Below are 57,671 nucleotides of genomic sequence, written 5' to 3' on the forward strand. Positions count from 1 at the left end.
ATACCCTCGTCTAAGCTTTTTAGTACTTGTTTGCGAAAATCTAGCGAGTAAGTCATGGTCTTTATAATAACAATTGAATTTGATAGTTAGTTTATAACACTTTTAGGTGGGATTGACTATAGTTGACCCACTTTAAAAACGATACAGTACGGTTGGGATGAATTTTGTGCAGCATCGAAAGATAACAGCACGCAAGGAAAATTTATCCCAACTGCACGATAACATCAGCGTATCGATTTTATTTCGAACTGATTATAGATTCAATCGGCTAAACCAGATAGCTCAACAAAATCGGTTAAACCAATACGGTTAAAAAAGCCAGCTCAAATAAGGTTGCTCCATGCTCGCATTAATTATCTTTATCGTGACTTTGGTTTTGGTGATATGGCAGCCTAAAGGATTGGGCATCGGTTGGAGCGCGATGGGCGGAGCATTGGTCGCCTTAGCTTTTGGCGTGGTGCAATTATCCGATGTCGGTATTGTATGGGACATCGTTTGGGATGCGACCTTCACCTTTGTGGCGCTAATCATCATCTCGCTTATCTTAGATAGAGCGGGATTTTTTGGTTGGGCAGCTTTGCATGTGGCTAGACTGGGCAATGGGCAAGGTCGTCTGTTATTTCCCATGATTGTGATACTTGGTGCGTTTATCTCCGCATTTTTTGCTAATGATGGTGCCGCGTTACTACTAACACCGATTGTCATCGCTATATTGCTACGTCTTAATTTTTCACCGCCATCTGCGTTGGCTTTTATCATAGCCACTGGCTTTATCGCTGATACCGCCAGCCTGCCGTTAGTGACTTCTAATCTGGTTAATATTGTTAGCGCCAATTATTTTGATATTGGCTTTGGGCGTTATGCAGCAGTCATGGTGCCGGTAAATATTGTCTCTGTCATCGCGACATTAGCAGTGCTATGGGTGGTATATGCCCGCCAAATTCCAACACACTATTCTATTGCCAGTCTTAGTGCACCTGCATCCGCTATTGAAGATCCGATGGTGTTTAGGGCAGCTTTTCCGCTATTAGCATTATTAATGGTTACTTATTTCGCGACTGAATCACTAGGTATTCCTATTTCCCTCGTCACTGGCGCTGCTGCACTGCTGCTAATAGCTATTGCAGGGCGCTGTTGGCAAGGTGGTCGGGGTGCTATTGTTTCTGTATCTGATGTCGTACGTAAAGCGCCTTGGCAAATCGTGTTGTTTTCAATCGGTATGTACTTAGTCGTTTATGGCTTGGGTAACGCAGGATTAACGGCTTATGGTGCTCAAATACTTAACTGGTTAGGGCAGCAGGGCAATGTTATCGCTACAGTAGGGACTGGATTCCTTTCGGCTATCGTGGCTTCTATCATGAATAATATGCCATCGACCTTAGTGGGCGCACTGGCTATTGATAGTGCGCAAGTACCCGCAGCCACTCGTGAGCTGATGATTTATGCTAATGTGATTGGTAATGATTTGGGACCGAAATTTACGCCTATCGGTAGTCTGGCGACTTTATTGTGGCTCCATGTATTGGCAGAAAAAGACTATAAAATAAGCTGGGGGCAGTATATGAAAATCGGTCTGCTCATTACGCCGCCAGTATTACTAGTCACGCTGTTGGCCTTGGTGTTTTGGTTGCCTTATCTGTCTTCATTTTAAAAGTTGAGTAAATGACTTGCGATTAGTGTGGCTATTACGCTGACATCCATTAAAGCCATCAGCTATAATAGCGGCGCACTTTACCTCTTTTATCATTTTAGCTCTTTTAGAGTGAGACGTTTATTTTTCCAAGGATTTATGATGAGTGATCAGCAAGCACAAAAGCAAGCCGCAGCCAAAGCTGCCCTCCGCTATATCGAAGATGACATGATACTTGGCGTTGGGACAGGCAGTACGGTAAATTGTTTGATTGAGTTATTGCCGACGTTAAGGCTTGCTGGGGCGGTCGCAAGCTCACAGGTCACCGAAGATAAACTACGCGCCTTGGGTATCGACATCGTCGATTTAAACTTTGCCGGTCAGCTTGATGTCTATATCGATGGCGCTGACGAGGTAAATGAACATTTGCAATTGATTAAAGGGGGTGGCGGTGCGCTCACACGTGAAAAAATCGTCGCTGCGGCTTCCAACAAGTTTGTCTGTATGGTTGATGAAAGCAAAAGTGTGCAATGCTTGGGGCGCGAATTTCCCGTACCGATAGAAGTACTGCCACAAGCGCGCTCGTATGTAGCAAGGCAATTAGCCCGTTTGGGCGGTGAGCCGGTTTATCGTGAAGATTTTGTCACCGATTATGGTAATGTGATTTTAGACACCTATGATTTGGATGTCAGTAATCCATTGGCGTTCGAACAAGAGTTAAATAATATCGTTGGCGTGGTCTGTAATGGTATTTTTGCTGCCAATCAAGCCGATGTGTTGCTTAGAGCGGGCAGTGATGGGGTGACAACTTTGACGCGTTAATGCATTATTGATAGAATTTAATGCTATAACTTATCGCTAAATAAAGTCATAAACAATAAAAAGGCAGCGCATTAAAATATGCGCTGCCTTTTTCGTATCTGTTCATCTGCTGCTTGCTGGTTTAGCAAAATATCACGATATGTTTTTAACAACCTATTTTTAGGCAGGTAGCTTAATTTTGTCTTTTAATAAAAACTCCATCAAGGCTTTTTGCGCATGCAAGCGGTTTTCCGCTTCGTCCCAAACCACTGAGCGTGGATCATCGAGCATATCGTGAGAGATTTCTTCGCCGCGATGCGCAGGTAAGCAATGCATAAATACCACTTCGGGGTCAGCTTTATCAAGCAGTGATGGCGTGACTTGATAGGGCGCAAAACGGCGTGCGCGAGTGTTTTGTTCAGACTCTTGCCCCATACTTGCCCAAACATCGGTGACGATTAAGTTTGAATCTTTTGCTGCATCTTGCACATCTTCGACCAAGCTCACGCAATGTGAGAAGCGCTCCATCAGCTCAGGATCAGGCTCGAAGCCATAAGGGGCAGCAACACGCAGCTCAAAGCCAAACTGATTGGCCGCTTGCATGTAGGAGGCGCACATATTGTTGCCATCGCCAACCCAAGTGACGATTTTGTTTTCGATACTGCCGCGATGCTCATAATACGTTTGCATATCAGCAAGCAGCTGGCAGGGATGAAATTCGTCAGTCAGCGCGTTAATGATAGGCACACTAGAGTATTCGGCAAAGGTTTCAACTTTTTCGTGGCCAAAGGTACGAATCATAATGATATCGACCATGCTTGAGATAACACGCGCCGAATCTTCTAGCGGCTCACCGCGCCCAAGCTGCGTGTCATTTGGCGACAAAAAGATAGCGCTGCCGCCAAACTGTCCCATGCCCGTCTCAAATGAGATACGCGTACGGGTGGATGATTTCTCAAATATCATGCCAAGCGTGCGCCCAACGAAGGGCTGATATATCTCGCCGGCATGTTGCATTTTGCGTAATTCACAAGCGCGTTTGATGAGGTTTTCTAGTTCTTGTTTGGTTAAATCAGATAGGGTCAAAAAATGGCGCAAACTCATAGTAATCCTAGCAGTCGATCACAATCGATGAAAAATCGATAAAAATGTTACGTTGTCAGTCAGTAATTATATCGCGTCAGTGCGTATACTGTGGTGACAACAAACTTTTAGTATAGCGCAATTGGGCTTAATGTAAATGTTCAATTTGCCATGATTTGGCGCTGTCTCTTTTATCTGGCAAACTGTCATGATGTTCATATCTAACGATTAGGATTCTGTTATGTTTCGAGTTGGGCGCGCGCTTAGGCGGCATAGCAGCTCATAGCTAATGGTTTCAGCATGGGCGGCGACTTCATCGACGTGCGGCGCGTCACCCCACAGTAATACTTTACTATTTAACGCCACGCTGTTTGGCACAGCGCTGACGTCAATGACAATCATATCCATGGCTACGCGTCCGATGACCGCACATGGGTAGCTTTGGTTGTTGGTCTCATCAATGACGCAAACATAGGCATCAGCACTCACCACGCGTGGATAGCCGTCACCATAACCGATGCTGACTAACGCTGTTTTGGTATCTTGCATCGCAGTCCAGCGGCTGCCATAACCAATGCCGTCACCTGCGTTGACTGGTTGTAGCGCGATGATTTGGGCGCTAAATTCCATTGCTGGCTGTAAGTCCAAATCACGCGCACTTTTATCAGTGACAGGCGTACTACCGTAAAGCATGATGCCCGGACGTACCCAATCGTGATGATGCTCGGGAAAATTGACGATACCTGCTGAGTTGCACAATGAGCCTTCTACATCGCTGTTCACCGTTTCTCGTAACGTCTGTAGCATGTCGTTAAAGCGCTGAATTTGAATGGCATTTAGAGGATGAGCGCAGTCGTCGGCATTGGCAAAGTGAGTGGTTAAAATCAGCTGATAACCGGCTTTATGCAAACGTTTGGCTGCTGGAATCAGCGTTTGGTCATTAAAGCCTAAGCGGTTCATGCCAGTATTATATTTTAGCCAAACCACTCGAGTGGCGCTGCTAATAGGCGGCGTATTTTCTAATGCCCAGTTTAGTTGTGGCTCATGATGAATCACGCAGCTGATATCATGCTCTATCGCTAGCTGCCATTCATCGGCGGTAAATGCGCCTTCAATCAGACCAATGGTTTTATTCCAACCTAATTGACGGGCTTCTAAAGCTTCCATAAAAGTTGCAACGCCGATACCATCAGCCTGTTGCTCACCTTGTTGCAATGCTGGTAAGACAGCAGCGACGCCATGACCATAAGCATTGGCCTTGACCATAGCAAGAACTTTAGCCGTCGGTGCCAGTTTTTTAACTTGCGCCACATTATGAGTAATGGCGGCTGGATTAATTGTGATAGTGCGCATAATTGCCTTCTTTATTGACAAAGTTATTTTTATTAGTAAAACGATTTCATTAAACAAATGGTGTTATTAGTAATGGGGTAAAGCAATAAAGCCAGTGCGTCATCAATTTGGCTGATGACGCACTGGCTAGTTTTATTCATAGTCGTTTTAAAGTTAAAGCTTATTATATGTATTGTTTAGTCAGCCGATTATTCATCATTCTCAAAGCTGACGTTTTGATAGTATTCTGGTGTCAGGTTAATAAAGCGGGTAAATTGCCCTTCAAAGCCTAAGCGGACGGTGCCGATAGGGCCGTTACGCTGTTTACCGATGATGATTTCAGCCACACCTTTGTGGTCTGAGTTTTCATTATAAACCTCATCGCGATAAATAAACATAATCAAATCGGCATCCTGCTCAATCGCCCCCGATTCACGCAAATCCGACATGATAGGGCGCTTATTTGGACGGTTTTCTAGACTGCGGTTAAGCTGCGACAGCGCAATAACCGGACATTCAAGCTCACGAGCCAAGGCTTTTAAACTACGAGAAATTTCCGAGATTTCGCCCACACGGTTGCCGTCAAGACTAGGTACTTTCATTAGCTGTAGGTAATCGACGACGATAGCGCCAAGTTTACCATCATGATTTTTGGCAATACGGCGACAGCGCGAACGCAGCTCAGAGGGCGGCAGGGCGGTACTGTCATCGATATATAAATGCTTAGATTGCAAATGCTGAATGGCATTCATCATTTTTGCCCATTCATCTTCATTCATTTGCCCAGAGCGCAAGTGCGTCTGATTAATCGCACCCCAAGACGACAGCAAACGCATGACGATAGACTCTGCGGGCATTTCCATCGAAAATACCACCACGGGCAAATCTTCATTAAACAAAACGCCTTCTGCTAAGTTCATAGCAAAGGTGGTTTTACCCATAGACGGACGCGCCGCTACAATGATTAAATCGCCGGCTTGTAAGCCTTGGGTTTTGTTATTTAGCTCGACGAATGGCGTTTGTAAACCTATCATGCCGTCAGGATTAGACTTTAACTCTTGAATCTTATCAATGACATTGGTCAATACTGAGGTAATACCAACGGGGCCGCGTTGCTCTGCGCGTTTATTATGCTGCTCATTGATACTAAATATTTTTGCCTCAACATTGTCCAAGATATCGCTTACCGTTTGGTCTTTGGGATTATAGGCAAGGGTCAGCATGTCATTGCCCGTGGTAATGAGCTGACGTAAGGTCGACAGCTCACGCACGCGCTGTGCATAAGCAGTGAGGTTAAACAAAGTGGCAGGACTTTGGCTCAAAATATCGGCCAAATAGCTGTCACCGCCGGCACCTTTAAGCAGTTTCTGTGCTTCCAACCAATCATGCACCATGACCGTATCGTAAGGCTCGTTGACCGCTGCCAAATGCGCAATTGCATCAAAAATATACTGGTGACGCCCCGCATAAAAATCGTCTTTGGTGACGATATCTGCAATCTTATCGTATGCCTCTTCGATGCTCATCAAAGACGCCAGCAAGGCCTTTTCAATATCGATATTGTGCGGCGGTGTCTGATTGAGTAAGTCGTCGGTTTTTTCGTTGTCTGCCATGGGTGCCCAGTGTCTTAAAAGTCAGTTTCAAAAGTCGGTATAAAATTAATTATATAAGAGTATAAATAGCTATTTGCTATCAGTATTTATTTTAGGAGTGATACGGTCAAGCAAGCGCGACATAGCTCTACGAGAGAAGTACCAAAAGGTGGTCTCAGCGCTTGCTGGTAAATGCTACAATGAAAGGCGAAAGTTTAACACATTCTAGCGTTTTTTCGGCTGCTATCAGTAACTATCTATAAAAATGCTATCTGCTATGATATAAAATTTGCGTCCCCTTAAAACCTCTTGAACGCTCGTTTTCATAATAATAAATACAATAAAATCACATTCTTAATGTCAAAATAGGATATTTTACTATGCAAAAAAGACGACCATTATTAATCACAACCGGTGAGCCTGCTGGTATTGGTATGGATATCGTGCTGCTATTAGCAGCTGAGGGTAAATTGCAGGATTTTAAGCGTCCAATCTGGGTCACTGCTGATAGCGCCGCAATGCAAAAGCGCGCTGATATACTGGTAACAGCAGGCGTGCTCCAAAACTGTCCGCTTTGGCAAACTGTCGATTTAGACATCGCAGCCGATGACTTTTTAGAACAGATGTCACAGCAAATTATGGATGACAATGATGATAATGCGTTTATTTTGTTAAATACGCCTTGTGCTGAAGCCGTTGTCTGCGGAAAAATTAATACTCGCAATTCGGCCATGGTTGCCAAACAATTGGACATCGCCCATCAGTTAGCGACTAATAAAACAGTCGCTGCCATCGTCACAGGGCCATTGCAAAAATCTGCCTTAATAGATGCTGATATTAAACTGCTCGATGGCACCATGTTTAGCGGTCATACCGAGTTTTTTATGCAGCAAAGTGGCTGTGAGAAAGTCGTGATGATGCTCGCCAATCAAGCCATGAAAGTGGCGCTTGTTACCACGCATTTAGCATTAAAAGACATACCTGCGGCTATCACTGCTGATAATGTACGCCAAACGGTACAAATTGTCATTGACGATATGCGCGAGAAGTTCGGCTTAACGCAGCCACGTATTTTGGTTTGCGGTCTTAATCCGCATGCAGGTGAGGGCGGTCATTTGGGCGTTGAAGAGATTGAGATTATCAATCCCGTATTGCGTGAGTTTATCGACGTAGGCGTTGATATATCAGAAGCAATGCCAGCGGATACCTTATTTACCCCAAGACATTTAGCCAACTGTGACGCTGTGATTGCGATGTATCATGACCAAGGTTTGCCGGTGCTCAAATCGCACGGCTTTGGCGATACAGTCAATCTTACCTTGGGGCTGCCCTATATTCGTACCTCAGTTGATCATGGTACGGCGCTTGATTTAGCAGGGCGCGGCGGCGCAAGTGCAACCAGCTTATACCAAGCACTCCTGATGGCTAATGAGATGGCAGATGAATCGCTTATTGATAGATCTCTTGCATAAGTCGGTACCTTAGCGGCATTTGTCACGCAGTACTGGGTAACTTTGTTGTGAATAACGGCTATTTATGAATCATCAAACACGGTCTAATATAAGTGGTTCTATTATACCAGTCTGTTATAAGTGGTCTGTTAATAGGTTTGAAGGGTGAAATAGCTAGTTCCCTTGGGGTATACTCTATTCACAGACCTGATATCAATTTAGCTGAAGGTACACCGTATATAGCTTATAGTAGCTGTAAAAATTCTTAACCTTTTGCCACTAGCCAAGTTCCTGCAAGTCCCATAAACGATGCACCAGCTCGGTTGAAATTCTAACGAGATTTTGGGCTTTTTAATCGTTGTCGAGCATAGCCTGCCACAATGGCATATATCATTATACCAATACAGTTAGTGTCACTACGTCAGGTTCTGTACAGGGAAAAAACTAGTAATATACTTAAAGAAAACAAGATGGCTTGAGAGCTTTGCTTTTGGCTCATCAACTCAAAGAAATTACTTAGCGGGCTAATCTTTCCAGATTCTATGCTGACCCCATTAAAGAAATTTAACATAAAAAAGTTACAAATTTTATTATGTATACCAACTAGTTGGTATGTATAATAGGATTTTTTCCTACTGGTTAATTTTATGAACTCGCTTTTATCCTATGCTGCTCTGTTTTTTGCCATCGTACTTGAAGTCATCGCTACCACGTTTTTAGGCAAATCTGAGCATTTCACTCGCCTTGTGCCGACTCTTATCTGTGGGGTATTTTATGCAGGATCATTTTTTATGCTGGCACAGGCATTACGCACCTTACCCATTGGCATTGCTTATGCAACTTGGGGTGGTCTCGGGATTATCTTAACAGTGGTTATTGGCGTCTTGGTCTTTAAGCAAAAACCAGATATGGCAGCTATTGTAGGTATTGCACTGATTGTGATTGGGGTAGTAGTGATTAATGGCTTTTCTAAAATGAGTGGGCATAGCTAATGACTAATCTGAATAGACCAAAAAAAAATCCTGAGATGGTGCGGCATCGCTTATTACAAAGTACCGCAAGTTTAATGACCACGTGCGGCTTTGCAGGGGTAAGCATTGATAAGGTGGCAACTGAAGCAGGGGTCACTAAAGGAGCTTTATTTCATCATTTTCCCAATAAAAAGGCTCTAATTGAAGCTGTATTTGACCGTGAATTAGCGATGCTTGACAAGTTGCTTGACGATTTATTAGCTAAAGATACAGTCGATTATGGTCGTTTTACTAGAGCCTATATCCATGCCACTTTTTTTGCCTGTATTGATGATAGATTGTCTTCAGCTTTGACATTTTCGCTGTGTGCCAGACCTGAGCTAGTTGAGCGTTGGGATGTGTGGATGGCAGGGCGTATGGTGAAGCATCAAAAGACCGATAACAGCCTACAGCTTGAAGTAGTCAGAATGGCAGCCGATGGCATTTGGTTCACCCATTTATTACACGGCGGCAAGCTCACTGCCAAAAAAGATTTACATGCCCTTAAACAGCAATTACTTGAGATGACGCATGCTACTTAATGACGGGAGTCACTCATGAAGCAAGAGAATACTATTCCCTATAGCCCTTATATTCCTTTTTTTAAAGACGTTGCCGATTACAATGTGGCGTTTGGGCATCTTTATCCCTATCAATTTATGGACTGGAAAACAGAAGTCCTTTCATGGAAAGAGAGCTGTTACTTGCACGCTGGGCTAAACCCACCAATGCCTGCACGCATCACAGGACCCGATGCATTAACATTGTTTCGCGATCATTGTATCAACGATTTTAGCCGATTTAGCGTTGGTGCATCAAAGCATGCCGTGATGTGTAACTATAAGGGTAATGTGATGGCGGATGGTATGCTGCTTCGCACAGAGGATAATGCGTTCGTATCATATTTTTTATCACCTTACCTAGAATACATTGCCAGTCGTGGCAACTATGATGTCAATATTGAAGATTTGACAGGCAAAACCTTTCTGTTCCAACTGGGTGGTTCCTTATCTTTGAAAATTCTCGAGGCAGCCACCCAAGAATCCCTCAGCGATATTAAATTTATTTGGCATCGCACAGTGCATATCTACGGGGATGAACTACCACCAACAGGTATTGCTGTGCGGATTTTTCGGTTGGGCGTAGCAGGCACACTGGCATATGAGGTGCATGGGGATATCAAAGATGCTCCGTTGGTTTACCAAGCCTTAATGGCAGCAGGACAACCGTTTAACTTAGTTCGTCTAGGGATGCGTGCTTATGGTATGAATCATACGGAAAATGGTTTTGCCCAAGCCTTTATCCACTTTTTACCTGCTTGGACCCAAGATGAAGACTTTATGGACTATCTAAATGGCAAATACGATGCTTTGCTTGCCAAACTGCCAGGCAGTGCAGGTGTCGATATCACCCGTCGTTATTTTAACCCTATCGATTTAGGTTGGGGGCATATGATCACCTTTGATCATGACTTCGTTGGCAGAGCCGCCCTTGAAGTTGCCATGCAGCAGCAAGCAAAAAAAATTGTAACGCTTGAATGGTATGCGGACGATATTAAGGATATCTATGCCTCTTATTTTGAGTCTGGTGAGCCTTTTGAGTTTATGGAATTCCCAGCCAATCCTATTTGGACAACGCAGAGTTCTATTGTTGTGGCAGATGAGGTGCAGATAGATAGTCGCAGTATAGGTATTTCAAGCGGACGTATTTATTCGTTTTATTACCGTCGTATGATTTCTTTGGCGGTTATTGAAACCGAGTATGCCATCGAAGGTACCACCTTAGAAGTTATCTGGGGTAATCCAAGCAAACGACAAAAAAAGATACGGGCCAAGGTGAGCCGTTTCCCTTATCTTACCCTACCTCGTAACCGTGATATTGATACTAAGGCGTTGCCTTGAAAGGCGGTTTTGTGTCAGCACAGAAAACAAAAAAATATGAAATATTGCTATCCATTCGCATTAGTCGCTGATAGTTAATTTGGGCTTCAATGGAATAGCCCTCAACATCTCCAATAGTTTCATTAGGCAAATCACCAATCGCCTGTTCACAGGTAATGAAGCTTTGTGTGGTAGGCTCTGGAAAACTAAAGGTTTTACTATTTTTTAGACCAACAGAACAAGCCCTACGTCTGTTTTGGGGTACACCATATTCAGAAGCCAATAGTATTTTATAGGTTGCGGTATAGTTATTTAAAACTAGATAAAAATTATATTTTTAAGGTTATAGTATGGAATCTGATACATCATTCTTATTAATAGGAGCTTTAGCAACACAAGCTAACACAACCAAAGATACTATTCGTCATTACGATGAGATGGGGCTACTGAAATCTCGAAAACGCCAAGCAGGATCACGCCTATACACCGAATTTCATCCTGAATGTATTGAGCGTATTAAAATGATTAAAGACGCACAAGCCATCGGTTTTACTCTTAATGAATTTAAAAGATACCTTAATGATCATTTCAATGGCACTCTCAATATTGATAAAGATTTAATTACTATTTCCGAAAAACTTACTGAAGCGAAACGTCAAAAAACTGAGATCATTAATACTATTAACCAGCTTAGTGCTTGTTATACTATTTTAGAAGAAATAAAGTCAGAAAATATTGGCTTCATTTCTAACTCTGAATGGGGAAAACGAATAGCGGCGCATCTCTCCTTAACCTGAATCGCACCAATCACTAATAGAATATGTGTGGTAAGTACACCATGAAGTACACTGTGCTTATCTCAGCAAGTTAAAACGTTAATACCATTAACCCACAGTTTAGCGTTCAAGTCCTCACTAGGGTACCATGCTTATTCTCATGATCGTCGTTATAATAAAGGATTTTAGAACAAAAATAAGGCACTGTGTCGGTTGTGATAAGGTATGGGTAGTTTATTAATAATAATGTCTCAAAAATACAGTGTAATTATGAGCTGTGCTATAATTTCGTATCACAAAGCCAGCAAATAAAAGCGCATATAAATCTAGCACATTGCTGCCATAGCGCTATAGTCCATTTATCTTTTATCGATTAAGACCTTTTTATGTCCAAAACTACGTTTGATGCTCAATCTATTTCTAACAGCCTACGCGCTGCCAAACACCAACCGCGTAAACGCTTTGGTCAAAACTTCTTACATGACCGTAGTGTTATACGTGAGATTGTTGAGAGCATTCGTTTAGAGCGTGACGATAATTTGGTCGAGATTGGACCCGGTATGGGCGCGCTAACAGAGCCGCTATTAGCAGAAGTCGATGCGATGACCGTGGTCGAGCTGGATCGTGATTTGGCAGATAGTTTGCGCATTCGTATTGGGGCTAATAGCCATCCAAACTTTACGATTATCAAAGACAATGCCATGCATGTTGATTATCGTGAACTGTATAGTCCTGAGCGCGGTAAGCTGCGCGTGGTGGGCAATCTACCGTATAACATTTCTACGCCGATACTGTTTCATTTGCTCAGTTATGCCGATGTCATTCAAGACATGCATTTTATGCTGCAAAAAGAAGTGGTTGAGCGTATCACCGCCGAAGTTGGCAGCAAAACCTATGGTCGTCTATCAGTCATTATGCAATACCATTGCGATACCGATTATTTATTGACCGTACCGCGCGGCGCCTTTAATCCACCGCCAAAAGTCACCAGTGCGGTTTTTCGCTTGACGCCGCATATCAATAAACCAATCGTGGCTGAAGATGAAGAGTATTTTGCACTTGTGGTACGCGAAACCTTTAATCATCGCCGTAAGACACTACGCGCTATTTTTAAAAATTCTACGTTATTGCCGACGCTGAGCGAAGCCGATTTCGCCGCTTGCGACATCGATCCACAAGCGCGTCCGGAAGTGTTAAGTGTGAAAGATTTTGTCAATTTAAGCAATCAAGCGCGTCACTTAGCCTCTTAATTTATTAGACGCTTAATTTATCAAGCAAAAATGATAGAGGGTTTATGAGTTTTCGCCATCAATATGTCATCGGTGATTTGCAAGGTTGCTACGCGGCCTATCTGCAATTACTTGAAACTTTAGATTTTGATCCAGCGCAAGATAAATTATGGTTTGCCGGCGACTTGGTGGCACGCGGTGAAGATTCGTTAAGTACCCTACGTCATGTCAAAGCGCTATGTGAACAAGGGGCTGCGGCAACGGTATTGGGTAATCACGATATCAATTTAATTGCGGTTTGGCGCGGGGCAACAGCGCTCAAGAAAAAAGATAAGACCGCACCTATCTTTGCTGCCGATGATTGCGATGAATTGTTAGAATGGCTACGCCATCAGCCACTACTGGCTTATCCTGATGAGCAGACGGTATTGGTACATGCGGGTATCCCACCGCATTGGACGATTAAGGCGGCGGCGAAATATGCACAGCAGTTAGAGGTCCAACTAAAAGGCAGCTTAGAACAGCTTGATCGCTTATTGCCGAATCTATATAGCAAAACTGCCGATGAGTGGCATGCAGACATTCATGGCTATACCAAAATGCGAGCAATTGCCAATTATTTCACCCGTATGCGCTTATGCAAACAAGATGGCACGCTCGAATTTAATTTTTCAGCAGGATTAGATGAGCCCATGCCAAAGGATTTTTTGCCTTGGTTTGAATGGCAAGTACCACGTGCACGCAAGATTTTATTTGGTCATTGGGCGGCGCTTAACGCTGAGGTTGATTTACCGCATGCGCGTGCGCTTGATGGTGGCTGTGTTTGGGGTAATTATTTATTTGCTTATCGCTTGGGCGACGGCAAAGCCATCACCTCAAACACTCACTGTATAGCACCAACAGAAGAGCCAACAGAACAATAGTCATACCACATTATATGCTATAATGAGTGAAAAGTAATATCGATACATCACGCACTGCTGATATCAACTTTTCTTGCTTGCTGTGCCTGCTCAGACAGAGGGTACAAAAAATTGATATCAGCAATACCGTAGCGTTTTTTAGGTTATTTTGACTATATTTTCTGAGATAAAATCTGTAAAAAAATAATTTATCATCTAATTCGTAAGTTAAAAAAACCGTTAGTCAAGCTGCTATTTAAGCCACCAACACCGTCCCCTTAACTGGGTAGGTTTGGTGGTTTTTTTGGTTTAGGCAAGGGCGTTTTGGCATCGCCAGCAGCTTTACTATCAGGATTGCTGTCGTCGTCTTTATACGACTTATCGTATTGAATGTCATTACTATAAGGGACGCTATTTAGCTCCTCATCTATTAGCCCATCATCGAGGTCGATCGTTTTTTTGGCGCTTACTGGCTTAATAGTACTGTGCGTTTCTCGACTTTTCAGCGCCGCGTCGGCATAGCTATCCGATATATTATTATTATAATCTATATCGGTAATAGCTTGCTCATTTTGCATGCTTTTTTGCTTAGATTTGGGCAGGATTTTGACGTCAGATAAACGGCGTACCACGTAATTATGCGGTATGGTCTGTCCGCCTTTATGAGCATTGGTATCATCAAAAATCATATGACCTTGGCTGTCGATACGTGCGTACTTCATAGGTTTGTCACGTGGCCAAAAAAAGTCGGACGGGTGGGTCAGCATATGACTAAAAAGCTGCTTGGTTAAAAGGCTCCATTCCATAAACTTGACTTCTTTAGAGCGCAGGGCGACAAACAATGCCAGCGAGAAGCTGACTACAAGGTTCGTCATACCGATGAGCGCAACCCCTAAAATAGAGGTAAGTACAATGGTCCAATCTAGTTGGCTCGACGATAGATTAAATAAGCCATGAGCTAAATCCGCAGATGCAAAAGCAATGTGACGGATATCGATAGGTAGGCCAAATATAAAACCTATGGTAGCGGTACTGCCTAAGAACACCCCGAATAAAAAGTTGCCCATAATGGCGCCGAGATTGGCTTCTATAAAGCCGCCCAAACGCTGAAGCCAAGCTTTGGGTAATAAGTATTGCAAAAGCTTATGACGCTGAATACGGGCGCCGATTTGGTTATAAACCGCCAAATTATCATAGTAACCCGCGATAAGACCGGCTAAAAATAAATACACGCCAGCGATAGCCGCATGAGGAAGCGCTAAGGAGTGAAAGGGGTCAAGATTATGCAGCAAATGTGCGGCTTTATCAGTGTTCACCATTGCTTCGCCCGTATTATGCAGCCAAACGAAAGAGATAGTTAGGGCAACGGGTATGGCCACCATAACATTACCCATGATGGCAACGAACTGTGTTCGTAAGATATCGACTACCAATTCTGATAACTTATTTAACTGATGCGATTTCTTACCAGAACCATCAGATATGGTAGAGGCGATTGCCGCTGCCGTCATAGCGGGCTGCTTGGTGGCGACCGTACCATGGACGATATGAATAAAAACAAAGCCCAAACCATAAATCATGCTATTGATAAAGGCGCGTCCCATCGGTGCAAGCGCCAGATGGTACGCCAATATCTTAGTAGTTGCCATAAAAGCAATGATAAAGCCACCGATGGAAGCTTTTTTAAACATTTTCTGGTAGCCAGCTTTATCGGTACTAATATAATGCTCACCGACGCGGCTGGCGTTTTCGGTGACTTTGCGCGATAGCAGCTTGGTATTATTATCAATCAAATAACCAATACTATAGCGGCGACTGGCACTCGTAATCAGCGCTTGAATGAGCTCAATAATAGCCTGATCACGCTTATCGTAGTTGTCTGCTACCAGCTCAGTTAAAATACGCATCCGTTGTAAGCTTTGATCCAAACGCAGCATCATGTTGGTTAGGCGGATAGAGATACCGGTTTTATAAATGCGCTTACGTATGGTGGCAACGATATCTTCGCATTGCTCAATCATCACTAGTAATGGCGCAGGATCGACCGCTTTGTCAGGGATAATATCGGTTAGAGTGTCAAGCTCATGCGCTTCTCGGTATTGATTGACGTACAGCACAGCTTCTTGATTTTGTGCCACAAATGACGCCGAGTAATTGAGCATTTGCGGATAAAATTCCATCAAATCTGGATGCAAGCCGATGCCGCTAATCCGATACGATAAAATGATAATCGCGTTCAAGATACTGTTTTTTGCCGTTGCGACCAAGTTTAAATGCTGCTCATTGACCTTGAGTAGGCCGACCATCTCATCCCATTTGTCTTTGTCAATATTGGCAAGCCAGCGCTCATCAGAGCGTCTGTCAAACAAATAACCGACCAATTCTATGACAGAATCTTCTTGTGGCAGCAGGGGTAAAAAACGATGACCGATAAGGCGGCGCAGACTATTAAAAAAGCCTTGATCCGACATGATGCCCGTATCGGTATATAACGCAATTTGGCGATATTCAATGATGAGTTTTAAAACGAAGCTTGACAGTCCATCGGCATATTCTGGATGCTGACGTAAAATATCAATCAAATCTTGCATCTTTTGATTGGCTAACGCTGGCTCTTTGTCGCTGACACGTAGCTCATCGATTAAGCGCTTGAGTACCGCAGGATCTGGCACATCACTTAAGGCAGTTATCTGTTGTAAAATGTGTTTTATTTCTGACACATTGCATCCCTTATGGTGGTTATTTCAATCATTGTTATTATTGAGTATGGGCAAGGAGATATTTTTTTTAGCAAATGCTGTGTTTATCAATGTTGTAATAAGTGAGGGGAGTTTTTGAGTGTTAATTTTTAGCGTGCCAATGCATCACTTTACTGTTTAAAACTAAAAAACCCTTATTAAAGTTAATACGCTTAGCTCTGCGTTATTTTAATCGTAACCATCTCTCGGCGCTTAATTATTTTGTTAGCAGTTATTCTGACCTTTACTATGCTGATTTCTCTTCTTTCTTTGATTCGTCTAATTTCTTTAATGGCTGCCACAATATTTTGGCAAAAAAAGGGACAGTAGCGTGTCTGTCCCTTTTATCGTTGTACGGTATGGCTTACTTTATTATAAAAGTAAACAATTAGCTAGCAGGTACATCAAAGTAACTAAGATCAAAGTTCATCATTGGATCACTGCCAGCTTTTACCATCTGCGCGTGAGCGTCGATGCGTGGCAAGATACGACCGACGAAATAATCGGCAAGCTTGGCTTTATTGGTGTAGAACTCACCTTCTTTACCATTCGCAGCTTCGACCATGAGTGCAAACATATACGAGTAGGCAAGGTAGCCAAACGCATGCATGTAATCAACGGCACAGCCATTAATTTCACTCTTACGTGCGCCAATATTGCTAAGTACCGTGGTGGTTAACTCTTCAATCGTATCAGCAGCGTTTAGCGTTGCTTGCTTGATGCCATGATCTGCTTGCATATTATTGACAAAGTCACGAATCTCACCTAAGAAATGAGTGACGTATTTGCCGTTATTTTTTGCCACTTTACGACCTAGTAGGTCAAGCGCTTGGATACCATTGGTGCCTTCATAAATCTGCGCAATACGGGTATCACGGACGATTTGCTCCATGCCCCATTCGCGGATATAGCCGTGACCACCAAATACTTGCTGACAATCAATGGTTGCTTCTAACGCTTTATCGGTCAAGAAAGCTTTAGCAACTGGCGTCAGTAAGGCAACGCGTGCAGCGGCTGCTTGAGCGGCCTCAGGATCGGTACTAAATTTTTCTTCATCAAGGTTTTTGGCGACATACATCGCAAAACAGCGTGATGCTTCAGTATTGGTCTTAGCATTTAACAGCATGCGGCGGACATCGGCGTGATGAATAATCGCGTCAGCTGGTTTTTCTGGGCTTTGTAGTTGGGTGTCGCTACGGCCTTGACCACGGTCATTGGCATACAGTGCCGCGTTTTGGTAAGCAAGCTCAGAACCACCAAGTCCTTGCAGACCCATGGTGACACGCTCATAGTTCATCATGATGAACATAGAAGACAGACCCGTGTTTTCAGCACCAACCATCCAGCCTTTTGCATTGTCAAAGTTCATGACGCAAGTGGCCGACGCTTTGATACCCATCTTATGTTCGATAGAACCAACAGCCAAGGTATTACGCTCGCCCAAGCTGCCATCTTCTTTGACCAAGAATTTTGGTACGACGAATAAAGAAATGCCTTTTGAGCCTTCTGGGGCGTTAGGCGTTTTTGCCAATACTAAGTGAATAATATTATCAGTTAGGTCGTGTTCACCACCTGTGATGAAAATCTTAGTACCAGAAATCTGATAGCTACCATCATCATTTGGCACCGCTTTGGTCTTGATAATACCTAAGTCAGTACCGGCATGTGGCTCTGTTAGGCACATGGTACCAGCCCATTCGCCGTTATACATTTTTTCTAGATAGGTTTGTTTCTGTTCTTCTGAACCGGCAGCATTAAGACACAATGTGGCGCCAACAGTCAAGTTAGGGTAGAGGGCAAACGATTGGTTGGCAGTGAAAACCATCTCTTCGGTCAGCATAGTGACCATTTTTGGGAAGCCTTGACCACCGTATTCAGCGTTACCGCTTAAACCAACCCAGCCAGATTCGGCATATTGTTTATAAGCGTCTTTGAAACCTGTTGGCGTAGTGACAACGCCATCACCCTGAAAAGTAGCACCTTCTTCATCGCCACTACGGTTAATAGGTAGCAGAACGTTTTTGGTCAGTTTTGCCATTTCTTCTAAAATCATATCGACAGTGTCCATGTCAACATGAGCCAGATTGTCGTTGTTTTGCCAAAATTCATTCGCTTTAAAAACATCATTTAAGATGAAGCGCATGTCATTAAGAGGGGCATTATAAACAGCCATAAACATTCCTTTGGTTCAATTGAATAAAAATTAAATACGTTAAGGTTATCGGTTGTTCTTTTTGAGTTAACCTTAATGATCAATAGCTAAAGTTTAGCAAATTAGAGGCTTAGCTTGTGTATTTCTTCGTGAATTGCGCGTACACCAAAAATGTTTTTTTGGCAAATAATCGTTTTTATAAGCGCAACTGTATCGCAATAAGCAAATCGGCAACACACCTTGGTATGTTGCCGATTTTAATTACAATAGTGATGTTCATTAAGCAAATATTGGATCTACTTAGGGCTTATTAAAAAGCAAATTGATCAACATCCATCGTCATGTACGGTTCAACGCCAGTAGCGATACGCTGTACGTGAGTAGTGGTACGTGGTAATAGTTTTGCAAAGTAGAATTGTGCGGTTTTAATCTTGGCATCATAGAATGCTTGCTCGCTGCTACCGTTAGCGATTTCAGTTTGCGCGACCAATGCCATACGAGCCCATAAGTAGGCTAGAGTGACGTAACCACTGAAGTATAAGTAATCAACTGCCGCGCCGCCGACTGCATCTGCGTTTTCAGTCGCTTGCATACCGATACGTGACGTCAAATCGCCCCATTCTTTTAGATGCTTGGCAAGTGGACGGATAAACTGACCCATCTCGTCATTGTCACTGTTTTCTTCACAGAACGTTTGGATGATTTGTACGAAGTTGGCAAGCAATTTACCTTGTGAACCCAACACTTTACGACCTAAGAGGTCGAGCGCTTGTATTTCAGTAGTACCTTCATAAAGACAAGCAATACGTGTATCACGGACGTTTTGTTCCATGCCCCATTCGCTGATAAAACCATGACCGCCATAGACTTGTACGCCATGGTTAGCCGCTTCTAGACCAGTCTCAGTCAAGAATGCTTTAGCAATTGGTGTCAATAATGACAGCATTTGGTCAGCAAATTTCAGGTTGTCGCCTTCGCCTTTGGCAACGGTATCCGCAAAATGCGAGAGGTAATAAACTAGGGCACGACCGCCTTCTGCAAAGGCTTTTTCGGTCAACAACATGTTACGAACCGCTGGATGGACGATGATAGGATCGGCCACTTTTTCTGGCGCTTTAGCACCTGATAGTGAACGCATCGCTAAGCGGTCTTTGGCATAAGTCAGTGAGCCTTGGAACGCATACTCTGCTGCCGTTAAACCTTGAACTGCCGTACCGATACGAGCGACGTTCATAAAGGTAAACATGCACTGTAAACCACGGTTCTCAGGGCCAATCAAGTAACCAGTTGCGCCATCAAAGTTCATGACACAAGTCGCTGAGGCTTTGATACCCATTTTGTGCTCGATAGAACCACAAACGACTTTATTATTTTCACCCAAGCTGCTGTCTTCGTTGACCATGACTTTAGGAACGATAAACAACGAGATGCCTTTGGTGCCAGCAGGAGCGCCTGGTAGACGAGCCAAAACGATGTGAATAATGTTATCGGTTAAGTCATGCTCACCAGCTGAGATAAAGATTTTTTGACCAGTGATGCTATAGCTACCATCTTCTTTTGGCTCAGCTTTGGTACGAATGATACCCAAGTCAGAACCTGCATGCGCTTCAGTCAAGCACATAGTACCTGACCATTCGCCAGTGACCATTTTTTCTAAGTAAGTTTGTTTTTGTGCATCAGTACCATGATGTTCAATGGTCTGGATGGCACCGTGTGATAGGCCAGGGTACATAGAGAATGACCAGTTAGCTGTACCAACCATCTCATTAATGACCGTCGATAATGAAAACGGCATGTTTTGACCACCGAATGCTTCTTCAGCAGACAACGCTGGGAAGCCAAGCTCACAATACGCTTTGTATGCTTCTTTAAAACCTTTTGGCGTGGTAACAGCGCCATTGTTAAACTGACAACCTTCAGCATCACCGCTTTGATTCAGTGGTGATAGCTCATTTTCAGCAAAGCTCGCTGCCATCTCAAACAGGCTGTCCATCAACTCGCGATCTGCTTCTTGGAACGCAGGCAAAGTTTTGTAGTGACTTTCGCTGTCGAGTAACTCATGCATCACGAATTGAATGTCACGTAAGGGCGCTTTGTATTGCATAACTTCCTGTCCTTTTTGGAATGCAATCGAGACCAATAGCTGGTTATCCTGTCTCATGCGCTAAAGTTTCGCGCATGAGACAGAACTGACTGTATCCGAAGTGTCTACTGGAATGGTAGAGACGGATACGGCTCATCTAAGGTGTCGATTGTATAAAATAGTATTGAAACGAATGGTGATTGTTAAAGTCAGTTTAATGTTCAATTGGCTCTAACAAATGCACCATAAAAGATAGGCTTTCATAGGCGATTATACAAGTTTAGTGACAGCACTGATAAGTCATGAACCTACCTTGCATCCGTTATGCAATCAACGTTAGGCGAAAAAAATGAATGATAATAATCGACTAAAAAACTAGCGAGTCATTTTTACAAAAAGATTTGAATTTGTCTTCAATCTGGACAAAAAAGGGATTAATAAGCTAGAAAGGGCAAAATCGACGAAAAATGGTATTAAATAAGTTGTTAATATCATTATGTTAACTGCCTTACTGACTTTAGTTTGCTGATATTTCTCTTGCCCTTTACTATCATTACCAAAGTCAATATATATCTTAAGATGTCTTATTTGGATGAGTACTGCTGCCTTAGCAGTTCGGTTGCGATATCAGCAGTCACTGGTTTGCCGAACCAATAGCCTTGCCCGTACTGGCAACCCATGTCTAATAGTAAATCACGCTGCTGCTCGGTTTCGATACCTTCAGCGATAACTTGCATGTCAAGTGCCACTGCCAAATCTAAAATTGCCTTGACGATGGCGTATTGAGTACGGTTGGTTTCAATCTTTGATATAAAACTTTTATCGATTTTGATAAAGTCAAAAGGGTATTCTTGTAAATAGCTTAAAGATGCATAACCTGTGCCGAAGTCATCTAGCGCCAAACAAATCCCCAACTCTTTTAGTAAATCGAGCTGTTTCTTGACATTGGCATGGCGTTGTATCAATGAGGATTCTGTTACTTCAATATGCAATTGTTGAGCGCTGATGTCGTACTGTAAAAACAAGTTGCTGACCATTTCATAAAAATCAGGATGGCTAAATTCAGCAGCATCCGCATTGATACAGATATGCTGATCGAAGCCAAGTTTTTGCCAAATTGATAGCTGTTGTGCAATTTGGACTGCCATTTGTGAGAATAGCTCAAACGACAGTTTGTGAGTAATGATGGCGTTCATAAAGTGGACAGGTTTTAGCAGTCCGCGAGTGGGGTGCTGCCAACGTACCAGCGCCTCAAAGCCAGTGATGGCTCCGGTATCTAAGGCAAACTTGGGTTGATAGTAGGGTATAAACTGAACTTCATTGCTGGCTGCTCTAAGCTCGGCCTCTAGCTGTAAACTATTGGCAGTCGCTTCGCTGATTGCTTTATTGTACCAACAGATGTCGTCGCCACCTTGTTGCTTCACATAATGTAAGGCCTTCTCGGCTTTGGTCAATAGCCCCGCCATTTCGTGATCATTTTCAGGGAAGTAACTGACGCCAACGGAGATATGACAATAAATGTCCGCATCTTCGGCTGGCTCATCATTGATAGAGAACGGATGCTCACACATTTGCATCAAGCTATCTAGCTGATTACGTACGGTATTGGCGTCATTACATTCGAACAATAAAGCAAAATCATCACCACCAAAATGAGAAAAACAGCGTAAGTTGTCAAGCTTTAAGGTTTTGACCCGCAGTACAAAGTTCTCTATGAGTGTATTGATACCGTCAGGGCCGAGTAGGCTGGCAAGATTGCGATAACGATCAATATTAAGACGTACAATCACCACCTCTTGATAACTCTCTAACAACAGCTCACTGGTCTGACTCAAAAACACCTTGCGATTGGGCAAGCCGGTCAGTTGATCGTAATTAAGCAGATGAGCCACTTGTTTTCTGTCCTCGACAACAGACGACATATCACGAACCACACCGACATAATAAGCCGTTTGCCCCACATAGATTCTGCGATAAGTAATGTGACAGTTTAGGACTTGTCCATAGCGATTCGCCATCGAAAAATCGATTTCATGAAATCCTTCGCTGTCTAAGGCTTTGGTGAGATCATGTAAAATTGCTTGCTCTTCTTTTGATAAGAATTCAGCCGCATATATACCAAGCGGTCGGCCCAGCAAAAAAGATTCGCTGTAACCAATCATAATCTCATAAATGGCATTGACTGATAGATAACGAAAGTCTGCATCTAGGATAAAGATAGCGTCTTCAGATTGCTCGCATAACTGGGTCAACAGTTGCTGCTTGTCCGAGAGTGGAAGCGTGGTAAAAGTAGTCATAGTTGGACTCATTAAATCAACATCAAGTCAAAAAAGTTGGTCAGTCTTTGCTAGATATAACCTTGGTAAATCATATCGTAAGCTTAGCGGTACAAGTTATACCCCCAGCGTGCAAGGCAATGAAAAGGGTCGTATCAGCACGCTTCGTTTACCCTAGCTATCAGCATGATATTGGCAATAACATTTTGTCGTTAATAACGAAGCGCGTGCAATGTCGCCAAGGCAACGACCGGCGCAGTCTCAGTGCGCAATACGCGATGTCCAATTTGCCAAGGCGCAAAGCCCATTGCTTGTGCTTGTGCGCGCTCATCATTACTCAGACCACCCTCGGGGCCGATGAGCAACTCTACGTAGGGTTTATCTCTTTTTAGTGCAATTGATAGCGTCTCTGGCCGCAAAGGTTGTCCTGCTGCTGGCACGCTCAGTTGCAAACGTAAATCTGCCGGTTGCTGTAATACTTGATAATAAGAATCTTGGCTCAGCTCAGCTACTATAGGGCTGACCACCATTTCTTTTTCGTTTAATTTTTCGCTAGCGGCTATATTTAATAGCCAGTCATCAATCGATAATGGCGCAAGAATAAGTGGTGGGCGATTAAGGCCGCATTGCTCACAGGCGGCGATAGCGACTTGTTGCCAATGCGCCAACTTTTTTTCAACTTGTGCGGGTTTGAGGTTGACCTCGCCATGATGACTGCTGAGGAGTTGGATCGCAGTAACGCCAAGCTCGGTAGATTTTTGAATCGCATAGTCCATGCGTTCGCCACGACTCATCACCAGCCCGATTTTAGTTAATATAGAAGCGCTGCGGTCATTCTCGATCTGGGTCAGTAAAGTCGCTGTGGCATTTTTTTTACTGATCGCTTGTAGCTGTACCTGATATTCGCCGCCAAAGCCATCGAACAAAATGCCTTGGTCACCGATATTTGCGCGTAGTACCCGGCACCAATGATGGACAATACTGTCTGTTAATTCGACACTAGCACCCATAGGCAAGGTGCTAAGTTTGGGAAAGGGGGTGTTCGTATCGTTACTGGAGGCATAAAAAAAACGTCGCACAGTCGCTTAATCCTTTAATTGAACAATAATCCATCCCAATATATTAGCAGAATATGAGCTGAGAAGAGAGGGGTATTGTTACAGGTGTTTGGGGAATAAAAACAGCTCAAATAAGGCTGTTCTTAGCATAAGATGAGTCATCAGCAAAACAAAAAAACTGGCGCTCCTAAGAACGCCAGTCATTAAGCAATACATTCGGTCAATATTTAAGCAATCAAACCTAACGCTTCAACCAAACGCTTGTTTGGCTCAACCTTATTCATGCTATAAAAATGCATGGCAGGTACGCCCTCGGCAATCAAGCGCTCACATAAACGATAGACCACATCAAAGCCGAACTCGCGAATAGCGGTGCGGTCATCGCCAAAATCTGCCAAGCGCTTACGCACATAGCGAGGAATATCAGCACCACAGCTATCGGCAAAGCGTACGAGATTGCTAGAGTTGGTAATCGGCATAATGCCTGCGACTAACGGCTGCGCTACTGTATCGATACCGCGCTTCTCTAACGTATCACGCAGATATAAATAACTATCCGTGTTATAGAAAAACTGGGTAATTGATGCATCGGCACCAGCCTGATATTTATTGACTAAGTTGTCAACATCAAACTCAAAGCTACGCGCTTGTGGATGCATCTCAGGATAGGCTGCGACCTCGATACGGAAGTGATCACCTGAATATTCACGGATAAACTTCACCAAGTCTAACGCAAACGGTAGCTCGCCCATACCTACTTGACCTGATGGTAAGTCACCACGCAGAGCGACCAAACGCTGGATGCCTAAGCCTTTATAAAGATCGAGCAATTCAGCGATTTCCGCTTTGTCATCACCGATACAAGACATATGCGGCGCAATATCCGTCTCACCGCGCGCGCACAAAGCTTGGACGATATCCAAAGTGCGGCTACGGGTTGAACCGCCCGCACCGTAGGTCACTGAAAAGTAAGCAGGTGATAGCTTATTTAACTCATCATAAGTGCTGAGGAGCTTTTCATGTCCTTGCTCGGTTTTGGCCGGAAAAAACTCGAAGGAGAAAGCAGGCTTACTCACAGGCTAGCTCCTTTTAGTATTTATAAGCGTCAGGCTTGAACGGACCTTCGACAGGCACACCCAAATACTCTGCTTGTTTTTCCGTCAGCTTAGTTAATGTACCGTTAAAACCAGCAACCATGGCAGCAGCGACTTCTTCGTCTAGCTTTTTAGGCAATACTCTGACGTATAAGTTGTCAGTGCGCTCATCAACTGGCAAGTCAGCAAACTTTTCTTCAAACAAATACATTTGTGCTAATACTTGGTTGGCAAATGAGCCGTCCATCACGCGTGATGGGTGACCAGTGGCATTACCTAGGTTTACTAAACGACCTTCAGCAAGCAAAATCAAATAATCGTTTTCATCGTCTGAGCGGAAGATTTGATGCACTTGTGGCTTAATCTCAACCCAGCGCCAGTTGTCACGCATAAATTGGGTATCGATTTCAGTGTCAAAATGACCGATGTTACAAACGACCGCACCAGGCTTAAGTGCCGCAAGCATGTGTCTATCACAAACATGATAGTTGCCAGTAGTAGTGACAATCATGTCAGTGTCTTCAAGCAAGCGCTTGTTGATATTCTCTGCGCCGCCGGTGTTATCGCCGTTGATATAAGGTGACAATACTTCAAAGCCATCCATACATGCCTGCATGGCACAGATAGGATCGACTTCTGAGACACGTACGATCATGCCTTCTTGACGTAAGCTTTGCGTAGAGCCTTTACCGACATCGCCATAACCGATCACTAAGGCACGGCGACCAGCAAGGAACATGTCAGTGGCACGCTTGATGGCGTCATTTAAGCTATGACGGCAACCGTATTTGTTATCGTTTTTAGACTTGGTAACCGCATCGTTGACGTTGATCGCTGGTACTTTTAGCGTGCCTTTATTAAGCATTTCAACCAAGCGATGGACACCTGTAGTAGTTTCTTCAGAGATACCATGGATATTATCAAGTAGCTCAGCATAATCATTGTGAATCAATGCGGTTAAATCGCCGCCATCATCCAAGATTAAGTTTGCATCCCAAAGTTGACCTGAGGCTTCGCCGCCAACGTGGATTTGTTGACGCAAGCACCACTCGTACTCTTCTTCGGTTTCGCCTTTCCAAGCATAAACAGAGATACCCGCAGCAGCAATAGCCGCAGCAGCATGGTCTTGGGTTGAGAAGATATTACATGAAGTCCAGCGTACTTCAGCACCTAGCGCGACGAGTGTCTCGATAAGGACCGCAGTCTGAATTGTCATGTGGATACAGCCAGCGATTTTCGCGCCTTTAAGCGGTTGGTCGGCTTCGTAGCGACGACGCAAACCCATTAGGGCAGGCATTTCGGCTTCGGCTAAAGTGATTTCACGGCGACCGTAATCAGCAAGGCTGATGTCGGCGACTTTATAGTCGGTGAAAGAGGGGTCGATCGTATGGGCAGATGGGGTGTTAGACACTGCGTCCATAATATGCTCCTATCAGTTAATAGATAAAAAGAATAAAAACGCAGGTGCCGTTATTTGCGCTGTTCATAACCATAAATGGCAATGAACAGTTAACCGAGCCTAACATAACAAATGATTTGCAAAGCGATAAAGCTTATATGCAATAAAATTTATTATGGCGCAACACCTCTCGGAGGTCGTTATTGTAATAGATGAATCAGTGATTGTCACCTATTGGATAACATAAATATTAGGCAGTAAAGGTATGAGTGATTTTGCCTTTTTGGTGGGCACAAAAAAAGGCCATCGTTGGATGACCTTGATTGTTGATATACATTTTGTGCAATTTGATTGGGTTTAGAACCAGTTATAAGTTAATGAGGTAAAGAAGTTAGTGCCGTCAGTGTTATAGCCAAGCGCTGTCACATAGTCTTTATTAGTAATATTATTTAAGCGAGCACTCATTGTTAAATTATCCGTCAACTGATAATTGCCACTAATATTAAATAGACCAAAGCTGTCTATGATCTGTGAATCAGCATTGTTTACACTGTAATAATAATGACCTATATATTCATATTCAGCACGGATATCTAAACTCGGTAAACGATAGCCTAAGTAGATAAGGCCTTTGTTCTCAGGGCGAATAGGGAGGTAGTTACCATTGTAATCAATAGGATTACCAAGATAGTCGACTTTACCCGTGTAATCACTATCATCTTTAGCTTTTTGGTAGTCGTAACTGGCTCCAAATAGGTAATTATCAATTACCCAATCTGAAGTCAATGTCACCCCTTTGATTTTGGCTTTGTCAGTATTTATTCTTTGTCCATAAATGTATTCAGGGGTGCTTTTACCATCACTGGCAATAAGGTCGTCGACCTTATTATGGTAACCTGTGATGCGTGTCGATTGCAGTGAAGTATTATATTCAATGAAAGCTTCGTAGTTATCACTAGTTTCTGGTTTTAGATTTGGATTACTGCCCCAACTTTTAGGTCCGTATAAGTCATTAAAGGTCGGTATGCGATAGCCTTTAGCGTAACTTGCGCCAATACGAAAATCAGGGCTAATATTATAAGCACCGCCTAAGTTATAAGTAGTTTCGCTGTCGAAGTCTGAATAGTCGTCATATCGTATATTGGCTTGCGCGTCGAAGCCATTATATGACAGCAAATAACCCAAAAAACCACTGGTAGTTTTACGATCATCGGCATCATATACATTTGACTCAAGTTTTTGCTTCAAATGCTCAGCGCCCAGAGTTAATTTGCCGACTGGCAAGTCTTGAACGCTTATTAAGCTTATTTGCTGCTGCTTAGTATCATATTGGCTGCCATTATTTGCGTCAGTCTCATAAGTCGTTGATTCGTCGATACTATAACCATATTGAAGTTTGGTGTTGCTGCTATCAGTAAAATGTTCAAGATAGGCACTAGCAGCCCCACTTTCTTGATCTGAAAAGGCATGCTTTAGAGCAGGAGCGCCCGTCATGTAATCATCATAAGCGTCAATATCTGTTGTTGATTTTGAATAAAGACCGCTAATTCCAAATCTTAAACTATCGTTAATTTTTTGATTAAGAAGTAAGCTGTAGTTATCACTCTCAAAGCCATCATCATCAGTCTGACTTGGTAGGTCACCAGGTAAAGTAGCGTTAAATCCGTCTGTTTCGTTATGACTGGCTGCTAGGCTCAGCGTAGTACCCTTGTCATTAGTAAATTGAGCGCTCGCTCCATATAAATATTGATTATGAGAGCCAATACCTGCGGTCACAGCAACATTACTTTGTTCGATATTATTGCCTTTAGTGAATACTTGGATAACGCCGCCCATCGCGTCTGCACCATAAATACTAGAGCCTGAAGCACCGTATAAAATTTCAATACGGTCAATCTGATCTACAGGTAACAAACTGAGAGTAGCGCCGCCTGCACTCATTGAGCTATAACGTACACCATCGATAAGAACTAATATTTGGTTGTTATTATAGCCACGCATATAAAAGTTTGATGTGGTGCCAGAACCACCGTTAGTGTAATGACTAATTCCTGGCTGGCGCTTAATTACATCAAGCGCACTTTGACCTTGAGAGCGTTGTAATTCTTCGCTATCGATCACCCGAGTTTGAGCGATGACATTACTGGTCTTAGTCGGCGTACGTGTCGCCGTTACAACAATTTTATCAAGCTCAACTTGAGGTAATTCACTATCATTGACTGTTTCTAAGTCAGTGTCAGCTGGTGTGACAGCCATGGCTGTATTTACGGCAAATACACCAAGCGCACTTAAAATACAGCAGCGTAAATAAGTAGACGAAGAAGAACGTGTTAACAACATAATGATTTCCAAGGTTACATGAGCAAAGGTTAAGAAGGTAAAGTTTACAAAAAAAAGTAGACAAGTTAAACAGCGCCTATTATCTATAAATACTTTTGTTTTATAAACCACTTTTAGCCAATATTTATTCACGGTAAGCTGAGCTGTTTTCATGATGATTGATTATTGAACCATTTTTATGCGTTAATTAGCATAATTGTGCTGTATAGGCTGTGTTTATAGACAATGATGACTTATCATCAGAAACATTGTCGGTTATAAAAATATGTAATCAAAAACACGACCGTTAGTTATAATTGCTATCATGGCAGCAGGTCATATTCATTATTGGCTGTTTCAGCTATTTTTTATGTATCACTGTTGATATTTATAAATATTTTATCTATAAATTAAGAGGTTTGTTTTGTCTACTAAGCGTCGTATGAGTCCTGCTAGCTTACCTTTGTCTTTAACGGCATCATTATCAAGAACACTGATTGTGCTGAGCTTATTGCTGACTTTATTATTTAGCCTGATACTGCCAAATGCTGCCCTTGCTGCTGAGGCCAGTGTATTGGGAATTGGCGGAACTAGTGAGGCTGCTAGTACCAGCGAGCCGCTACCTGATTCGTTCGGACGAGATACCCCGCGGCATACGGTGCAAGGATTCATTAGTGCGCTTGGCGAAAATGATTATTTGCTGGCGAGCAATTATCTTAATTTGTCAAAATCAGACAATCCAACGACTGCTGTGCGTCAATTTAAGCAAGCGCTTGACGCGGGTGGACGCTTTTCAGCTGATTTGCAGATTAATAATACGCTCGAAGGCAATTTAGCCGACCAACTACCGCCCAGCCAAGAAAATGTGGGTAACATCAGTATCGGTGATAAAAGCGTGCCGTTATTGCTTGAGCGCGTCGTCTCAAAGCAAGGTGAACAATACTGGCAGTTTTCTACCGAAACGCTCAGCTCAATACCAGAAGTTCTAGAAAACACCGATCCTACCTTGGTGTCTCGTTATACGATCGACTCGCTAGAAGGTAAAAAGCTTTTCGGCTATCAATTGGTGGATCTGTTCGCCGCCTTGGCCATGACTGTGAGCAGTTTTTTATTGACCTACGTCATGGTATGGCTGCTGTATCATTTGTTGAAGCTCGTTTATCCACGCGTGCGCGGTGTGGCATTACCAGTGCCGGACAAGGTTATCTTGCCCCTTGCGGTAGTGATTATGGCGCTGATATTGTCTGAGGTGATGGTCTATTCTGGGGTGTCAGTGACGCTGCGTGAGCCAGTCAATCGCTTTACCGAGATTGCATCGTGGCTCGCTATAACGTGGTTATTACTACGTGTCATCGATGCTATTTTCACGCGTGCTGTTAACTTAAGCTATAAGAAAAACCATACTGAACGGGTTTCGATATTAGGGTTGATGCGAAAAATTGTTAAGGCCTTACTACTGATATTTGCTGTGATCGTCATTTTTGGTAATTTAGGCTTTGATTTGACAACAGGTATCGCAGCCTTAGGTGTCGGTGGTTTGGCTTTAGCACTTGGTGCGCAAAAAACCATCGAGAACCTCGTGGGAAGTGTGGTCGTCGTGGCGGATTCGCCCGTACGTATCGGCGACTACTGTAAGTTTGGCACTTATGAAGGTACGGTCATCGATATCGGTATTCGCTCATCACGTGTACGCACCTTGACGCGCACGATTGTCACTGTCCCCAATGGTGACTTCTCGTCCATGCAAATCGAGAACTTTACCTCGCGTGATATGTTTCGCTTCTTTCATCAGTTATATCTCAAGCGTACTGCCGATATTGACGTGGTCTTCAAAATGGTCAAAGACTTAGACGAGTTTTTAAATGAGCATTATTTGACCAATAATGAATGGAATCAAGTCAATATTTTAGAGCTGCGTCAAGACTGTTATGTGATTCAGTTACAAGCTTATATTAATGCTAACGACGTCATGGAGTTTTATGACAAGCAAAATGTGGTATTCGTTGATGTGCTCAATCAAGTGGCAAAATATAAGGTCGAGCATGCGCTACCAACCCAACAGTTGATTGTCAATCAAGCGGAGCTTGAGCATCATATGGATAATGGTCGTGATAATAATACTGCGCTTGACTCTGTTGCAAATACGCCGAATGATGACAATGCTTATCACAATAGCAATGATAATCTTAGTGATGATGACGACGCTAATATTGATAACAATGCGGATAATAGTACTGCTAGTGATAGCGAGCATAAAGCTATCAACGTCAGTAAAAATAGCAGCAAAGATGCCAGCAGTGCGAACAACGACAAAGTCGCTGAAAAACAGAAAGAAAAGGCTAAAAAAGCTCAGTCAAAAAAAGCCCGTAAAATTCATACTTATGCGTTTGCAAAACGTAAGTTTAAGCATTCCAAAAGAAAATTTGGTTTCTCTATTTGGAACCAGCCATAGTATTTATGGTGAATCGACTTTGTGAAAATGGCTTTGCAGAACTGACTTTTAAGCAGGCGGTAGCGGGTGAAATGAGGGCGACGGTCGTTGGCCATCCCTTTATTTTTTTGTTTGATAGCGATAAAGGGGCTGCCAGTTATCCAGTTATAATGGTACGGCAGTTTTATCGCGTAACAAGCCATAGTACGACCATAGCAGCAGACTGGCGGCGCTACGATGTGGCGACCAACTTTCGGTCAAGTGGTTTAGCTGTTTTGGAGTCGGACGCTCTGCTAGACCTAGTAATTCCATCGCTGCGACTTTAATCGCCAAATCGTCGACTGCCAATACATCTGCACGTTTTAAAGAAAATAGTAAATACATCTCAGCCGTCCAGCGCCCAATACCAGTGACTGCTGTCAGTGTGTTTATAACCTCTGCATTTGCCATCCTTACTAGCGCCGCAAAGTCTATGTTATGGTCTACTAGTGAGCGGACATAACGTATCTTTTGCTTAGATAGTCCTTGAGCGCGCAATGTTTCATCCGTCGCTTCGCTAATGGCTTTAGGAGTGGTCAAACCTGCCGCAACAATCCGTTGCCAAATGCTGGCCGCCGCGGCTACCGATAGCTGTTGCCCAACCATCGCTCTCATTAATTGTTCAAAGCCACCGGCATTGTGCCTGAGACTGGGCACGCCAACTTGCTCATAAACAGGTGCAAATCTCGGTTCGATGGCAATCAAGGCGATGATATGCTCTTCTAATGCTTTAGCATTTTCAATAGTTTGTAGACTCATAAATATCTTATCCTCATTGATTTAGATACCGCTAAAGCTATAGTGAGTGAAAAGTAATATCGATAGATGACGCACTGCTGATAGAGGCGACAAAAAATTGATATCAGCAACAGCATCGCGTTTTTAGGATGTTTGGACTATAGATGCAAACAGTTGCTTCGATGATGAGCATAACAAAAAGGACTGCATAGATGCAGTCCTTTTTTTTCTTTAACCGAGCAGCTTATTCGCTATCAGTTTTAGGCTTTTTAAGCAGTACCAATACAGCGCCATTGCCACCATCTTTGGGCGGCGCAGAGCAAAATGCCAATACTTCTGGCAATTGACGTAGCCAACCGTTGACGCAGGTTTTTAAAATAGCCTCAGAACCTTTACCATGAACGATTTTTACCATGGTTTCGTTGTTCTGTTTCGCTTGGCTCAATAGTTGAGTCATAGCCGCGCGCGCTTCGTCAATGGTACAGCCATGGATGTCTACTGCGTCATACCAACGCAGCTTGCCCTGTTTTAGCTGGGTAAAAACCTTATTTTGCAGCGTTGGCTGCTTATAAGACAAATACGCTTCGCCAGCGACGGGGTTGAGTAGCGCTTGCATATCTGATAAGCCTGCACCCAAGTCACTCGTTTCACTGCCTTGCGCAGCGGCACGTTTCGACAGAGTCGCGGCGTCAGGTTTGCGCACTTTTGCGGCATTGGCAGGGGAGCGGACATTTTTGTCCTCTAGCTGATCTACACCATGCATCGCTTGCATAAAGAGAACTTTATCATCATCGATATGCTCACTGTCTAATTGTTTGACCGTTTTTTTGACCTGCTTTTGGGTAAGTAGCGAGACAGGTTCTGTGGGCTTGCCATTGTCACCATCAGGCGAATTGGTATCGCGACCTTTGCTCAGTTGTCCTTTGAGCTCTTTGAGCTGGTCTTGCATTTCTTTTGAAAATAGAGAATTTGACATAAAAGTTAACGTATCGTTGGTTAATGAAGGAATGATTGATTGATTTAAACTGTTCAGAAGACTGAAGCCACTTTACCCGTCTGCTGCGACGCCCGCAAGTAAGGATTGTAACGCTTGTCCGGGGTGATCCGTTTTCATAAATTGCTCACCGATCAAAAAGTGCTGAATATCGTTATTGAGCATCAAACGAATATCATCGCTGCTATGGATACCGCTTTCGGTGACGATAAGCGGTTTCTGTGCTGTGGCTGCGCTATTAGCGTCATCCGCCAATGCTTCGATTAAAATATTTTTTAGATCAAGCGTGGTTTGTAGATCGACATCAAAAGTATTCAAATCACGGTTATTGATACCATAGATATTATGCTCGGAGCGTGGCAGTTTTAATGCGCGTTCAAGCTCAGCTTTGGTATGGACCTCAATCAATACATCCATGCCCAGCTCGATACTGAGCGCATGTAGTTTTTGTACTTGAGTATCATCCAGACAAGCCATGATTAATAATATACAGTCGGCACCCATGAGATATGATTGGTAAATTTGATACTCATCAATCATAAAGTCTTTGCGCAGTATCGGTAGGCTTGCGGCATTGGCAGCTTGAATCAGGTAGCTGTCATCGCCTTGGAAATAATCGCGATCCGTCAATACAGACAAACAGCTCGCGCCAGCTTGCTCGTATTGTTTGGCAAACAACGCAGGCGCGAAGTTATGATTGATAACGCCTTTAGAGGGAGAGGCTTTTTTAATCTCAGCGATGATACCGATACCATTGTCTTTAGCAGCGGTAACTCCTACAGCTCCCACAGCTCTTAGAGCAGCGGCAAAACCTCGACGTGATTTTTTATCAGTCGCTACTTGCGCTTTTAACGCTTCAAGAGATAGCACATCGCGAGCGGCTTTTACTTCTTCTACTTTGGTGGCGACGATGCGCTGTAATACCGAAGGAATATCTGTATTGGTTGTGTTCATACTGGTATCCGAATATTGTTAAAGGTAAATAAATAAGCAACAATGGCTATTTTTGCATCTCGTTAACACGGATGTATCCGTTAAGAGCTAGCCGCTAGCTGCTGAGTATATTTGGCTAAAGACTCAAGCTTGATTAACGCATCGCCATTTTGGATGATTTGTTGAGCACGGCTGACACCATTAGGATAATTGCTGGCAAGTCCTGCGGTATATATCGCCGCACCTGCATTTAGGGCAATCATATCACGAGCTTTTAGGACCGCGCGATCATGAGTCTCTTCACCTGATAAAGCGGCGCGTATTAGCTCAAGGCTTTGTTCTGGAGAATCTACATCAAGCCCAATCAGCGTTTGTGATTCGATACCCGCATCCTCTGGCATCATCTCATAGACAGAGATTTCACCCTCTTTTAATTCAGCTACTGTGGTCGAAGTGGCGAGGCTGATTTCATCTAAGCCATCCTTTGCACCGACGACCATGACATGACGTGCGCCTAGATTTTTCATAACTTTGGCGATTGGCTCACACAGCTGAGCAGTAAAGACGCCAATGACCAAATTGGGTGTGCCAGCAGGGTTGGTTAATGGCCCTAAGATATTAAAGATAGTGCGCGATTTGAGCTCACGACGGACTGGATTGGCATAACGCATCGCGCTGTGATGATTGGGCGCAAACAAAAAGCCAACGCCTTGATTTTCGATGCAGTCTTTTGCTTGCTCAGGTGTGAGCGACAGACTAATACCCGCTTGCTCCAACAAATCTGAGCTACCGGATCTGGTAGAGACGCCGCGATTACCATGCTTGGCAACTTGAGCGCCTGCCGCTGCCACCACAAACGCCGACGCTGTAGAGACGTTGAATAAATTCGCACCATCACCGCCCGTACCGACGATATCGACTAAATGAGCACAGTTCTTAGGTTCGATATTCGCAGCCAAAGCGCGCATGGCACTGGCTGATGCCGTAATCTCGTCGATGGATTCACCCTTCATACGTAGACCCGTCAAGATAGCACCCATCATAGCGTCGCTACATCTGCCTTGCATGATAACCAGCATGACTTGATACATCTCATCAAAGGTCAAATCAATATGCTGAAAAATTCGACCCAAAGCCGTCGTTAGTAGCTTATGGATGCCTTCGTCAGACAGTTGTGCAATATTAGCTGCGGTGTGGGTGTCCTCTATCTTTACATTATTCATTAGGTTCTCGCTTTATATTATTTATATTGGTGTATAGGGTGGTCAGAATTTTTATTATCAATCATGCATTTTTAGTAACATTAACCGACTTGCGGCAATGCCTTTGAGGCTGATACTGCCAGATTATGAGTTTGCAAAAAGTTATTGAGTAGCTGATAACCGGCTTCGCTCAAGATGGACTCAGGATGGAACTGTACGCCTTCAATGGCCAATGTGCGATGACGTATGCCCATGATTTCCTCAATACTACCATCGGCGTGCTGCGTCCATGCGGTCAACTCTAGACAGTCGGGTAGACTGGTTTTGTCAACGACCAGCGAATGGTAACGCGTGAATTTTGAGGGGCTAGGTAAGTTGGCAAACACGCCTTTACCACTATGGTAAACGGCAGATAAGCGCCCGTGCATCACTTCGCCAGCTTTGACCACCTGTCCACCGAATGCTTGTCCAATCGCCTGATGCCCGAGACAGATGCCCAATATAGGGATAATACCCTTAAAAGTTTCGATAATTTCTAGAGAAATTCCGGCACGGTCTGGATCGCAAGGCCCTGGACCAATCACGATGGCATCGGGAGCCAAGGTTTCAATCTGCTCAATGGTCACCTGATCGTTACACCATACCGTGATGTCCTGCTGCAACTCACCGAAGTACTGTACGATATTGTACGTAAAGCTGTCGTAATTATCGATCATTAGAATCATTGTGTAGTCAACTCATTGATTTTATTTTTCAAAAGGTAAATTTGCTCTTATTATTTATGCATTGAACTCAACATAAAAGCGGCTTGCTTTACTGGCTAGTTATTGTAAAGGACATCATCTTACCACTATTTTGTGGTCTATAAAATGTAGGACATGACCTAGCGTTTCAAAGAGCCAAAAAATTAAAATGCACCATAAAAATGCAATGTTAATCATTGGTGCACTTGCTACTGCACTAATACAGTGCGAATATGCGCTTATATATACTACTCTTAAATGTTGTCCATAAAAATAATGGCTCAGTTACCTCTTAATATAGTTAAATTACTATTATAAATTACTGAAATTATTGCCAATAATTGGGTTGTTAGTACTAAATATTATATTTAGCAAGGTAACTTGGCACAGCAGTTGCACCATTAGTGTTATCAATATTATTAGATATTGGATATTGGTTACTCTAAAAATAATTGTTAATAAGCAATTGAAGAGTTCAGCATTATGAGTCAGATGTTGCTAAAATGGGGTCAGTCTGCATTTGGCTGATGACTATTTTGGGCCAATGATTTTAGACCAGTAATTTTAGCCCAATGATAGCTGCGCACACTGACGGATAGTGTCACGAGTGTTGATAAACATGAACTTGCAGGCGCTACAAAGCCGCTATGTAGATCCAAAAGCCAGTCCCATATTTTAAAAAGTTTTCATTCATTACTTTAAATCGTAATTTTTTAATTTATTACTTTAAATCGTAATAACGTCATAACCATAACGGAGATTATTCATGTCGAACAAACTACTAGATCTTATCAAATCCTCCAATGCCAAATGGGTCGATTTTCGCTTTACTGATACCCGTGGTAAAGAGCAGCACATCAGTTTTCCAGCGCATAGCGTAGACGAAGAAGTCATGGAAGACGGTAAAATGTTCGATGGTTCATCTATCGCTGGCTGGAAAGGCATTGAAGCGTCAGATATGATCTTGCGTCCTGATCCTGAGACCGCTTTTTTGGATCCGTTTTTTGATGCCGTGACCGTTGTGGTGACTTGTGACATCATCGAACCCTCTACGCTACAAGGCTATGACCGTGACCCACGCTCTATCGCCCGCCGTGCAGAAGAGTACTTAAAGTCTACTGGTATCGGTGATACGGCTTATTTTGGTCCTGAGCCAGAATTCTTTGTATTCGATGAAGTAAAATGGTCGATTGAGATGTCAGGGGTTAGCCATAAAATCGTCGCGGAAGAAGCTGCATGGTCAACCAATAATGACTATGAGTGGGGCAACATGGGACACCGTCCACGTGTTAAAGGGGCGTATTTCCCAGTACCACCAATCGATAGCTCACACGATATGCGTGCGGTGATGTGCGAACGTATCGAAGAAATCATCGGCGAAGGCTGTATCGAGGTGCATCATCATGAAGTGGCACCTTGTCAGTCAGAGATTGGCGTCGCGTTTAATACGCTTGTCAAAAAAGCGGATGAAGTACAACAGTTAAAATACGTGGTTCATAACGTTGCGCATCAGTTTGGCAAAACCGCGACCTTTATGCCAAAACCAATCGTTGGCGACAATGGTTCGGGCATGCACGTGCATATGTCAATCTCAAAGGATGGTGTCAATACCTTCTCAGGCGATGAGTATGCTGGTCTGTCTGAAACGGCACTATATTTCATCGGCGGCGTCATCAAACATGCCCGCGCTTTGAATGCGATTACCAACCCATCGACCAACAGCTATAAGCGTCTAGTACCGCATTACGAAGCACCTATCAAGCTTGCGTACTCAGCGTCTAACCGCTCAGCGTCTATTCGTATTCCGCATGTTAGTAGCCCGAAAGCCGTCCGTGTCGAAGCGCGCTTCCCTGATCCAGCCGCCAACCCATACTTAGCGTTTGCTGCGCTATTGATGGCAGGCCTTGATGGTATTCAGAACAAGATGCATCCAGGCGAAGCCGCTGACAAAAACTTATATGACTTACCACCAGAAGAAGAAGCACAAATTCCAACGGTTGCTGAGAGCTTAGAAGTAGCGCTACAAGCATTACGTGATGACCATGAATTCTTGTTAAAAGGCGATGTGTTCACCCAAGACATGCTAGAAGCATTTATTGCCCTGAAAGAAGAAGAAGTGCAGCGTGTCAATGTGACGGTACATCCAGTAGAGTTTGACTTGTACTATAGCTGCTAATCCATCGTTAAAAGTTTGAGTTTCTAATTAAAAAATCAGTCAAGTAAATCTTGGCTGGTTTTTTTTATGGCATTCAAACCAACAATTGTTCTAGAATGAGAGGCTGATGATGAATGCTTGATAATAAGTGCTCGTTACATTTTTACTCGCGATACCGTTTCTTACTGATGAATTTTTTTAGGATTTAAGCCCACGGTTTCAGTTTCTACAGGACGGCGCGGACAGTGAGTTGCAATGCTCAGTTTTTCATAGCCAGCCATAATAATGATAACAGCAGGCAATGCCATGAAACGCTCAACCTTAAGCCTTTTCTTAGTAATCACCTTGTCACTATTTCAAATAGGCTGTATGCAACAAGAAAAAAAGCAAGATCCTTATAAAGAGGGTGACATCGTCACTTGGAAGATTATAGATAAGAAAGGTAAATATGAATCAGAAATGTCTGATCAATACAATCTTCAATGTGACATTCGAGACGATGTTGGATTAGGTTGCTTTGGTAACTCTACTAACAGTCAAGTCTCTGGCATAGTTTTTTCATTTTGGAATAATGAGAAAGTCAAAGCTATTTCATACGAGCCTATTTATGGTGGTATCAAAGTTGAATGGTATTTTCATCGTAGTAACTTAGAGCATTGGCAAGAGATTGATGCTGCCATTTGGCGACTATTAGACACTTGGAATATATCGCCAATAGAGTAAACATGGATTAACTCAAGAAGTCATATCCTCATAAATGCCTACATAAAAGTGCTGCTGTCGTAGATGTACTATTCTAGATTAGAGTTTGCTTTCCATTTATCTAATATAACAGACGCTACTGTTATTACTTTAAAAATACCCCATAATGGTATTATTATACTTATTAAACACGCGCACTTATTAGGTTAACTGACTATGGTTTCATCATTAAAAAGTACTGTTTTTTTAAATAAAGGGTTGTCGCTAAGTCTGCTGACAGGGCTCATCATTAGCGCAGCCAGTCTTTACGCACCGATGGCAAATGCCGCCGCTATTTATAAAGTTGTTGATGAGAAGACCGGTCAAGTCACCTTTACCGATCGTCCACAAAATTACGAGCAGCAAGCGGGCAAAGAGATTAGCCAGACGACGTTGACAACCGGTAATGAAACGAATAGTTCAAACAGCAATAGCACTGAAAGTAGTCAAACTGCTAGCAATGCCGCGCCCGCCAATGACTCAACAGCTAAGGCAGCGGTCAACTATCAGCTGACCATCACTGAACCGAGCGAAGAACGCGCTTATCGGCGTCCAGCGCAGAGTATCAACGTAGCGCTACAAGTTCAGCCCGCGCTGCAAGCAGGCGCTAGTGTCCGTATTTACTTTGATGGTAACGAAGTTGCTCAAGGTCTAAATGTAACGATTGCGACAATAGACACTTTGCCAGGCGCGCATACGATAACGGCCGTCATTCAAAGTGAAAAAGGTCAAACGCTGCAGCAAGTCACAAGGACTGTCTATGTGATTCAAAATAATACCACCTTGCAAAACAATAAAAAAATTGCCCAGCAGCTTTTGGCGTATCAGAACTTGCCGTGGCATCAAAAAGTGATGCTAAAGTTGCGTCAAAAAAACGGGAAGCAGGCCAACTCTCAGAGCAGTAAACCTATGACTAGCAATGCTTTTACTAAGTAATTAAATAAGTGGCTTATTTATTAAGGCAGCTAAATAAAGTATAGGTTATTTGGTTTTTAGACGTTAAAAAAAGGGCAGTCACTGTATTCAGTGATTGCCCTTTTTTTCAAAAACTATTTGAATGTTTAATAGAACCTAATTATATCTATCTTTTTAACTTATTTGGTTAACTCAATCGTGCCATTGGCAGTGACTGAGATGGTGCTTTCACCAGACTCAAAGCTTTGGCTTGGTACCGATTCATCAGCAGAGGCCGCTTTCATGCTCATCGCGTTATACATCGGACGCGGGTAGTTGCTACCGGTGTTTAGATTGACAGTGACGACACGATAACCGCGAGCATCCCAAGCGCGGGTGAGGTTTTTAGCTTGCTGTTGAAACGCACGAGAGGCTGCTGTCATTAGCTTCTGCTCTAAGGCATCTTTTTTCACGTCTGAAACCCCAAAGTTTAGATTGTCCATGACCAAGGTTTCTTGCAAATCAGCAATAAGTTGGCTCGTTGCGGCGAAATCTGTACTTTTAAGATCGATGTTTGCTTGTCCAGTCCAGCCAATGATTTTGTCATTTTTATCATAGCGTGGATAGGTGCGCTGCTGTCCCGTAGTCACTGTCACCTTAGGGTAGCGCTTAGCGATTTTCATCGCATTATTGATAGAGGTATTGAGCGTGGTGGCCAGCGTTTTAGCATCGGTGGCTTGTGCTTTTTTATACAAGCTGGCTCGTACTTCATCGTTTTGAATATCTTCTTTGACTTCTGCCTGAAAGCTAAGCTGATCGTAGCCTGTTGGCTCTGCATGAGCGCTGCCCATCATTGCTGTCAGTAGGGCCGCAGTACCAGTAGCCAGAGCCGCTTTATTGAGTAGAGTGGTTTTCATTATGATCTCCTAATAAATGATAGTTATATGAGTCGTGTATTGATTACGCTTATTCTTATACGGTATGTTGTTTGTATCGTTTCTTATTCAACATACCTCAACTAAAATAGCAAAAATTAAAGAGGTTGCTGTGAGAATTTTGTCACTTAAGTTACAGGCTAAGTTATAAGAATGACGTGGTTATCTCCTTTATTACCTTAATTTTTGCCATTATTTAGCCTCTTAAACGAAGAGTTTTACGATTGGGGTTGTAATCACAAAAAATTCTTGTATAATCTGCAACTGGTGGCTCCATTGGTAGCCTCGCAACATTGTTCTATGAATCCCGCCAGGACCGGAAGGTAGCAACGGTAATAGTTATGATGTGTGCCGAGGATGTGCTTTTGGAGTCGCTTTTTTTTGCCTAAAATTTGAGTGCGATCTTAATAAAATATAAACAACGCTCATTTGCTATATTAAGCCCTTCATTGTAAAGGGCTTTTTTTTGGCTCGCATTTCGTTAAATTTTAACTTCTCATTGATTAAGATAGGTTAAAATACAATGTATTAACTTTTATTAACATTCTAGATACTTTGGGATTCTTTTATGAAATTGTTCGTTTGGCTGTTCATTGCATTCGTGGTGCTAGTGGTGGTATGTGGCGTCTCGATATTTAACAAATTGGTACGCGCCCGCAACCAAGCAAAGAATGGCTTTGCACAGATAGATGTGCAGCTAAAGCGGCGTCATGATTTGATTCCCAATTTAGTCGAAACCGCCAAGCGTTATCTGACGCATGAAGAAGAGACGCTGACTCGTGTGATTAGTGCACGTAATCACGCCCAAAGCTTGCAAGACTCTAATAAACATCAGCCAGACTCGCTTGAGCATATGGCGCTATTTGCCAAAGCAGAGGGTATGTTGTCGAAAGCGTTGGGGCAATTTTCTGCGGTTGTGGAGGCTTATCCTGAGCTAAAAGCAGATAGCTTGATTAAGGAGTTGATGGATGAGCTGACCAATACCGAAAACCGGATTGGCTTTGCCCGTCAGCATTATAACGATAGCGTGATGTTTTATAACAATGATCGCGAAGTGTTTCCTAATAATCTTGTCAGCACAACTTTTGGCTTTCGTCCACTTAGTCCATTGGTATTTGAAGATAGAAAACTCATTGCTCAAGCACCTGTCGTCGATATGGGCTGATATTTACATACTGTCAAATGCACTTAGTTATGGTTAGGTAAGAGTAATAGATGGATTTTTTTGGTGCACAGCGTAGCCGTACTCAGCGCAGCTTATTGCTCTATGGGCTGTTTTTTCTCATTGTCTTTGCCCATTTGGCAGTAGCGCTGGCTATCATGGCGCTACTGCTGACGATATTTACTGGTGGCGTTTATAAGTGGGTATTAATACTGGTTGCTGTTTGGACGCTAGGTAGCTTTGTCATTGGTAGTTTTTTGGAATATGGTCGCCTAAAAGCAGGTGGTCGCGCTATTGCCCAACGTGTGGGTGCAGTGCGGTTGTTTATCGATCACAGCCAAGATGCGTGGGAGCATAGTCAGGGGGTTGCCCATCAGCATCAGCCTGTACAAAAAGTTCGTTTTAGCACCCTTCATATTGCAGTGCGTGATGAGCGCGATTTTCCGCCTGTCTATCGGCGTTATTATGAGATTGCCCAGCAGCTAGCCATTGCTTCAGGTTTGCATATGCCAATTTTATATGTGCTGCCTGAAGAACAAGGCATTAATGGTTTTGTAGCGGGTCGGCATAGCCAAGATATGGTACTCGTCGTCACCCAAGGCTCGCTTGATAAGCTATCTGATGAAGCGCTATACGGGCTAATAGGGCATGAGTATGCTCATATATTGCATGGTGATGCGACGTTTAATTTGCAGTTAATGGTGATACTGGCAGGTTTGCAATTACTCTATGATTGGAGTGATTCTATTAATAATTTTGGTGCTAGTTATAAAGGCAGTCATAAAAACAGTCAGCAAAACTATTTTGATGGCTCTTTTATTAATAGTGCGGTTAAGCAAAACAACCCCTTGCCGCAAAGAGCAATTGATAGCCATGCGCGTCGCATTGAAGCGTTAACAGCAAACTTTAACACTCATAGTGAATGGGTAAGCTATTGGCAAGCTCAGTCGAATAAACAGTCACAAAGCCAGCAATCATCAACACAAACTCAGTCGATGTGGCTGCAAAATAATAATAAGTTCGATAGCCAAGCACCGCGCAATATTTGGACATTATTAATACATGGATTGAGCTTTTCCAGTATGGCCAGTGCGCAACTGATTAAACACAGCTTTAACCGTGAGCGCGAGTTGCTCGCCGATGCGACCAGCGTACAGTTGACCCGCTCACCGGCGATTATGGCAACGCTAAAAGCCATTCATCAAGACTCGCTTGGTTCGTGCTTAACTGGCATCACCGATATTAATGGATTAAGTCATTTCTTTTTTGCTAGTAGTGGTGCCGATTTGGGTGACGTATCGTGGTTTGCCACGCATCCAAGTTTGGCTGAGCGCATGAGTGCCATCAATGCCAATGCTTATCATGATTTCGCCGTGCAAGTGGCTAAAGAAAAACGTCTCAATCAGCAAAAGATAAAAGAAATTTATGAGCAGCGCCGCTTGGGTGATTGGGGTGTAATAGTAGTAAATAGCCTAAGCAATAATAAGCAAGAGAAAAATGCACATCAATCGCGAGTATCTGCAGTTCAATCAGCGTCAGATATTTATAAAAGCGCGACCGATAAAAACCGCTATTCGGCTGATAAAAGACTTAATAGTAACTTCAATGATGTTATTGACGAAGGTACTATTCAAAAAGTTGCTATTCAAAAAGATATTATTCAAAAAGCTGCTATCGAAAAAGAAATTGCAACCTTTTCGACTAGTGAGATAAATAATGAATTGCAGGACGATAACGGGCTTGAATTTTTTGTAGAGCAAGATGTTGTTATTAATGGGCGTTTGCAGGTGCAAGCAGAAGATGTCGGTACTCAGCAGCTGCTTAAGCCATGGCAAGCCAAACCTGATAGTGATTTGCCGTCTGATACATTGGTTGGTATTGATGACATACAAAAAGTATCGCTACCGCAGTATATGCTCAATCACAGTTATCACCCGCTAGGGGCGCAAGCTTTGATTGAAGCTGTGCTGCTTTGTCATCAGGGTTATGTGCTGTCAACAACAGCAACTTATGACTTAACTGATATCTGGCTCGGGCTCGATAGCGATAGAGCTTTTGCTACTAAAACTAAGGTCGATATAAATAACACACAAATTTTACCGCATACACTCGATCATAAATTATTAGCGGCAGTGGCAAATCTTGACAGACGATTAGACAGTGCTTTGATTGCGTTGGCGCTAAAGCAACTACGCCAGCATGATTTATCAGAAAGTGCTATTGATGAATGGCGCTTAAAATATGAAGCCAGTCATAGCAATCAAGATCATCAACATTATATGCAGCAAGAAAAGTGTCGGACGATGCTATTGCGTTATCAGCAGGGTATCATTGAGCTGTTTGAAAGCTCCTTAACGGCTGATCTAAGTCAAAATATCGCTGATACTATAGATAATGATGATTCTATTAATAAGTCTACATCCGTATTAAATCCTTTAGAGAATACGCGCTCTCGGTTGTCTCGGTCGCCTTCGATTTTAGCGTTATGGCAAGCGCTACAGCTGCAGCAATTGTTGCCCGTATTGTCTGCCGTATTAAATGATACACAGGTTCAGTCGCATCTTCACCCTCAATATCTATACTATCAATGGCAGCAAGTATTGCACGCTGGCACGGATGATATTTATGCTCAGCTTGACCCGTCAGGACAGGTGTTTAATGGTCTCGATGTTGCCGCAAAAACCATGCTGACTTTATTGGCGTATCGCTTAGCAAAAGATGCCAAGGGTCAGGTCGTATCTGCACTAGATAGCTCAGTACCTATCTCAACACCTATCTCAACACCTATTTCAGTGCTCAGCTATAATAGTGCTAGCGTTGCTCATTATCTTGTAGATTTACGCCGTCATGCACGTTTGCTTGATATTGATTTAGCAGCCGTTAGTGAGGCAAATTTGCAATGGTTGTTATTGACTGCGCAAAGTTTAAATAGTGTTCAATTACTGGCATTGATAGAAGCGGTGCCTATTTTTATAGCGTCTGCCAGTCAATCGTCTGATTCTAAAGCCAAAGGTGATGATAATTATCGACAGAGGCAACAGGGCGATGCTCAAATAGATTATAATGCGATTAATAATGAGCCTCATGGTTATAATGATTACTGGCAATGGCTGAGCACGTTGCATACAGTGATGTTACACGATACGATAGTCAGTCAAGATGAGTATGATTGTTTGACCGAGCTTGCCAATCATTGGCTAGGCGTTCGGCAGCTTTTTTGAGCAGTGTCATTAATTACATTTGAGTATTCTTTTGATAGTAAAAGCCTGTAAATCCATTTTAGATAAGTAGGATAGTAAATAAGCATGAGTGATATTCAAGACCCGCTAATTGTATTGCAGCATCGTATGCAGCAGCGCCAGATTTTAGCGATGATGGGTATCAATCAGTGGGTGCAGCCAAGCTCTGAGACATTGAGTATCGCTGATATTTCTGCGCCTACTCTGCCTGAGCAGACTATAGCTAACTCAACTTTAGCTAATGCCAGCACTCCATCTAATGCTACAGCTTCTTCTGCGACGAGCACTGAACAGCCAAGCCTTGCATCTTCTAATATTGAATCCCCAAATATTAATGCCATATCAGGTATGGTAGATGATGAGTCTAATCATTCTTATGATGACGCTAATGAGACAGGTTTAATCCAATCTGACCAACAAAGCCCCGTCACCTATAGTTTTGACTCGACTGTCCCTGACATCTCTAAGCCCGCCGTTACCTCACTTGTAAATACGGTCGTTCAGCAAGCTGCGATGGACAATGTAAATAATGCTCCAAGCTTTGAAGATAGCAGTTTTAAAGAGAATAACTTTAAAGACGATAGCTTCAAAAAGGTAGTACCATTTGATTTACAAGGTGGTCGCTATGGCGATTGGGTAATTTTGGTTGATATTCAAGCCCTTAATCATGACAGCCAAAAACTGTGGCAAAATATCATCCAAGCGCTATTCATCAGTTGTGAGACCACATCCTTTCCTATCTGTGAGGGTATGGATACCGCTGAGCTTGCCAATGCCAGCCTTGCAGGATATGTGTTTAAGATTGGTCGTCGCGAAGAGATAAAAGTGGCGGCATTGACCGTATTACCTGATGGCCTTGAGCATCCGAACTTTATGACTGTGCCTACACTTGATGACATGCTTGTTGATAGTAACCTTAAAGGTCAGCTTTGGGAGCAGTTATCGAGCCAGAGTTAAAGGCTTGCCACTTGCTATTATTACGACTACTACGACAGAGATTAAAAATAACGTTAACATTCATATTTAACGTTTAACCTTTAATAACCACGATGATTTCATCATATTTAGGATATTGATTATGACCACTAAAGCCGCTCCTAACCGTGTACCCAATTTTTCAGCGGGACCTGCTACGATACCGACGGCCGTATTATCACGCGCTCAAGAAGAGTTGCTTGATTGGCAAGGACGCGGCATGTCGGTTATGGAAGTGAGTCACCGTAGTAAAGAGTACCTCGCGATTACCGAAAAAGCCGAAGCCAAATTGCGCTCGCTAATGGACATTCCAGATAACTATAAAGTACTGTTTTTACAAGGCGGTGCCAGCTTACAGTTTTCAGCGATTCCGTTAAATCTATTAAATGGTGGACGCGCAGATTACCTAACGACGGGTACTTGGTCTGGCAAAGCGGTTAAAGAAGCGCAGCGCTATGCCAAACTGGGTTTGGGCGAGGTTAATGTGGTCGCAACGAGTAAAGACAATAACTTTACCGATGTGCCAGACCAAAGTGATTGGAATCTGAGCGCAGATGCGGCATATTTTCATTACTGCACCAACGAAACCATTCATGGTTTGCAGATTTTTGAGCCGCCACAAGTCGATGCGCCGATTATCGCCGATATGTCTTCTTGCATTTTGTCACAGCCAATCGATGTCTCTAAATTTGGCATGATTTATGCGGGTGCGCAAAAAAATATCGGGCCAGCAGGACTAATTATCGTCATTATCCGTGAGGATTTATTGGGCAAAGCGAGTGAGTGGTGCCCACTACTGATGAACTATGAACACCAAGCTGAAAAAGAGTCGATGTCAAACACGCCAGCGACCTATTCTTGGTATTTAGCAGGACTAGTATTTGATTGGTTAGAAGAGCAGGGCGGCGTTGCTGCTATTGGTAAAATCAACCAGCAAAAAGCCTATTTACTCTATAAAACGATTGATGACAGCAGCTTCTATAGTAATCCCGTTGACCCCAAATATCGCTCTATCATGAACGTGCCGTTTACGTTAGCGGACAGCAGCCTTGATAAAGTGTTTTTAGAAGAGTCAGAGGCGGCGGGCCTCATGAATCTAAAAGGTCACCGCGATGTCGGTGGTATGCGCGCCAGCATTTATAATGCAGTGTCATTAGAGTGGGTACAGCAGTTGGTTGACTTTATGATCGCCTTTGAAAAAAAGCACGCTTAAGTTAGTACAGGCTTTGAAACAAAAGGCGCAACTTTAAGAGCTGCGTCTTTTTTTATGTCTATTAGCGTTTTTTTAAGTAGCATAATGCGTTATGTAGCACCCTTAACACCGCAAAGCATTAGGTTAAAAAACCTAAGTTTGTTATGATAAAATTTCTTCAATTGCCTATTTTGCCGTCAGTCGCGCATTTTTTATCCAAGTCGGTTTAGAGTAGAAGGTCGTTATGAGGGGTATTACATAGTCATGATGCTAAAAAACACCATGCTAAAAGCCGTCTTGCTTGTCATGACTAGCAGCTGGATACCTGTCAGTATCGCAGCGCCAATCACCACGACTGCGCTTGGGCACAATAGTACCACTGAGTATATTGACGTACCATACATGCCCTATGCCAATCCAAAGGCGCCCAAAGGTGGTACGCTGTCATTGGATGCACGCGGCACCTTTAATGCGGCCAATAAATGGATGACCACAGGCGTGGCAATGGTTGGTACGGACTATCTGTATGATACCTTGATGACGGGCTCACTCAATGAAGCCTTTACCATGTATCCGCAGCTGGCAAATAAAGTCACGTATGATCCTGACGATACCAGTTGGATTATTTACCATGTTAATCCTGCTGCGCGCTTTTGGGACGGGTCGCCAGTGACCAGTAGTGACGTCAAAGCCACTTATGATGCGATATTGAATAAAGGCCCGATGTATATCCGCAGCTATTTGGGCGATATTAAAGACATTAAGATTATCGATAAGCAGCGGGTAAAGTTTGTTTTTAAGTCTGATGATAATAAAGAGATATTATTAACGGTTGGGCAATTCCCTATTTTTGCTAAATCCTCGATTGATACAGATTTTGAGAAAATCACGCTCACGCCATTGATGGGTAGTGGTCCTTATAAACTTGGTCGCGTTGATGCGGGGCGTGCGGTCAGCTATGTGCGTGATCCCAATTATTGGGGCAGTGATTTGATGGTCAATCGTGGTCGTTATAACTTTGATAGGATTAAATTCGTCTATTATCAAAGTGATGAGATTGCTTTTGAGGGTTTTAAATCTGGGCAATATCGTTTCCGTCCGGAGAATAAAGCGTCGAATTGGGCAACAGGTTACAATTTCCCCGCCGTCAAAGCAGGTCTAATTAATAAAGAAACCATCAGCAGTGAAAACCCAGTACCGATGCAGGGTTTGGTCATGAATATGCGTAGGCCACTTTTTCAAGATATTCGCGTCCGCCAAGCATTGACGGCAGCTTATGATTTTGAGTGGATGAACAAAACTTTATTCCATGGGCAGTATGAGCGCTTACAAAGCTTCTTTCATGGCTCAGAGCTTGCTGCTACTGGTACGCCATCTGCGGCTGAGATGCAGATATTAAGCCCATTGCTGGCCAAGCTTGAACCGATTCAGCGACAAGCGGTATTAACGGAATGGCGATTGCCAACCAGTGACGGTAGCGGCTTTAATCGTAAAGCCTTATTAGAGGCGCGCCAGCTGTTGCTAGATGCGGGCTTTTATTATCAAGATATGAAGTTATATCAGCCAAACGGCAAGCTTGCTCAGATTGAGATTTTGATGACAGGCGAGACCATGGGGCGCGTGCTGTTGCCTTATATCCGTAATCTAAAGCGTTTGGGCTTTGATGCAACCTTACGTCAAGTCGATGGGCCACAATATTACGAGCGTATGCGCCGTTTTGACTATGATATGGTGGTCGACGTCTTTGCACAGAGCTTATCACCTGGTGCTGAGCAGGCGGCGTTTTGGGGCAGTGCAGCCGCTGATGAAGCGGGTAACGCCAATACCATCGGTATTAAAAATCCTGCGATTGACAGTGTTATTAAAAAACTGGGCGACGCTAAAAATCGCGATGAGATCGTCTTATATACGCACGTACTTGATCGCCTGCTACGGGCAGGACATTATTTAGTCCCTTTATACGGCAAACCTAGCACCAATGTCGCCTACTGGAATCAATATCGTCATACTGCAAAACTCCCGACCAATGCTATCGGTATCGATTATTGGTGGACAGATAAAGAAGCAGAAGCTCGCGTTAATCTATACTTAAAGCAATAGTTTAAAATAATGGCTTAAAACAGTTATTTAAAAATTATCATTTAAACCAGTAAATAAAATCGTGTTTCATTTGGTTTTTAAAATTTAATAAAAAACATCAGTAATAAAGACAATCACTGCTAAGGATTTTATATGAGTATTCGTATTCACCCCATTAAAGCGTTCAATGACAACTATATTTGGACACTCATTAATGAAAATAATAAGCAGGCGATTGTCATTGATCCGGGTCAAGCCGAGCCAGTTATCGCCTATTTAGAAGAAAACGGCTTAGAGCTGACGTCCATCTGGACCACACATCATCACCATGATCATATCGGAGGCGTCGCCGAGCTACAAGAATCTTATCCAATGACGCATTTGGTTGCGCATACCGAGCACAATGTCGATGAAGATCAAACTATTAAAGACGGCAGTACGGTCAGCGCTTGGGGCTGTGCCGCGCAAGTATGGGATGTGTCCGGTCACACCGCAAGCCACGTGGCATATATTTTGGATATCGATGGACAGAAGCATTGTTTTTGCGGTGATACCTTATTTAGTGCCGGTTGCGGACGCGTCTTTACCGGCACGATTGAGCAATTGCATGACAGCTTTAAGCGTTTAAATGGCTTGCCAGCTGAGACGCTGCTGTATCCAGCCCATGAATATACTGCCAACAACTTACGCTTTGGCTTATCTATTGAACCGGCTAATGGAGCGATGCAGCAAGCGCTGGCTCAAGCAGAAGAAAAAACCGCCCAAGGTATCCCGACGCTGCCAGTCACTTTAGAGCATGAACGCGCAATCAATGTGTTTTTGCGGACGCAAGAGCCAAGTGTGATAGCAGGGGTAAAGTCTAAAGTCACTATAGACGATGATAAGTCTTTGACGGTGTTCGCCGCGTTACGTGAGCTTAAAAATAACTTCTAAATACTAAGTTGTCATCTCTCTTTATTTTAGGAAGCCGCCATTATGGGTCGTTATATCTTAAAAAGGTTATTACTGATATTACCGACGCTATTTTTGATATTGCTGGCGAACTTTGTCATTGTCCAAGCGGCGCCCGGCGGTCCTGTTGAGCAGCAACTGGCACTTATTGAGCAAAGCGCAAAAGACAGTGCGCTAAGTGGTAATCTTGGCGCGGGTAGTGCCGGTGGCAACAATAGCACTTACCAAGGTACGCGTGGTCTATCTGAGGAGATGGTGGCGGCGATTAATGCGCAATATGGCTTTGATAAGTCAGCCCCTGAGCGTTTTTGGCTGATGCTAAAGAATTATGCCAAGCTTGATTTTGGTGAGTCGTTTTTTAAAGGTCAATCGGTGACGGATTTGATTGTCGAAAAGCTGCCCGTATCCATCTCGCTTGGGCTTTGGAGCACGCTGCTGATTTATATGATCGCCATTCCACTGGGCGTGTATAAGGCCATGCATCATGGCTCGGGGATTGATAAAGTCACTGCCATGCTACTTGCTATCGGCCATGCGATACCCGTCTTTGTATTTGCCGTCATATTACTAGTATTTTTTGCTGGTGGCAGCTACTGGAACATTTTTCCACTGCAAGGATTAACTTCCGAGAATTTCGATCAATTAAGTGTACTTGGTAAAGTAAAAGATTACTTTTGGCATCTGGCGCTACCGCTCCTAGCAAGTACCGTTGGCGGCTTTGCAGGCTTAACCTATTTGACCAAGTTTAGCTTTTTAGAAGAGCTTGGTAAGCAATATGTGCTTACTGCTCGCGCGAAAGGCTTGGGTGAGCGTCAAGTGTTATACGGTCATGTCTTTCGTAATGCCATGCTGATTATTATTGCTGGTATCCCAGCGGCTATCGTTGGGATTTTCTTTGCCGGTAATTTTCTCATTGAAATTATCTTTAAGCTTGATGGTTTGGGGTTGTTAGGTTTCGAAGCCATTCAGCAGCGTGATTACCCCGTGATATTTGGTACGCTATTTATCTTTACTTTGCTCGGATTATTATTGCAGTTAATTAGTGATTTGAGTTATCACTTAATTGATCCGCGTATTGATTTTGAGGGGCGCTAATGTCAAGTCATCCATTATCCTCAACACCCTCAACTGCCTCTTCTATTCCACTAGAGAAAAAGCGCCGCTTAAACCCTATTTGGCAGGCACGCCTTAATCGTTTTCGCCGCAATCGTCTCGGCGTGATATCGCTATTTATTTTTGCCCTGATATTTGTTATTTGTATGGCAGCCAATGTGATTGCCAATGACAAGCCGCTACTGGTGCAGTATCAAGGTGATTATTATTTTCCCGTACTAAAAGCCTATCCCGAAACGACTTTTGGCGGGGTGTTCGAGACCGAAGCCAACTATAAAGACCCTGCGGTACAAATGCTGATTGATGAGCAGGGCTTTTATATTATGCCGCCCATCCCTTTTGCTGATCAGACACCGAACGTTGAGCTAGGAATTCCATATCCAGCCGCGCCCAATAGCCAAAATTGGCTTGGGACAGATGATTTGGGTCGTGATGTGCTGGCGCGGATACTTTACGGCATGCGGGTATCTTTGTTGTTCGGTCTGGCCTTGACGCTAGCAGGCGCGCTTATTGGTATTATCGTTGGTGCGATACAAGGTTATTATGGTGGTTGGGTAGATTTAGCAGGGCAGCGCTTTATGGAAGTATGGGGCGGTATGCCGCAGCTGTTTATGATTATTATTTTGGTCAGCTTGTTTAGCCCTAGTATTACTATGCTATTTGCGATGATGCTGTTATTCGGTTGGATGGGGCTGGTTGGTCTGGTGCGGGCAGAGTTTTTGCGTGCGCGTAACTTTGATTATGTCCGTGCGGCGCGTAATCTCGGGGTGTCGGACAGCCAGATCATGCTAAGACATATCTTGCCCAATGCCTTAGCGTCAAGCTTGTCACAGCTGCCGTTTATTTTAACGGCCAATATTATTGCACTGACAGCCTTAGACTTTTTAGGATATGGTCTGCCACCCGGCTCACCGTCGCTGGGTGAGCTGATGGTACAAGGCAAAAATAACCTTGATGCACCATGGCTTGCGCTATCAGGGTTCTTTAGCTTAACCTTTATTTTATCCTTGCTCATCTTCGTTGGCGAAGCGCTACGCGATGCCTTTGATCCGAGGCGCTCTTAATATGACAACTGCTAAGATGATAACCGCTAATACGACAACCATTGCTGAAAAAAATAAACTTTCAAGCGAAAATAATAGCAATGCCCAAAGCAAGCTCATGCTAGCAGTAGATAAGCTTAGCATCACAACTCATGCAGGCGTCCAACTGGTCGATAAGCTAACTTACGAGCTAAGACAAGGACAAACCTTGGCCATCGTCGGGGAGTCGGGCTCTGGTAAGTCGATTGCTAGCCTCGCGTTATTAGGGCTGTTACCCGATAGTTTGACGGTTAGCGGTGAAGTGCAGTTAGCAGATACAACAGGTATGACGGTGCTGCCAATTATCAATGAAAAAGGGCGTAATGAGGCGCTGCGCTCTATTCGTGGGCAACGTATCGGTATGGTGTTTCAAGAACCAATGACAGCATTAAACCCATTGCATACGGTCGGCAAACAAATTGCTGAATCTTTGCGTCTCAGCGGTGTGCCAAAAAAGCAGTGGCGAGAGAAAAGTATTGCCTTGCTAGACGATGTCAATATCACCAATCCTGCTGATAAGCTGAATCGCTATCCACATGAGCTGTCTGGTGGTCAGCGTCAGAGAGTCATGATTGCCATGGCATTAGCGCAGCAGCCCGATATCTTAATCGCTGATGAACCGACCACCGCGCTCGATGTGACTCTGCAACATGAGATTCTTGCCTTATTAGATAATCTTAAACGTCAGCATAATATGGCGATGATATTAATCAGCCATGATCTCAATTTGGTCAGACGCTACAGCGATGAAGTCATCGTCATGCGTCAAGGACAGACGATTGAGCAAGGGCAAACTGCAGCAGTATTTAGTCAGCCTAAAGCCGACTATACGCGCTCGCTTATCAAGCAAGACTTCGGGCAAGCGCTCAGTTTATTTGATGATGAAAGTCAGTTACCAATCGTATTGCAAGTCAGCAACTTACAAGTACAGTTTCCTGTAGAAAAAAGCTTGTTTGGCGGCACCAAACGTTGGTTCGATGCGGTAAAAGATGTCGATATGACCCTGCAAAAAGGACAAGCATTAGGTATCGTTGGTGAATCAGGTTCTGGAAAGACCACAATAGCGCTGGCACTAAGTCAATTGCTTAGCAATCAAGCACATATCAGTGGTCAAATAATGATCAATGGGCAAGACATTACAGCATTGTCCAAACGTGAACTGCGCACCTTCCGCTCGCAGATTCAAATGGTGTTTCAAGACCCCTTTGCCAGTATTAATCCGCGCATGACGGTCATGCAAATCGTCGAAGAAGGATTATTGGTACAAGGTGTCAATAAAGCACAACGTCAGCAGGCGGTGATGGATAGTTTGGCTACTGTGCATCTACCAGCTGATTTTGCGCAGCGTTATCCGCATGAGTTATCAGGCGGTCAGCGTCAACGGGTAGCCCTTGCGCGTGCACTCATTATGCAGCCCAGTCTGTTGATATTAGATGAGCCAACTTCTGCGCTTGATAGCACTACGCAGGTCACTGTGGTCAGCTTGCTACGAGAGATTCAACAAAAACTGCAAATCAGTTACGTCTTTATTAGCCATGACTTAAAGGTAGTACGCGCTTTATGTCAGCATATTGTGGTGCTAAAAGACGGCGTGTGTATTGAGTTTGGTCGTAGCGAAGATGTTTTCAATAATCCACAGCACCCGTATGCTCAGCAGTTATTACAGGCAAGCATGATTTAGCCTAGGGTCTGTTGAACATTCAAATGTGGCACTGGCAGTAGCTATTTTTTAGACAATGCGCAGTGAAATTTTTGATGCCTAGTCATTCTAGGTTAGACAATTTCGCCATGTATTGGCAAAAAATAGCTACTGCCCTAAAAGGCTGATGCTAAAACCACCCCAAACGTTGTTGTAAACCTAGCTAAGGTCTCGACATTATCATCGGTTTACGCCTGATTTGATAAAAGGTTTGGGACGATTTTAGCGATCAGCAGTCCTAATATTTGAATGTTCAACAGACCCTATTAAAAGATCAACAGTCAGAAATGAATAGCTACGTAATTACATAATCATGTAGCTGCACTAATTTTGAAATAAGTGGAACACTCTACATGATCGGCAGGCTCAAAATAAAACCTATCCAAGCCCGAGATATCAGCGAGTCAAATCGTCCCTCAACCACGCTTGAGCTGCTATTTGACTTGGTTTATGTCATTGCTGTCGCCACCGCTGCCAATGGTTTTTATAATCGCTTGAGTGAGCACGATTTTTCAGGTTTTTTGACCTTTACTGTGGCATTTTTTATCTTGTGGAATGCGTGGACCAGCTTTACGTGGTTTGCGTCAGGCTATGACCCTGACGACTGGTTTTATCGCATCTCAGTCATGTTTCAGATGTTTGGCTCTCTCATGATAGCCGCCAACATTCATCAGTTTTATGAGCAAGGGCTGACTTGGATTGGGGTGACGGGTTATGCCATCATGCGGCTAGCAAGCTGTAGTCAATGGTGGCGTGTCTATCGACAAGTTCCAGGTCATAAAAAAGTCGCTGGGCGCAGTATGGTCGGTCTGTTAACTTTACAGGCGTTGTGGATTATCTGGTTGTTTTTACCATCCGCGTTACAAACGCCCGCCTTGTTTCTGTTCATAGCAGCAGAACTACTCATGCCAGTATGGGCACGTTCAGAGCAGTTTGATAACTGGCACCCTGGACACATTGCTGAGCGTTATGGACTCTTGACCATTATCGTATTGGGCGAGGGTGTGGTAGGGGTTAGTAACAGTATTCAATATTTTTTGGTCAACTCTACCTCTGCTGCGAGTAGCATCCTGTTACTCGGCTCAAGCTTAGTCGCTCTCGTGTTTTCTTTATGGTGGCTGTATTTTATCGTGCCCTTTGATACCATTTTAAATAAAGAGCGCCGACGTCATGATTTGTTTTTATTTGGTTATGGGCACTTTTTTATCTTTGCTGCCTTAGCAGGTTTGGGCAGTATGCTGAATTTGGTTACCGAATCTGTCGCCGGTGAGAATGGTGATAGCGTCCAAAAAGTCATTTCAGAACCTTATGCAATGGGCATGTTAATGAGCATGTTGGTGGTGTTTTTATTGACGCTGACTATATTAAGAGAATTGATGTGCCGTAGATCGAGCCATAATGTTATTGCAATGCTCCTTGCACTGACCATCATTGGACTGAGCTATACAGCGGTCACGCAAGGATTGCCCATCACCTATGGCATTTGGCTGAGTATCTTGGCACCTGTGGTGATGATTTGGTATTTTGGGCAAGACAATAAGCATTGGCTGGTCAAAGAAGATGTTTAAGGCTGACTTATTTATTAATACTGCTGCTATTTGACGATTTGATAAAAACCTCTAAAAAATCAGAACATAGCAGTTCATAATAATTACGACATCCTAAAAAATGTAGTGGTACAATAAATTTGAACACTAGTCCACTCTATCGATATATATATTTTACTTTTATATTTACCTGTTTGGCTTCGCTCCCAAGGCATGTTCTCATTTTAAAAATGGTGCTAAAAATGAGATAAATCGTAGTTAAACAAAGAAAATAGAGCAGATAATATCGATATATTAACGGGTTATTTAACGCTGTTTAGCGAAATTTAACCACTTTTAGTCCATTTAGATGACTATTGTTTGAATTGAGACACGCCCTAGTTGGTGGAATCAACACAGTTATAACTGCTATTAAAAGCATTATTAAAAAAGGATTTTTTATGCCCAGTAAAAAACAAAGCAGTCTTTCTAAGTTAGTAAATAACAATCCATTGCAGCATGCTGGTTATTTGGCAGTTGCCAAAACGCGTGCCAAAGTGCTAAAAGCCTTTTCTTACGTAGTGCCTATCAGAAGACCGATGCTATTCGTTGGTGAGACTGCCTGTGATGAGTTATGTGATATGCTCATCAATGAAGGCAGTAGCAATGTATTTATCGTCACTGATGCCGTATTGAATAAGCTTGGTATACCTGCCAAAGTGACCGACTATCTAGATAGTAAAAACATCCGCTATCAGCTCTATGATGGTGTGACACCAGACCCTACTTTTAAGGTCATAGAAGAAGGCCTGCGCAAATCTATCGATGCTAAGTGCGACTCTATACTGGCTATCGGCGGCGGTTCAGTCATCGACGCGGCTAAGATGATTGCAATGTCGCAGGGCAATAATTGTAAACCTAGACAACTTATTGGAATTCTAAAAGCCAGAAAACCTTCTACGCCGCTATATTGTATTCCTACTACTGCTGGTACGGGCTCAGAGGCAACGCTTGGTGCGGTAGTGTCAGACGATGAAACCCATCAAAAGGCCTTATCTATTGATCCAAGAATGGTGCCATTAGCAGCGGCCATCGATCCGGTCATTATGAAAGGCATGCCTGCGCATATCACAGCCGATACCGGTATTGATGTATTGACCCATGCACTAGAGGCGTGGATGAGCGTGAACGCAAGCGTAGAGACTGACTACTATGCAGCTTCGGCTGTTAAGTCTGTCATGAAATATCTACCGATGGCTTATAAAGATGGTGGGGATTTAAAAGCCCGTGAAGCGATGGGTATTGCGGCTCACTACGGTGGTATTGCCTTTAATAAAGCTGGTCTAGGTTATGTTCATGCTATCGCTCATCAATTAGGCGCGTATTATAGTATTCCTCATGGTCGTGCGAATGCCATCGTCTTGCCTTATGTATTGGACTTAAATCGTAAAGCAAGTGAAAAACGACTGGCAACATTGGCAAGAAAAACGGGCATGGTCAAGCACGATCAAGCGAGTAGTAGCAATGGTCAGATAGCAGATGACTTAATCGCCCAAGTACGAGAGCTGATCAAAAGCTTAAATATTGATCCAACCGTCAAAGGTATGAAAAGCAGTGACTTTGACAGTATCGCTAAAGCCGCTGCTAAAGAAGTCAGTGATACCTATGCAGTGCCGACTTATATGCCAGCGTCTGGTATCAAGGAAATCTTGACCAAGATTATGCAAGAAAGTGAAGCTCTTGCTGGTAAAGATAAAAATAGTGACAATGCAGCATAGCAGCATAGATTATTTTATCTATTTAATCATGTCGCTGATAAACTAAAAAAGCTTATTATCATAGGATAATAAGCTTTTTTTATTAGAAACAATTGAACTCGTTTTATATATATAACAATATAGGAATATTGTGGTGACACCAAGGGGTCACTATAGTTACACGAAAATTCTTTTAGGAAATAGTTATGAATCGTATATTGCCGTCTAGAATTATCGGATTAGTGATCGTGGCAAGCAGTGCGTTGTACGCAGGTTGTGCTTCTAC

43 protein-coding genes, 1 other RNA gene and 1 pseudogene (1 of these 45 running past the window's edge) are annotated in these 57,671 nt (G+C 43.3%); 26 read left to right on the forward strand and 19 right to left on the reverse strand.

The features are described from left to right. Nucleotides 1-340: 340 nt before the first annotated feature. Both HQR03_RS09175 and rpiA read left to right on the forward strand, forming a co-directional pair. Nucleotides 341-1,651 carry an arsenic transporter gene (locus tag HQR03_RS09175; protein WP_173239961.1) on the forward strand — a complete coding sequence of 437 codons (1,311 nt, stop codon included), beginning with the start codon at nt 341-343 and terminating at the stop codon, nt 1,649-1,651. A gap of 141 nt (nt 1,652-1,792) precedes the next feature. Beyond that, on the forward strand, nt 1,793-2,452 hold the full coding sequence (rpiA, locus tag HQR03_RS09180; protein ID WP_068405199.1) for a ribose-5-phosphate isomerase RpiA: 660 nt from the start codon (nt 1,793-1,795) through the stop codon (nt 2,450-2,452). Nucleotides 2,453-2,611: 159 nt separating this feature from the next. Here rpiA and argF read toward each other — a convergent pair whose 3' ends face one another. The 3 genes from argF to dnaB all read right to left on the reverse strand — a co-directional run bounded on the left by argF (nt 2,612) and on the right by dnaB (nt 6,459). Beyond that, nucleotides 2,612-3,535, reverse strand: a complete 924-nt coding sequence (argF, locus tag HQR03_RS09185; protein WP_144296248.1) for an ornithine carbamoyltransferase — start codon at nt 3,533-3,535, stop codon at nt 2,612-2,614. 207 nt (nt 3,536-3,742) lie between these two features. Beyond that, nucleotides 3,743-4,867, reverse strand: coding sequence for an alanine racemase (gene alr / locus HQR03_RS09190; protein WP_173239962.1), 1,125 nt, complete (start codon nt 4,865-4,867; stop codon nt 3,743-3,745). Nucleotides 4,868-5,055: 188 nt separating this feature from the next. Beyond that, nucleotides 5,056-6,459: a replicative DNA helicase gene (dnaB, locus tag HQR03_RS09195; protein WP_068405205.1), complete on the reverse strand. Its 1,404-nt coding sequence runs from the start codon at nt 6,457-6,459 to the stop codon at nt 5,056-5,058. A gap of 359 nt (nt 6,460-6,818) precedes the next feature. On the opposite strand from dnaB, the gene pdxA reads away from it, so the two are divergent. The 4 genes from pdxA (at nt 6,819) to HQR03_RS09215 (ending at nt 10,800) form a co-directional block, all read left to right on the forward strand. After that, entirely contained in the window at nt 6,819-7,910 is a 1,092-nt protein-coding gene (gene pdxA / locus HQR03_RS09200) for a 4-hydroxythreonine-4-phosphate dehydrogenase PdxA (RefSeq protein WP_173239963.1), read from the forward strand. A 626-nt stretch (nt 7,911-8,536) separates the two neighbouring features. Further along, complete coding sequence (locus HQR03_RS09205; RefSeq protein WP_102076209.1) at nt 8,537-8,881, forward strand: DMT family transporter; 345 nt, start codon at nt 8,537-8,539, stop codon at nt 8,879-8,881. Beyond that, nucleotides 8,881-9,441, forward strand: a complete 561-nt coding sequence (locus HQR03_RS09210) for a TetR/AcrR family transcriptional regulator (RefSeq protein WP_173239964.1) — start codon at nt 8,881-8,883, stop codon at nt 9,439-9,441. The genes HQR03_RS09205 and HQR03_RS09210 overlap by 1 nt, the downstream gene beginning before the upstream one ends. Nucleotides 9,442-9,456: 15 nt before the next feature. Further along, the gene (locus tag HQR03_RS09215) at nt 9,457-10,800 is read left to right on the forward strand and encodes an aminomethyl transferase family protein (protein WP_173239965.1); all 1,344 of its coding nucleotides are present in this window, start codon (nt 9,457-9,459) and stop codon (nt 10,798-10,800) included. On the opposite strand, the pseudogene HQR03_RS14390 reads toward HQR03_RS09215, so the two are convergent. Next, nucleotides 10,784-11,077, reverse strand: a pseudogene (locus tag HQR03_RS14390) (DNA cytosine methyltransferase); the annotation flags it as partial. The gene HQR03_RS09215 and the pseudogene HQR03_RS14390 sit on opposite strands and share 17 nt — an antisense overlap. A 52-nt stretch (nt 11,078-11,129) precedes the next feature. On the opposite strand from HQR03_RS14390, the gene HQR03_RS09225 reads away from it, so the two are divergent. From HQR03_RS09225 to HQR03_RS09235, 3 genes are all read left to right on the forward strand, one after another. Then, entirely contained in the window at nt 11,130-11,576 is a 447-nt protein-coding gene (locus tag HQR03_RS09225; RefSeq protein WP_100750144.1) for a MerR family transcriptional regulator, read from the forward strand. A gap of 365 nt (nt 11,577-11,941) precedes the next feature. Then, nucleotides 11,942-12,805 (forward strand): 16S rRNA (adenine(1518)-N(6)/adenine(1519)-N(6))-dimethyltransferase RsmA, encoded by an 864-nt coding sequence (gene rsmA, locus HQR03_RS09230; RefSeq protein WP_173239967.1) that lies wholly within the window; start codon nt 11,942-11,944, stop codon nt 12,803-12,805. 44 nt (nt 12,806-12,849) lie between these two features. Continuing rightward, nucleotides 12,850-13,707: a symmetrical bis(5'-nucleosyl)-tetraphosphatase gene (locus tag HQR03_RS09235; RefSeq protein WP_173239968.1), complete on the forward strand. Its 858-nt coding sequence runs from the start codon at nt 12,850-12,852 to the stop codon at nt 13,705-13,707. A gap of 257 nt (nt 13,708-13,964) precedes the next feature. Here HQR03_RS09235 and HQR03_RS09240 read toward each other — a convergent pair whose 3' ends face one another. The 8 genes from HQR03_RS09240 to HQR03_RS09275 form a co-directional block, all read right to left on the reverse strand. Further along, nucleotides 13,965-16,406, reverse strand: coding sequence for a site-specific recombinase (locus HQR03_RS09240; protein ID WP_173239969.1), 2,442 nt, complete (start codon nt 16,404-16,406; stop codon nt 13,965-13,967). 406 nt (nt 16,407-16,812) lie between these two features. After that, nucleotides 16,813-18,597 carry an acyl-CoA dehydrogenase C-terminal domain-containing protein gene (locus HQR03_RS09245; RefSeq protein WP_173239970.1) on the reverse strand — a complete coding sequence of 595 codons (1,785 nt, stop codon included), beginning with the start codon at nt 18,595-18,597 and terminating at the stop codon, nt 16,813-16,815. Nucleotides 18,598-18,886: 289 nt separating this feature from the next. Continuing rightward, on the reverse strand, nt 18,887-20,680 hold the full coding sequence (locus HQR03_RS09250) for an acyl-CoA dehydrogenase C-terminal domain-containing protein (protein ID WP_025651196.1): 1,794 nt from the start codon (nt 20,678-20,680) through the stop codon (nt 18,887-18,889). 563 nt (nt 20,681-21,243) lie between these two features. Beyond that, a complete protein-coding gene (locus HQR03_RS09255; RefSeq protein WP_244952014.1) occupies nt 21,244-22,956 on the reverse strand; it encodes a putative bifunctional diguanylate cyclase/phosphodiesterase in 1,713 nt (570 codons plus the stop codon). A gap of 191 nt (nt 22,957-23,147) precedes the next feature. Further along, nucleotides 23,148-24,014 (reverse strand): 16S rRNA (uracil(1498)-N(3))-methyltransferase, encoded by an 867-nt coding sequence (locus tag HQR03_RS09260; RefSeq protein ID WP_101212624.1) that lies wholly within the window; start codon nt 24,012-24,014, stop codon nt 23,148-23,150. A 206-nt stretch (nt 24,015-24,220) separates the two neighbouring features. Next, complete coding sequence (locus HQR03_RS09265) at nt 24,221-25,069, reverse strand: methylenetetrahydrofolate reductase (RefSeq protein WP_173239972.1); 849 nt, start codon at nt 25,067-25,069, stop codon at nt 24,221-24,223. A gap of 13 nt (nt 25,070-25,082) precedes the next feature. Next, nucleotides 25,083-26,507, reverse strand: coding sequence for an adenosylhomocysteinase (gene ahcY / locus HQR03_RS09270; RefSeq protein ID WP_173239973.1), 1,425 nt, complete (start codon nt 26,505-26,507; stop codon nt 25,083-25,085). Between the two features lie 336 nt (nt 26,508-26,843). After that, nucleotides 26,844-28,826 (reverse strand): TonB-dependent receptor plug domain-containing protein, encoded by a 1,983-nt coding sequence (locus HQR03_RS09275; protein ID WP_173239974.1) that lies wholly within the window; start codon nt 28,824-28,826, stop codon nt 26,844-26,846. 403 nt (nt 28,827-29,229) lie between these two features. Between HQR03_RS09275 and HQR03_RS09280 the strand changes: the two genes are divergently transcribed. Next, on the forward strand, nt 29,230-31,257 hold the full coding sequence (locus HQR03_RS09280) for a mechanosensitive ion channel family protein (RefSeq protein ID WP_173239975.1): 2,028 nt from the start codon (nt 29,230-29,232) through the stop codon (nt 31,255-31,257). Between the two features lie 144 nt (nt 31,258-31,401). Here the strand turns inward: HQR03_RS09280 and HQR03_RS09285 are convergent, their stop codons facing one another. From HQR03_RS09285 to HQR03_RS09305, 5 genes are all read right to left on the reverse strand, one after another. Beyond that, complete coding sequence (locus HQR03_RS09285; protein WP_173239976.1) at nt 31,402-32,034, reverse strand: DNA-3-methyladenine glycosylase family protein; 633 nt, start codon at nt 32,032-32,034, stop codon at nt 31,402-31,404. Nucleotides 32,035-32,257: 223 nt separating this feature from the next. Next, a complete protein-coding gene (locus HQR03_RS09290) occupies nt 32,258-32,989 on the reverse strand; it encodes a Smr/MutS family protein (protein WP_025651188.1) in 732 nt (243 codons plus the stop codon). Nucleotides 32,990-33,061: 72 nt separating this feature from the next. Next, nucleotides 33,062-33,961, reverse strand: coding sequence for an indole-3-glycerol phosphate synthase TrpC (gene trpC / locus HQR03_RS09295; RefSeq protein ID WP_101212618.1), 900 nt, complete (start codon nt 33,959-33,961; stop codon nt 33,062-33,064). An 80-nt stretch (nt 33,962-34,041) separates the two neighbouring features. Next, nucleotides 34,042-35,163: an anthranilate phosphoribosyltransferase gene (gene trpD / locus HQR03_RS09300; RefSeq protein ID WP_173239977.1), complete on the reverse strand. Its 1,122-nt coding sequence runs from the start codon at nt 35,161-35,163 to the stop codon at nt 34,042-34,044. Nucleotides 35,164-35,243: 80 nt separating this feature from the next. Next, on the reverse strand, nt 35,244-35,867 hold the full coding sequence (locus HQR03_RS09305; RefSeq protein WP_173239978.1) for an anthranilate synthase component II: 624 nt from the start codon (nt 35,865-35,867) through the stop codon (nt 35,244-35,246). A gap of 784 nt (nt 35,868-36,651) precedes the next feature. Between HQR03_RS09305 and glnA the strand changes: the two genes are divergently transcribed. After that, complete coding sequence (glnA, locus tag HQR03_RS09310; RefSeq protein ID WP_025651184.1) at nt 36,652-38,061, forward strand: type I glutamate--ammonia ligase; 1,410 nt, start codon at nt 36,652-36,654, stop codon at nt 38,059-38,061. Between the two features lie 161 nt (nt 38,062-38,222). Here the strand turns inward: glnA and HQR03_RS14300 are convergent, their stop codons facing one another. Continuing rightward, nucleotides 38,223-38,348, reverse strand: coding sequence for a hypothetical protein (locus HQR03_RS14300; protein ID WP_264673008.1), 126 nt, complete (start codon nt 38,346-38,348; stop codon nt 38,223-38,225). Here HQR03_RS14300 and HQR03_RS09315 point away from each other — a divergent pair. Further along, nucleotides 38,347-38,763 (forward strand): hypothetical protein, encoded by a 417-nt coding sequence (locus tag HQR03_RS09315; protein WP_025651183.1) that lies wholly within the window; start codon nt 38,347-38,349, stop codon nt 38,761-38,763. The two genes, HQR03_RS14300 and HQR03_RS09315, sit on opposite strands and share 2 nt — an antisense overlap. Nucleotides 38,764-38,958: 195 nt before the next feature. After that, the gene (locus HQR03_RS09320; RefSeq protein ID WP_173239979.1) at nt 38,959-39,717 is read left to right on the forward strand and encodes a DUF4124 domain-containing protein; all 759 of its coding nucleotides are present in this window, start codon (nt 38,959-38,961) and stop codon (nt 39,715-39,717) included. A 158-nt stretch (nt 39,718-39,875) separates the two neighbouring features. On the opposite strand, the gene HQR03_RS09325 is transcribed toward HQR03_RS09320, so the two are convergent. Continuing rightward, nucleotides 39,876-40,592: an SIMPL domain-containing protein gene (locus HQR03_RS09325; RefSeq protein WP_173239980.1), complete on the reverse strand. Its 717-nt coding sequence runs from the start codon at nt 40,590-40,592 to the stop codon at nt 39,876-39,878. 292 nt (nt 40,593-40,884) lie between these two features. Here HQR03_RS09325 and ffs point away from each other — a divergent pair. The 13 genes from ffs to msrB all read left to right on the forward strand — a co-directional run. Then, nucleotides 40,885-40,981, forward strand: an RNA gene (gene ffs, locus HQR03_RS09330) — signal recognition particle sRNA small type. Nucleotides 40,982-41,178: 197 nt separating this feature from the next. Next, the gene (locus HQR03_RS09335; RefSeq protein WP_025651180.1) at nt 41,179-41,775 is read left to right on the forward strand and encodes a LemA family protein; all 597 of its coding nucleotides are present in this window, start codon (nt 41,179-41,181) and stop codon (nt 41,773-41,775) included. 50 nt (nt 41,776-41,825) lie between these two features. Next, entirely contained in the window at nt 41,826-44,993 is a 3,168-nt protein-coding gene (locus tag HQR03_RS14205; protein ID WP_244952015.1) for a M48 family metalloprotease, read from the forward strand. A gap of 84 nt (nt 44,994-45,077) precedes the next feature. Next, entirely contained in the window at nt 45,078-45,968 is an 891-nt protein-coding gene (locus HQR03_RS09345; RefSeq protein ID WP_173239981.1) for a hypothetical protein, read from the forward strand. A gap of 121 nt (nt 45,969-46,089) precedes the next feature. Then, on the forward strand, nt 46,090-47,199 hold the full coding sequence (gene serC / locus HQR03_RS09350) for a 3-phosphoserine/phosphohydroxythreonine transaminase (RefSeq protein WP_173239982.1): 1,110 nt from the start codon (nt 46,090-46,092) through the stop codon (nt 47,197-47,199). A gap of 246 nt (nt 47,200-47,445) precedes the next feature. Beyond that, nucleotides 47,446-49,278, forward strand: coding sequence for an extracellular solute-binding protein (locus HQR03_RS09355; RefSeq protein WP_173240001.1), 1,833 nt, complete (start codon nt 47,446-47,448; stop codon nt 49,276-49,278). A 132-nt stretch (nt 49,279-49,410) separates the two neighbouring features. Continuing rightward, entirely contained in the window at nt 49,411-50,190 is a 780-nt protein-coding gene (gene gloB / locus HQR03_RS09360; protein ID WP_173239983.1) for a hydroxyacylglutathione hydrolase, read from the forward strand. Between the two features lie 42 nt (nt 50,191-50,232). After that, nucleotides 50,233-51,303 (forward strand): microcin C ABC transporter permease YejB, encoded by a 1,071-nt coding sequence (gene yejB / locus HQR03_RS09365; protein ID WP_173239984.1) that lies wholly within the window; start codon nt 50,233-50,235, stop codon nt 51,301-51,303. Continuing rightward, a complete protein-coding gene (locus HQR03_RS09370; RefSeq protein ID WP_173239985.1) occupies nt 51,303-52,385 on the forward strand; it encodes an ABC transporter permease in 1,083 nt (360 codons plus the stop codon). Before yejB ends, HQR03_RS09370 begins: the two co-directional genes overlap by 1 nt. 1 nt (nt 52,386) lies before the next feature. Next, nucleotides 52,387-54,084, forward strand: coding sequence for an ABC transporter ATP-binding protein (locus HQR03_RS09375; RefSeq protein WP_244952016.1), 1,698 nt, complete (start codon nt 52,387-52,389; stop codon nt 54,082-54,084). Between the two features lie 371 nt (nt 54,085-54,455). Continuing rightward, nucleotides 54,456-55,670: a low temperature requirement protein A gene (locus tag HQR03_RS09380; protein WP_173239986.1), complete on the forward strand. Its 1,215-nt coding sequence runs from the start codon at nt 54,456-54,458 to the stop codon at nt 55,668-55,670. Nucleotides 55,671-56,089: 419 nt separating this feature from the next. Further along, nucleotides 56,090-57,406 carry an iron-containing alcohol dehydrogenase gene (locus HQR03_RS09385; protein ID WP_173239987.1) on the forward strand — a complete coding sequence of 439 codons (1,317 nt, stop codon included), beginning with the start codon at nt 56,090-56,092 and terminating at the stop codon, nt 57,404-57,406. A 185-nt stretch (nt 57,407-57,591) separates the two neighbouring features. After that, nucleotides 57,592-57,671: the 5' end (the start) of a peptide-methionine (R)-S-oxide reductase MsrB gene (gene msrB / locus HQR03_RS09390; protein ID WP_173239988.1), read on the forward strand. The gene runs 1,132 nt beyond the window's last position; 80 of the gene's 1,212 nt are visible here — the first part of the coding sequence; it begins with the start codon at nt 57,592-57,594; its stop codon lies off the right edge, out of view.

The organism is Psychrobacter okhotskensis, assembly GCF_013248965.1.
GTDB classification, from domain to species: domain Bacteria; phylum Pseudomonadota; class Gammaproteobacteria; order Pseudomonadales; family Moraxellaceae; genus Psychrobacter; species Psychrobacter okhotskensis.

Bases quoted from the DNA above. Each gene is read 5' to 3' on its own strand.
- HQR03_RS09370 (WP_173239985.1), top strand. From the start codon at position 51,303: ATGTCAAGTCATCCATTATCCTCAACACCCTCAACTGCCTCTTCTATT.
- HQR03_RS09335 (WP_025651180.1), top strand. From the start codon at position 41,179: ATGAAATTGTTCGTTTGGCTGTTCATTGCATTCGTGGTGCTAGTGGTG.
- HQR03_RS09275 (WP_173239974.1), bottom strand. From the start codon at position 28,826: ATGTTGTTAACACGTTCTTCTTCGTCTACTTATTTACGCTGCTGTATT.
- HQR03_RS09320 (WP_173239979.1), top strand. From the start codon at position 38,959: ATGGTTTCATCATTAAAAAGTACTGTTTTTTTAAATAAAGGGTTGTCG.
- HQR03_RS09290 (WP_025651188.1), bottom strand. From the start codon at position 32,989: ATGTCAAATTCTCTATTTTCAAAAGAAATGCAAGACCAGCTCAAAGAG.
- HQR03_RS09245 (WP_173239970.1), bottom strand. From the start codon at position 18,597: ATGGCTGTTTATAATGCCCCTCTTAATGACATGCGCTTCATCTTAAAT.
- HQR03_RS09305 (WP_173239978.1), bottom strand. From the start codon at position 35,867: ATGATTCTAATGATCGATAATTACGACAGCTTTACGTACAATATCGTA.
- HQR03_RS09375 (WP_244952016.1), top strand. From the start codon at position 52,387: ATGACAACTGCTAAGATGATAACCGCTAATACGACAACCATTGCTGAA.
- trpC (WP_101212618.1), bottom strand. From the start codon at position 33,961: ATGAACACAACCAATACAGATATTCCTTCGGTATTACAGCGCATCGTC.
- dnaB (WP_068405205.1), bottom strand. From the start codon at position 6,459: ATGGCAGACAACGAAAAAACCGACGACTTACTCAATCAGACACCGCCG.
- HQR03_RS09250 (WP_025651196.1), bottom strand. From the start codon at position 20,680: ATGCAATACAAAGCGCCCTTACGTGACATTCAATTCGTGATGCATGAG.
- HQR03_RS09215 (WP_173239965.1), top strand. From the start codon at position 9,457: ATGAAGCAAGAGAATACTATTCCCTATAGCCCTTATATTCCTTTTTTT.
- HQR03_RS09205 (WP_102076209.1), top strand. From the start codon at position 8,537: ATGAACTCGCTTTTATCCTATGCTGCTCTGTTTTTTGCCATCGTACTT.
- HQR03_RS14300 (WP_264673008.1), bottom strand. From the start codon at position 38,348: ATGGCATTGCCTGCTGTTATCATTATTATGGCTGGCTATGAAAAACTG.
- HQR03_RS09285 (WP_173239976.1), bottom strand. From the start codon at position 32,034: ATGAGTCTACAAACTATTGAAAATGCTAAAGCATTAGAAGAGCATATC.
- HQR03_RS09385 (WP_173239987.1), top strand. From the start codon at position 56,090: ATGCCCAGTAAAAAACAAAGCAGTCTTTCTAAGTTAGTAAATAACAAT.
- glnA (WP_025651184.1), top strand. From the start codon at position 36,652: ATGTCGAACAAACTACTAGATCTTATCAAATCCTCCAATGCCAAATGG.
- HQR03_RS09235 (WP_173239968.1), top strand. From the start codon at position 12,850: ATGAGTTTTCGCCATCAATATGTCATCGGTGATTTGCAAGGTTGCTAC.
- rpiA (WP_068405199.1), top strand. From the start codon at position 1,793: ATGAGTGATCAGCAAGCACAAAAGCAAGCCGCAGCCAAAGCTGCCCTC.
- gloB (WP_173239983.1), top strand. From the start codon at position 49,411: ATGAGTATTCGTATTCACCCCATTAAAGCGTTCAATGACAACTATATT.
- HQR03_RS09345 (WP_173239981.1), top strand. From the start codon at position 45,078: ATGAGTGATATTCAAGACCCGCTAATTGTATTGCAGCATCGTATGCAG.
- HQR03_RS09325 (WP_173239980.1), bottom strand. From the start codon at position 40,592: ATGAAAACCACTCTACTCAATAAAGCGGCTCTGGCTACTGGTACTGCG.
- HQR03_RS09355 (WP_173240001.1), top strand. From the start codon at position 47,446: ATGCTAAAAAACACCATGCTAAAAGCCGTCTTGCTTGTCATGACTAGC.
- HQR03_RS09175 (WP_173239961.1), top strand. From the start codon at position 341: ATGCTCGCATTAATTATCTTTATCGTGACTTTGGTTTTGGTGATATGG.
- serC (WP_173239982.1), top strand. From the start codon at position 46,090: ATGACCACTAAAGCCGCTCCTAACCGTGTACCCAATTTTTCAGCGGGA.
- HQR03_RS09255 (WP_244952014.1), bottom strand. From the start codon at position 22,956: ATGACTACTTTTACCACGCTTCCACTCTCGGACAAGCAGCAACTGTTG.
- ahcY (WP_173239973.1), bottom strand. From the start codon at position 26,507: ATGGACGCAGTGTCTAACACCCCATCTGCCCATACGATCGACCCCTCT.
- HQR03_RS09225 (WP_100750144.1), top strand. From the start codon at position 11,130: ATGGAATCTGATACATCATTCTTATTAATAGGAGCTTTAGCAACACAA.
- alr (WP_173239962.1), bottom strand. From the start codon at position 4,867: ATGCGCACTATCACAATTAATCCAGCCGCCATTACTCATAATGTGGCG.
- HQR03_RS14205 (WP_244952015.1), top strand. From the start codon at position 41,826: ATGGATTTTTTTGGTGCACAGCGTAGCCGTACTCAGCGCAGCTTATTG.
- rsmA (WP_173239967.1), top strand. From the start codon at position 11,942: ATGTCCAAAACTACGTTTGATGCTCAATCTATTTCTAACAGCCTACGC.
- trpD (WP_173239977.1), bottom strand. From the start codon at position 35,163: ATGAATAATGTAAAGATAGAGGACACCCACACCGCAGCTAATATTGCA.
- HQR03_RS09315 (WP_025651183.1), top strand. From the start codon at position 38,347: ATGAAACGCTCAACCTTAAGCCTTTTCTTAGTAATCACCTTGTCACTA.
- argF (WP_144296248.1), bottom strand. From the start codon at position 3,535: ATGAGTTTGCGCCATTTTTTGACCCTATCTGATTTAACCAAACAAGAA.
- HQR03_RS09380 (WP_173239986.1), top strand. From the start codon at position 54,456: ATGATCGGCAGGCTCAAAATAAAACCTATCCAAGCCCGAGATATCAGC.
- HQR03_RS09210 (WP_173239964.1), top strand. From the start codon at position 8,881: ATGACTAATCTGAATAGACCAAAAAAAAATCCTGAGATGGTGCGGCAT.
- yejB (WP_173239984.1), top strand. From the start codon at position 50,233: ATGGGTCGTTATATCTTAAAAAGGTTATTACTGATATTACCGACGCTA.
- pdxA (WP_173239963.1), top strand. From the start codon at position 6,819: ATGCAAAAAAGACGACCATTATTAATCACAACCGGTGAGCCTGCTGGT.